Source organism: Streptomyces sp. NPDC013317, from assembly GCF_055563155.1.
In genome coordinates, this window is the sequence record NZ_JBVHDX010000011.1 from 221,240 (window position 1) to 275,423 (window position 54,184).

The window sequence follows — 54,184 nt, forward strand, 5'->3', positions numbered from 1 at the left end:
GCGCGTAGATCGCGCCCGCGGGGATCGTCTCCAGCCATTCCTGGACGTGCAACGCGGATTCCTCCCGTGTCGAGCGCACGCCGCGTCGCGCACGCCGGGGCAGCCTACCTGGTCGCACGACGACGCCCGGCCCGCCTGCGGGCCGCGGACGCCGGGGCTCGGCCGGCCGGACCGCGGCAGCGGCAGCGGCAACGGCAGCGGCGCGGACGACCGCGCGAGGGAGTGGGACGCGGTGCGGTTGCGGTGGCGCGGGGCATCCCCCCGGCCGTGGGACGCCCCGAAGGGGTGGTGGCGGCGGGCCGAGGAGGCGTTCCGCCCTCCTCGGCCGTGGCGGGAGTGCTGGGCGCGGCGCTCCGTTCGGCGGCCTCGGGGCCGGGCACGGGCGACGACCGCACGTGCGGCCGTGCCTCCCGAAGCTCGACCTCCCTGCCCGGCCTCGTGCTCCCGAGCCTGCGGCGACCCGCGGATCCGGGGGGCGGCCCGCGGGTCCGGGGGCGCGGCCCGCGGGTCCGGGGGCGCGGCCCGCGGGTCCGGGGGCGCGGCCCGCGGGTCCGCTACTCCCCTACTTTGCCTGGCTGTTCGGGCGCAGGGTCCAGACGACCGTCATCTCGCCCGTCACGGCGCCGTCCTCGCGGGTGATCGCGATGTGGACCGGGAACTCCGGGCGCTCGCCCGCGTCGAGTTCGGCGACGACCTCGACGGCCGGACGGCCGAGCGTGGCGGTGGCGGTGACGACGCCCATGGCCAGCTTCTTGTAGCCGATCTCGGCGGTGACCGCGAGCGGCACCGCGCGGTTCAGCTGGTCGCCGAAGGCGGCCAGGACGATCGCGCCACTGGCCGACTCGGCCAGGGTGAACATGGCCCCGGCGTGCGGGCCGCCGACGTGGTTGTGGTAGTCGGCCTGGTCCGGAAGGCGGACCACGGCACGCTCGGAAGTGGTCTCCACGAACTCGAGGTTCAGGGTCCTGGCCATGGGAACGGTCGCGGCGAGCATCTCGCCGACGGACATCTGGTCTGCGCTCATGGCGGCGATGTTACCCACGGGTAGCAGAGAAGGCCATCCCCGTCTGCACCACACCCTCACGGGGGCGGGCGTAGCACGCCTCCGGCCACACCTCTATGGTTACTGGCCATGTGGCCAGGACAGCAGCCGCCCGGGGGCGAGCAGAACCCGCAGGACCAGAGTCAGAACCCCTACCAGCAGTCGGGGTACCAGCAGCCCAACCCGTACCAACAGCCCGGCTACCAGCAGCAGCCCGGGTACCCGCAGCAGCCGCCGGCCCAGCCGCCCACGCAGCCGGGTCACCCCCAGCAGCCCGCGCAGCCCGGCTACCAGCAGCCCAACCCGTACCAACAGCCGACCGTCCCGCAGTACGCGGTCCCGGGCGCGCCTCAGGGCGGGCCCGGTGACGGCAAGAAGAAGCAGACGACCCTGATCGCCATCATCGCCGCGACCGCCGTGGTCGTCGTCGCCGGTGTCACCGGGTTCCTGGTCCTCGGCAACGACGACGACAAGAACTCCAAGGCGGGCGGCGACTCGAAGGCGACGGCCTCGGCCTCCGCCTCCGGCGGCTCCGGTGAGCCGTCCACCTCCCCCTCGCTCGACAACCCGCGCGACGACGCCGCGCTGCAGCCGACGATCCCGGGCTGGAAGGTCGTCCACAATCCGAAGTACGGCACGCTGTTCGACGTACCGCCCGACTGGGAGCTCCTGAAGCCCGGCTCCGTCACGTTCTTCGAGGACGAGAAGAAGGGCGACGGCACTCCGGTCGTCACCATGTCCGCCCCCGTGCGCTACAAGAGCAAGTGGTGCACCCTCGACACGAACAAGGACGGCTCCGAGGAGAACTGGGGTCTGAGCAGCGCCGGGACCAAGGGCGGCCAGGGCGCCAAGGACACCGCCGAGGCGGCGTTCAACGAGGCCGGCAACTGGGTGTGGGCCGGTTACGCCCAGCACATGCCCAAGGGGACCATCAAGATCACCAAGGCGGTGCCGTACACCACCACGTCCGGACTCACGGGCCACGTCGCCACGGCGACCGCCCCGGGAATCAAGAAGCGGAACAGTTGCGAGTCGGACGGCAAGTCCCTCGCGTTCTCCTTCAAGAACGCCAAGGGCGACTTCTCGTCCTTCGTGCTCTACGGGGCCGACGGCGTCAAGGACGAGCTGGCGGACGCGACGATCCAGAAGATCCTCGCCACGGTGCGGCTGGCCCCCGAAGCATCCTGACGCGCCGGACGGCGAGCTGACGGGTTATCCGTTTGGCAGGAGGCGGTGGCGCCGGGGATAGTCCCGGAGTGAGTACTGCCGCCGCCTCCCCCCGCACCCCGCGCTCGCGCCGCCCCGAATGGGCCGGCCGCAACTACATCCTGCTGACCGCCGCAGCGATCGTCACCAACCTGGGCACCCACGGCGCCCTGATCGCGGCGGCGTTCGCGGTGATCCAGACCGGCGGCGACGGCGGCGACGTGGGTCTCGTGGCGGCGGCCAGGACACTGCCGCTCGTCCTCTTCCTCCTCATCGGCGGCGCCGTCGCCGACCGCATACCCCGGCACCGCGTGATGGTGGCCGCCAACGCCCTGAACTGCGTCTCGCAGGGTGCCTTCGCCGTCCTCGTCCTCGCCGGCGAGCCGCAGCTGTGGCAGATGATGCTGCTGACCGCGCTGTGCGGAACGGGCCAGGCGTTCTTCAGCCCGGCGGCCGAGGGCATGCTGATGTCCAGCGTCAGCGGCGAGCAGGTCAGCCGCGCCTTCGCGCTCTTCCGGATGGCGATGCACGGCGCCGGCATCGGCGGGGCCGCTCTCGGCGGCGCGATGATCGCCGCCGTCGGCCCCGGCTGGGTCCTCGCCATCGACGCGGCCGCGTTCGCCGCCGCCGGTGCGCTGCGCGCCTTCCTCGACGTCAGCCACATCCGCGAACGCGAGGCGGGCGGGGGACTTCTCGCCGATCTGCGGGAGGGCTGGCAGGAGTTCGTCGGGCGGCCGTGGCTGTGGTCGATCGTGGCCCAGTTCTCCATCGTCGTGGCCCTGGTCGGCGCGGCCGAGTCGGTGTACGGACCGCTGGTCGCCCGGGACGAGCTGGGCGGCGCCAAGCCGTGGGGGCTCGCGCTCGCCGCGTTCGGCGTCGGGACGCTCAGCGGCGCGCTGCTGATGATGCGCTGGAAGCCGCGCCGGATGCTGCTCGTCGGCACCCTGGGCGTCTTCCCGATCGCCCTGCCCTCGGCGGCGCTCGCGGTTCCGCTCGACGTCGTCGGGCTCTCGGCGGCCATGTTCGTCAGCGGGGTCGCCATCGAGGTTTTCGGTGTGGCGTGGATGACGACGCTGCACCAGGAGATCCCCGAGGAGAAACTGTCCCGGGTCGCCGCGTACGACTGGTTCGGGTCGACGGCCATGCTTCCGCTGTCCACCGCTCTGGCGGGCCCGGCGGAGAGCGTCTTCGGGCGGAGTCAGGCGCTGTGGGGTTCAGCGGTCCTGATCGTGGTCGTGACGGCGCTGGTGCTGTTCGTCCCGGACGTGAGGAACCTGACGCGGCGCACGAAGCAGATCGCCTCCGGTCCCGCCGCTCCCCTTCTGCCGGAGCCCTCGCCCACGCCCGCGCCGGAGCCCTCGCCCACGCCCACGCCCGCGCCTGCGCCCGCGAGTGGGTGCGCGGACACGGCCCGCTGACCCGGCACCGGCACGGCCACCGCCCCGGCCGCCGTCACCCCACGCTGAACGCCCCGCCCGGCGGTACGGGAGAGGGCACGGCGTCCGGGTCGCTCACCGGCCGGGCGTCGCCGGTGAAGCGCGTCAGGGTGTCGCCGTACTCCACCCGCGCGGGGAACGCGTCCGCCGCCGCCCGCCGGGCCAGGCGCACCGTGTCGATCTCGCGGTCGGAGGCGACGAGGACGGCGTTGCCGAAACGGCGGCCGCGCAGCACCGCGGGCTCGGCGATCAGCGCCAGTTCGGGGAAGACGGCCGCGAAGGTGGCCAGTTGGGAGCGGAGGAAGGCGAACGGCGCCCCGTCGGCCAGGTTGGCCGCGTAGATCCCGCCCGGCCGCAGCACCCGCCGGGCCTCGCGGGCGTACTCCACGGAGGTCAGGTGCGCGGGGACGCGCGAGCCTCCGAAGACGTCGGCGACGAGCACGTCCGCCGACGCGGCGGGCGCGCCCTCCAGCCAGGCCCGGGCGTCGGCGCCGTGCACGGCGACACCGGAGCCGTCCGGCAGCGGCAGGTGCTCGGTGACCAGGTCGAGCAGGCCCCGGTCGGCCTCGACCACGTCCTGGCGGGAGCCTGGGCGGGTGGACGCGACGTACCGGGGCAGGGTGAGCGCACCGCCGCCGAGGTGCAGGACGGCGAGCGGCTCGCCCTCGTCCGCGGCGCTGTCGAGGACGTGGGCCAGCCGGCGCGCGTACTCGAATTCCAGGTACGCCGGATCGTCCAGGTCGACGTACGACTGCGGAGCGCCCTCGACCGTGAGCAGCCAGGCCCGCTCGCGGTCGACGTCGGGCATGAGCCGGGCGGTGCCGCCGTCGACGTCCCGGATGACGGGTATCTGCTCGTTCACGCTCTCATTGTGCCCACAGACCACGGGCCGCCTCCGCGCGGGCGGGCGGCCCGAGCCCGACCGGCACGGGGCGCCGCGACGCGAGCCCTCCGCCCCAGGGCGCCGGTGGTCCCGTCCGTCCCGCAAGGCGGGGCCCCGCACTCCGTGGGTACGGAATGCGGGGCCCCGCCCGTACGCGTGCGGTCAGTCCACCGTCGTGACCGTGCCCGCGCCGACCGTGCGGCCGCCCTCGCGGATCGCGAAACCGAGGCCGGGCTCCAGCGGTACGTCACGTCCGAGCTCGACGATCATGGTGACCGTGTCGCCCGGCCGCGCGACGGCCTGCTCACCCAGGTCGACGTCGCCGACGACGTCCGCGGTCCGGATGTAGAACTGCGGGCGGTAGCCGGTCGAGACGGGGGTGGTACGACCACCCTCCTTCGCCGACAGGACGTAGACCTGCGCGGTGAACCGCCGGCGCGGCACCACACTGCCGGGCGCCGCCACCACGTGCCCGCGGCGGACCGTGTCGCGTGCGACACCGCGCAGCAGCAGGGCCACGTTGTCACCGGCCTCGGCGGACTCCATGGGCTTGCCGAAGGTCTCCACGCCGGTGACGACCGTCTCCGTCTCCGCGCCGAGCACCTCCACGCGGTCGCCGACCCGCACCGTCCCACGCTCGACCGCGCCGGTGACGACGGTGCCGCGGCCCGTGATGGTGAGCACGTTCTCGACGGACAACAGGAAGGGGGCGTCCACATAGCGCACCGGCATCGGCACGTACGTGTCCACGGCGTCCAGGAGCGCCTCGATCGAGGCGGTCCAACGTGGGTCGCCCTCCAGCGCCTTGAGCCCGGAGACCCGGACGACGGGGACGGCGTCGCCGCCGTAGCCGTGCGCGGACAGCAGCTCCCGCACCTCCAGCTCGACCAGGTCGGTCAGCTCGTCGTCCCCCGCGTCGGCCTTGTTGAGCGCGACGACGATGTGGTCGACGCCGACCTGGCGGGCGAGGAGGACGTGCTCCGCCGTCTGCGGCATGATGCCGTCGAGCGCGGAGACGACGAGGATCGCCCCGTCGAGCTGGGCGGCGCCCGTGACCATGTTCTTGACGTAGTCGGCGTGACCGGGCATGTCGACATGGGCGTAGTGGCGGGTGTCGGTCTCGTACTCGACGTGCGCGATGTTGATGGTGATGCCGCGCTGCGCCTCCTCGGGCGCGCGGTCGATCCGGTCGAAGGGCACGAACGTGCCGGTCCCGCGCTCGCTGAGGACCTTGGTGATGGCGGCGGTCAGAGTGGTCTTGCCATGGTCGACGTGGCCCATGGTGCCGATGTTCAGGTGCGGCTTGGTGCGCACGTACGCCGTCTTGGACATGTTTCGCTCGTTCCTTGAGCTCGAAGCGTGTGAGGGGACCCCGTGGCCTGACCGACCCTCCCCCTGGGGGGTCCGCCGGACGATCCGGGGAGGGTCAGCTTCGGGCGCCGTCGAATGCGGCTGCCGTGCCGGGAACGAGGAGATCGGCAGCCTTCGGCGCGGCCGCGACTGCGGTCCGTGCTGCGAGGAAGGCGTACCGGAACATGCCCACGATCATCCCGGGACGGGCGTCGGACGTCGAACGATTTTCCGCCGAGGGGGAGTTCAGAGGTGCTTGAGCGCCTCGCGCACGGAGAGCGGGGCGAACCTCTCCCGGTTTCCGTCGACGAACGCGCGCACCTCGTCGGGGCCGGTCTTGGCGTACTCGCGCAGGGCCCAGCCGATCGCCTTGCGGAGGAAGAAGTCCGTGTCGGAGGCCCGGCGCAGGCAGTAGGCGAACAGCCGCTCGGTGTCGGTGGCGCCCTTGAACCGGAGTTGGTGGAGCAGCGCGGTCCGCGCGACCCAGAGGTCGTCGTCCTCGATCCACTCGTCCATCCGCGCGGCGAGCCGCGGGTCGGCGGCGACGAGCCCGCCGACGACGTGGGCGGCGAGGTGGTCGACGGTGTCCCACCAGGATTCGGTGGTGACGAGGTGCCGGGCGACGGGCAGGAAGCCGGAGGAGCAGCGCGTGACGTGGCGGCGCAGGTAGTCGACGCCGAAGTAGTGGTACTCGCGCTCCGGGAGGGCGAAGCAGCGCAGCGCGACGGCCGCGCAGTCCGCCTCGTCGGGGCGCGGGGTGCCTTCCAGGACGGTGCGGGAGAGGGCGCGCCGCTCGGGGGTGCGGATGCCGAGGAAGGGGGCGACGCCCTTCATGTACGCCACCATCTCCTGGGCCCGGAACGGGTCACCGGCAGCGGGATAGACCTCGGTGAGACGCCCGAGCACGGTGTCGGCGAGGGCACTGGCGGGGACGGCGGGCGGCTCGGACGTCATACGGCTCACAGTACGGCGGATGACGGACATTACGGCGATCACATGGGTGGTTCGGTTACTCTCCCCGGATGCTCGCCCCCGTCACCCGACCGCCGGGCTCCCTCGCTCTGCGCTGCTCCCGGGCTCTGCTCTCGCCCTGGTCGCGGCTGTCCCTGCTCGCCGCGCTCCTCGTCGGCGCGGCGACGACCGTGGTCCTGTACGAGCCACAGCGGCTGCTCGCGGCCGGCTGGCCGCCGCAGGCGAGCGGCGCGGGCGCGGTGGTGCTGTTCGCTCTGGCGTACGGCGTGTGCACCGCCGCCTTCGTACCGCGACCGATCCTGAACCTTGCGGCGGGCGCGCTGTTCGGTATGCAGGCGGGGCTGGCGGCCGCGCTGGCGGGAACGGTCCTCGGGGCGGGCATCTCGTTCACGCTGGGGCGGTTGCTGGGGCAGGACGCGCTGCGGCAGCTGCTGCGGGGCCGCTGGCTGACGGCCGCGGACGGCCAGTTGAGCCGGCACGGCTTCCGCTCGATGCTGGCGATCCGGCTCTTCCCCGGGGTGCCGTTCGCAGCGGCCAACTACTGCGCGGCGGTCTCCCGGATGGGGTACGCGCCGTTCCTGCTGGCCACCGGGCTCGGATCGATCCCGAACACCGCGGCGTACGTGGTGGCGGGCAGCCAGGCGGGGTCACCGACGTCGCCCGCGTTCCTCGTGTCGATGGGCTTCATCGTCGTGTCCGGCCTGGGCGCGGCGGCCGTTGCCTGGCGCAAGCGCCACGGCCTGGGGGCCAAGGCGACGGCGGTCGCCTCCCCGTCCCCCGCCGCGCCCTCCGGGCCCGCACCTGAGCGCCGGCTGGAGTCGGCGGCTGCCCGGGAGGTCCACTGACGCCGGGTCCGCCGGCCCTCAAGGTCCGCTGACGTCCGCCGAGCCGGAAGGTCCGCCGATCCTCGGAGACGCCCTGCCTCAGAGGGCCTCGACGATCATCGCGTTCGCCAGGCCGCCCGCCTCGCACATCGCCTGGAGGCCGTAGCGCGCTCCCCGTGCGCGCAGGGCGTGGACCAGGGTGGTCGTCAGCCGGGTGCCGCTCGCGCCGAGCGGGTGGCCGAGCGCGATGGCGCCGCCGTGGACGTTGACCCTGGCCGGGTCCGCTCCGGTCTCCTGCTGCCAGGCGAGCACGACGCTGGCGAACGCCTCGTTGATCTCGAAGAGGTCGATCTCCTCCAGGCCGAGCCCGGCCCGACGCAGCACCTTCTCCGTGGCGGGGATGACGCCGGTGAGCATGAGCAGCGGATCGGAACCGGTCACCGCGAAGCCGTGCAGCCGGGCGAGCGGGCGCAGCCCGAGCCGCTCGGCGGTCTCGGCGGCCATGACGAGCACGGCGGAGGCTCCGTCGTTGGTGGGGCTGCTGTTGCCGGCCGTCACCGACCAGTCGATCTGCGGGAAGCGCTCGGCGAATCCGGGGTCCTCGAAGGCGGGCCGGAGCCCCGCGAGGATCTCGGTCGTCGTCGCGGGCCGCACCGACTCGTCCCGTCGGACCTCTCCGTACGGGACGACCTCCGCGTCGAAGAGCCCGGCCTCCCAGCTCCGCGCGGCCTTGGCGTGCGAGGCGGCGGCGAACTCGTCCATCGCCTCGCGCCCGAGGGACCACTTCGCGGCGATCAGCTCCGCGCTGATGCCCTGCGGCACGAGGCCCTCGGGGTAGCGCGCGGCGACGCCCGGTCCGAAGGGGTCGGCCCCGGGCGGCACGTTCGACCACATCGGAACCCGGCTCATCGACTCGACCCCGCAGGCGACGGCGATGTCGTACGCCCCCGAGAGCACGCCCTGGGCCGCGAAGTGCACCGCTTGCTGGGATGAGCCGCACTGGCGGTCGACGGTGGTGGCGGGCACGGACTCGGGGAAGCCGGCGCCGAGCCAGGCGTACCGGGTGGTGTTCATGGCCTGTTCGCCGACCTGGTCCACCGTTCCGCCGATGACGTCGTCGACGAGCGCGGGGTCGATGCCGCTGCGGTCGATCAGCGCCTTGAGGGTGTGGGAGAGCAGGGCGACGGGGTGGACCTCGGAGAGGGCGCCGTTGGCCTTCCCCCTGCCTATGGGCGTACGGACGGCTTCGACGATGACGGCGTCGCGCATGATGACGGCTCCTCGCTCACCTGGTGAGTTGGAAAACTGGACCTACACCTGCCAGTAACATAGCCCAGTCGGTTTGATTTTCAAACCAACCGATGCCCGCTCCCTTAGGCTGGGCGCATGAAGGCCGCTCCCCGCCCCTGTTCGATCGCCGACACCCTCGCCCTCGTCGGTGAGAAGTACGCGCTGCTGGTGATGCGTGAGATCTCGCTCGGCGTCCACCGCTTCGACCGCATCGCGCGGAACACGGGCGCGCCCCGCGACATCCTCACCGCGCGCCTCAAGCGGCTCGTGGAGGCGGGGATCCTGGAGAAGGTGCCGTACAGCGAGCGCCCGGCGCGCTTCGAGTACCGCGCCACCCTCGCCGGGAAGGAGCTGCAGCCCGTCCTGCTGACGCTGATGGCCTGGGGCGATCGCCATCTGAACGGTGAGGACCGCCCGGTGCTCCTGGAGCACAGCTGCGGCGAGGTGCTCAGCCCGCGCGTCGTCTGCGCCTGCTGCGGTGGCGAGGCCGACCCCGCCAGCCTGACCCACCACGTGCGGTCACCCGGCTGGACGACCAAGGGCCCTGTGGAGACCTGAGATCAAGGGCTTCACCCAGGGACGGTACGCTGCGCAACGACCGGCGGTCGATCTCCGATCCGACCGCCTCTTCTGACCGCACGAGCACATTCGGGACGGCCCTAGCCCCATGAGTTGGTTCGAATCATTCATCCTCGGACTCGTCCAGGGGCTGACGGAGTTCCTTCCCATCTCCTCCAGCGCGCACCTCCGCCTCACCGCCGCGTTCGCCGGCTGGGAGGACCCGGGAGCGGCCTTCACCGCGATCACGCAGATCGGCACGGAGACCGCGGTCCTGATCTACTTCCGCAAGGACATCGCCCGGATCGTCTCGGCGTGGTTCCGCTCGCTCCGCGACAAGTCGATGCGCGGCGACCACGACGCGCAGATGGGCTGGCTCGTCATCGTCGGCTCGATCCCGATCGGCGTGCTCGGTGTGACGCTGAAGGACCACATCGAGGGCCCGTTCCGCGATCTGCGGCTGATCGCCACGACGCTCATCGTGATGGGCATCGTCCTCGGCGTCGCGGACCGGCTCGCCGCCCGCGACGAGGCCGGCGGCCGGCACCGCGCGGCCCGCGAGCGCAAGACGCTCAAGGACCTCGGTGTACGGGACGGCCTGATCTACGGCATCTGCCAGGCGATGGCCCTGATCCCCGGCGTCTCCCGCTCGGGCGCGACGATCTCCGGCGGTCTGCTGATGGGCTACACCCGCGAGGCGGCGGCCCGCTACTCGTTCCTGCTCGCCATCCCCGCCGTGCTGGCCTCGGGTGTCTTCGAGCTGAAGGACGCCACCGAGGGCGGCCATGTGTCCTGGGGCCCGACGATCTTCGCGACGATCATCGCGTTCGCCGTCGGTTACGCCGTCATCGCCTGGTTCATGAAGTTCATCACGACCAAGAGCTTCATGCCGTTCGTGATCTACCGGATCGCCCTGGGCATCCTGCTCTTCATCCTGGTCGGCACGGACACGCTGAGCCCGCACGCGGGCGAGTCCGGCAGCTGACCCGGCCGGCGCCGGTGGGCTCGGGCCGGCGCCGCCGGCCGGGGCAAGGTCGACTCCGCCGGGACCGGGTCTCCGCCGGGCGATCTTCGGGGGCGCGTCGCACCCTGGAACCATGGCCTGGCAACCCCCCATCGTCGTGCACCGCCCGTCCCCCGACGGCGGGCGGCGCGTCACCGTCCGCGGCCAGATCGTGGGCCTGGCGCACAACGACACCGACCTCGTCGAGTTCCTGCGCCGAGCGGGGCTCGAGGACGCCGACATGATCCTCGACGATCCGCACCTGGTGGAGTGGCGCGGCGGCCGCCCGCACCGCTGGGAGGCCGCCTGAGCCGCGTGACGCGTCAGACCTCGGGGTCGTACGGGACCCGGGCGATCTCACGGATGCCGCCCAGGGTCCCCCACTCGTTCCGGCCGAGCCGGGTCAGCGGGCGCATCAGCGTGATGTCGGGGTGGCCGTCCACCATCACGGACTCGTCCACCGCCGCGTGCACCACCCGCCCGAAGACGACGGTCGAGTCCCCGATCCGCAGTGTGCTGTGCAGCTCGCACTCCAGCGCGACCGGTGAGGACGCCACCCGGGGCGGCTTGATCCGCAGGCTCGGCTCGCGCTCCACCCCGCAGGCGTCGAACTCGCTCACGCCGCGCGGGAAGTCCGTCGCCGTGGCGTTGATCTGCTCGAAGAGCGGCTCCGGGGACAGGTTCACGACGAACGCGCCCGTGTCCTCGATGTTCCGCAGCGAGTCCTTCCGGCCCACCGAGGTGAACTGCACCACCGGGGGCGTGACCGAGGAGATCGTGAAGAAGGAGTGCGGTGCGAGGTTGTCGGTCCCGTCGGCCGACGTCGTGGAGATCCAGGCGATGGGCCGGGGCACGACGGTGGCGGTGAGCAGCCGGTAGAAACTGTTCCGGTCACTGCGGTCGGGATCGAAGTCGATACGCATGCCGAGAAGTATGACCGGTATCCGACCACACCTCCGACGCACGGCTCTTGGCGCCCCGCCTCCGCTGCCCGACACTGAAGCGATGACGCAGCGCGTGGACCTCGCGACCGTGATGGACCGGATGGCCATCGACGACCTCGTCACCGGGTACGCGGTGGCCGTGGACGACTCCGACTGGGCGGGCTACCGGGCGCTGTTCACCCGCGACGGCCGGGCCGACTACCGCGGCTCCGGCGGGGTCGAGGGCCCCGCGACAGAGGTCGCCGACTGGCTCGCGGAGACGATGCGGCTCTTCCCGGTGCGCCAGCACCTCATCGTGAACCGCCGGGTACGGATCCAGGACCTCGGCGGCTACCCGGGCGACAGCGCGGACGTCCGCGCCGACTACGTGAACCCGATGCGCTTCGAGTCGGGCGAGGACTTCGTCTGCGGCGGCCGGTACACGTTCACGCTGGCCCGGACGGACGGCGGCTGGCGGCTGCGCTCCGTGGTCGTCGAGGAGAGGTGGCGCCGCCTCTGACGGCCGTAGGCGGTTGGCACGCGCTCGTAGGGCGCCGTACGGCCTGACCGTCGTACGGCCGTAGGGGTCGTCCGGTCGTGGCGCCCGTGGGGCCGCGGCGGTCGTACGGCGCACACTGGAGGCGACACCTGGAGGCGACGCCGCATGCGGAATCCGTTCGGCCGTCGCGACAGCGCGGCCGCGCCCGGCAGCGGCGCACGCACCCGCACCGGTCCGCTCCCGGTGCCCGTGACGTCGCATGGCGCCGCCCGCGCCGTGCTCGCGGTCGTCGCCGGTGCCCTGCCGGCGCTGGCGTTCCCGGAGGCGGGGCTGTGGTGGCTCGCCTATGTCGCGCTCGTCCCCTGGCTGCTGCTGCTCCGCACCGCGTCCACCGCGCGCCGGGCGGCCCTCGAGGGCTGGCTGGGCGGCGTCGGGTTCGTGCTCGCCGTGCACCAGTGGCTGATGCCGAGTCTGCACGTCTTCATCCTCGTCATCGCCGCGCTGCTCGGTCTGCTGTGGCTGCCGTGGGGATGGCTTGTGCGCGCGATGCTCGGAGACGGTCCTTCCGGCCTGCGTGCCGCCGCCGCGATCCTCGTCGTCCCCTCCGGCTGGCTGCTCATCGAACTCGCCCGGTCCTGGGAGGGCTTGGGCGGGCCCTGGGGGCTCCTCGGCGCCAGTCAGTGGCAGGTCGAACCGGCGCTGCGCCTCGCCTCCGTCGGCGGCGTCTGGCTGGTCTCGCTGCTCGTGGTGGCGGTCAACACCGCTGTGGCCCTGCTCGTGGTGTCGACGGCTGCCGTGCGCCTCACGGGCCTGGTAGCCCTTGTGGTGTGCGCCCTCACCGTGGGCGTGGTCTGGTGGGGCGTCACACCACCGCGCGAGCAGGGCACGGCGCGGATCGCCGTCGTCCAGCCGGGGATGTACGACGGGCCGGCCGGCGCCGAGGAACGGTTCGCCCGGGGTGAGGAGCTCACCAGGGAGCTCGCCGGCCAGGATCTCGATCTGGTCGTCTGGGGCGAGAGCAGCGTCGGCGCCGACCTGACCGCGCGCACCGATCTCGCGGCCCGGCTGTCCGCCCTGTCGCGTGCCGTGGACGCGCCGATCCTCGTCAATGTGGACGCCCGCCGCGCCGACCGGCCGGGCATCTTCAAGAGCAGTGTTCTGATAGGGCCGCAGGGGCCGACGGGCGACCGGTACGACAAGATGCGGCTCGTGCCGTTCGGCGAGTACATCCCGGCGCGACCGGTGCTCGGCTGGGTGACCTCGGTCGGCAAGGCGGCGGGCGAGGACCGGCGGCGCGGGACGGAGCCGGTGGTGATGACCCTGCCGGCCGAGGACGGCCGGCCGCCGCTGCGGATCGGCCCGCTGGTCTGCTTCGAGTCGGCGTTCCCCGACATGAGCCGCCGGCTGACCCGCGACGGCGCCGACGTGCTCGTCGCCCAGTCGGCGACGTCGACCTTCCAGGACAGCTGGGCGCCCGCGCAGCACGCCTCGCTGGGGGCGCTGCGCGCGGCGGAGTCCGGGCGGGCCGTGGTGCACGCGACGCTGACCGGTGTCAGCGCCGTGTACGCGCCGGACGGCAGCCGGGTCGGCAGGCCCCTGGGCACCGACCGGAGCGCGGCCGCCGTCTACGACGTACCGCTGGCGCGGGGGACGACGGGGTACGTCCGGTACGGCGACTGGGTGTTGTACGGCGCCCTCAGCGTTCTGGCCGCGCTCTGCGCCGCCGAGGGCATGGGGGCCCTCAGGAGGCCTGCGTCAGAGCTTCGCGCACCACGCGCTCGCACAGCTCGTGGGTGGCGAGGGCGTCGCGAGCGCTGAGCGTCGTCCCGTCCCGTACCGCGTCGAGGAACGCCAGGACGGCCTGCTCGATGCCGCGCTGACGGGCCACCGGCACCCAGTCGCCGCGCCGGCGGGTCGTCGGCTGCCCCTTGTGGTCGACGATGTCCGCGAGGTTGAGGATCTGGCGCTTGGTGTCCTGGCCCGAGACCTCCAGGATCTCCTCGGTGGAGCCGTTCATCCGGTTCATCATGCCGATGGCGGTGAAGCCGTCCCCGGAGAGCTGGAGCACGACGTGGTGCATGAGCCCGTCCTTGATCCGGGCGCGTACGTCGGTGTGCTCGACGTCTCCCGGCAGGAGGAAGCGCAGGGTGTCGACGACGTGGATGAAGTCGTCGAGGACGAGGGTGCGCGGGTCCTCGGGCATGCCGACGCGGTTCTTCTGCATGAGGATCAGCTCGCGCGGGTGGTCCAGGCACTGCGCGTAGCCGGGGGCGAGCCTGCGGTTGAACCCGACGGCCAGGCTCACCCGGCGCGCCTCGGCGAGCTCCACGAGCCGTTCGGAGTCGGCGTACTCGTACGCCAGCGGCTTGTCGACGTACGTCGGTACGCCGGCCTGGAGGAGCCGGGCGGTGATCTCGGGGTGCGCGTCCGTCGGCGCGTGCACGAACGCCGCGTCCAGCCCGGCGGCGAGCAGCGAGTCGAGGTCGCCGTGGCGCTGGTTCCCGGGCACGCGGTGGATCTCGGCGACCCGGTCCAGGGTGGTCTTCGTCCGTGTCTGGAGGTGGAGTTCGACCCCGGGGAGGGCGGCGAGGACGGGGAGATATGCCTTCTGAGCGATGTCGCCGAGTCCGATGCAGCCGACCTTCACGGGGTCTCCCTAGCGCTTGTTGGTGTGCTCTCTCCGGCGGCCTACGGCCCGCCGTTCGCGCTGGTCAGCTTACGCGGGCCCGCTCGTCGGCGAGCGGGGGCCGCCAGTCGGCGATGCCGTCGAAGCCGCGCAGCACGAGTCCGGGGCCGAACCGTGAGACGGCGGCGATGAGCGCGTTGCGCAGGGCGACGGCGGGTGGGGCGCTCATCAGGGTGAGCCGGCCGGTGCGGGCGGCCTTGCGGACGATCGCGGTGGTGCGCGGCAGCCGGTCGGCGGTGTACGCGGTGAGGGCGCGGCTCGGCGGAACTCCCCGGGCGATGTGGTGGGCGAGGACGATCGCGTCCTCGATGGCCTGGTTGCCGCCCTGGCCGAGGGTGGGCTGCATGGCGTGGGCGGCGTCGCCGAGCAGGGCGACACGGCCCTGGTGGAAGGCGGGCAGGGGGTCGATCAGGTGGTGCACGTCGTTCCGCAGCACGTCGGCCGGTTCGACGGCGGCGAGGATCTCGGGGACCGGCTGGTGCCAGTCGCCGAAGAGGCGGAGAAGTTCGGCCCTCTCGTCGTCGGGGGCGTGGGCGCCCTCCGGGGCGGCGGCCATCGCGTAGGCGTAGATCCGGCCGTCCTTGAGTGGCTGGGTGCCCCAGAGGCGGCCGCCGCCCCAGGTCTCGTGCGGGGCGAAGGGCCGGTCGGGGGCGGGGACGACCACGCGCCACGTGGTGAAGCCGGAGTAGGCGGGGCCGGGGTGGGCGGGGAAGAGGGAGCGGCGGAGCGTGGAGCGGATGCCGTCGGCGCCGACGACGAGATCGGCCTCGATCTCCCGGCCTCCGTCCCCGTCCACGTCGGCGGTCCTGACGAGGGCGGGCCGTCCGTCGTCGCCGGGATCGACGAGGGACGCGGCGGCTCCGGTCCGTACGACCCCTTCGGGGAGGGCGGAGGTGAGGATCTCGACGAGGGTGGCACGGTGCAGCAGGACGAGCGGGCCGCCGAAGCGCTCGGCGGCGGCCTTGGCGCTGGTTCGGGCGAGCCAGCGGCCGTCGGGGGCGCGCATGCCGCCGTCGCCCTGCCAGGCGGACAGTTCGCGGACACGGTCGCCGAGGCCGATGACGTCCAGCGCGCGCTGGGAGTTGGGGGCGAGCCCTATGCCGGCTCCCACGGGGGTCAGGGCGGCGGCGCGCTCCAGGACGGTGACGTCCCAGCCGGCCTGGTGGAGCGCGACGGCGACGGTGAGTCCGCCGATGCCGGCTCCGACGACGACGGCACGGTGCTGATCCATGACTCCTCCTGGGAAACTACAGGTGTAGTGACGCCCCTCGAAGGTACTACAGCCGTAGTCGCACCGGTAGTAGGTTGTGCCCATGACGGCCCCCACCCCCGCCTCCGCCCCCTCCCGCACCACACGCGTCGGCGACGCCGCACTCGAACTGCTCGTGGAACGGGGGATGCGCGGGCTGACCCATCGAGCCGTCGACGAGCGGGCCGGGCTCCCCCAGGGGTCGACCTCCAACCACGCCCGCACCCGCCAGGCGCTCCTGGAGACCGCGGTACGGCGGCAGGTCGAACTGGAGGCGCGCGTGCTCGCCCCGCACGAGATGCCGGACCCCGGGCGCGGGCTCGACGCGCTCGTGGACGCGCTGGCACTGGCGCTGCATCGATATCTCACCGACCACCGGTCGCTGCTCGTCTCGCGCTACGAACTCGCCCTGGAGGCCACCCGCCGCCCCGAGCTGCGCTCCTTCTTCGACGCGGCGGGGTCGGCGGCCTTCCACGGGCCGCTGATCGCGATGATGGCCGGGGCGGGCTCCCCGGCCCCCGAACGGCATGCCCTCTCACTGATCGCCTGGTGCGAGGGGCTGATGTTCTCCTGCGCCGCCGGCTCCTTCCACTCCACCGTGCCCGGCCGGGACGAACTGCGGACCGGATTCGAGGAGTTGCTGCGGGGCATGCTCGGCCGCTGAAGGCCCTGGAACGCGGGAACGGCGGGAGCGGCGGGGTCCGGTCGTCCACATCGCCGAGGTCACCCGTGCGGGGCATTCCCCGCCGGTAGGGGCGCGAAGATCACCGTCCGGCCAGCAGAGTGGCGCGGTGCATGCAACGAGAACCACAGCGAGCTTCCTGGTCGGGGCGGCGGTCGCCGCGCTCACCGGCTGCGTCTCGGTCGGTCCGCCGCCCGCCGCGCCTCCACCGGCCCCGGAGACGAGCAGCCCCGCCCCCCGCGTGGAGGTCGCTCCGCAGATCGTCGAGGGCCCGGCCCGCGAGGCCCTGGAGGCCGCGCTCCCCGCTCCCCCGCCGCCGTCTCCGCGGGCGAAGCCGGGGAAGCCCCGGGAGTCGGGGGAGCGGAACGGGACCGGCGTACGGCAGGGCGCGGGCAGTACACAGCGCGAGTCGTCCGCGCCACGGGAACAGAGACGGACCAAGGCGCCCCGGCCGCCAAAGGTGCCCGAGCTGCCCCGCTCACGGGCCGATGTGTGCCGGCTCGGCGCGCAGTACGGGGGCTGGCACCCCGAGAGCGTGCAGTCGAAGGTCTGCGAGGACGCGTACGCGCGCTGAAACGGGAACCTGACGGGGCGGGCGCACACACGCTCCCCGGCGCGAAGAGCACCGAACCGGTACGGGCGCGCCCCGCAACGCCCGTCGTCACCGCGAGCGGAGCCGTACCTCCAGGCGGTCGATCGCGGCGCGGACCCCGTTGCCGTACCCGTCGTCGTCCAGGGCGTCCGAGGCCGCACGGGCCCGGTCCAGATGGACCCGGGCCGCGTCGGGCTGCTGGAGCTTGAGATAGTCGGCGGCCAGGTTCAGGTGGAGCGAGGGGTACAGGGCGCGGAGCGCGGCCGTCGCGTCGTGGGCGGCCAGCCGCTCCTCGCTCAGCCCCTCGGCCGCCAGCAGGGCCCGCAGATCCCAGGCCAGCTCGGCGTCCGGGTCGTCCTGCGCGTCCGCCATGTAGTGCGCGAGCGTGCAGCGGTGCAGCGGATCGCCGTCGGGGCCGATCTGCGCCCACAGCTCCACGAACCGGTTGCGGGCCTCCTCGCGGTCCCCGCCGTGGAGCAGCATCGTCGCCTGCCCGATCCGGGTCATGACGCCGTCGTCCGACGCCCGCTGCTGCTCGGTCACTGCGGCCTCCACACGCTCTCCGTCCAGGGGCTCCGACGCTAACCGTCACGGCCCCCGATCCGGCACAGGCTCGGGTGGCACCCCGAGCCTGTCAGCCGGGCGGGCTCAAGGCCCTCAGCCGAGGTTCGGGATCCGCCAGTCGATAGGCTGGTGGCCCTGGGCCGCGATCCCCGCGTCGATCTGCGTGAAGGGACGGGATCCGAAGAACTTCTTCGCCGACAGCGGCGAGGGGTGCGCGCCCTTCACGACGACATGGCGCTCCTCGTCGATGAGCGGGAGCTTCTTCTGCGCGTAGTTGCCCCAGAGCACGAAGACCGCGGGGTCCGGCCGGGAGGCCACCGCGGCGATCACCGCGTCCGTGAACTTCTCCCACCCCTGGCCCTTGTGCGAGTTCGCCTCGCCGGCCCGGACGGTGAGGACCGCGTTGAGCAGCAGGACGCCCTGCTCGGCCCACGGCATCAGATAGCCGTTGTCCGGCACGGGGTGGCCGAGCTCCTCCTGCATCTCCTTGTAGATGTTCCGGAGGGAGGGCGGCGTCTTGACACCGGGACGGACCGAGAAGCAGAGGCCGTGCCCCTGCCCCTCGCCGTGGTACGGGTCCTGGCCGAGGACCAGGACCTTCACCTTGTCGTACGGGGTCGCCGCCAGGGCGGCGAACACCTCGTCCCGCGGGGGGTAGACCGGCCCCTTGGCCCGCTCCTCCTCGACGAACTCGGTCAGCTGCTTGAAGTACGGCTTCTGCAGCTCTTCGCCGAGGACGCCGCGCCAGGACTCGGGCAGCATGTCGGTGTCGGTCACGTCAACAACCTCCGGTAGGCGATCTCTTGTACGTCCGAGAACCTACCGGGGGCCACTGACAACGGTTCCGCTCGGGCCGCCTACCAGCTGGTCCGGCGGTTGAGCTCCCACATCTGCATGACGGTCTGCGGGTCGAGCGCGCGCTCGGCGCCGCCGATGTCCTCGCTCGCCGCGATGTAGAGCTTGCCCTGCCACAGCGGGAGGAGACGCACGTCCTCCACCATGATCTCCTGGGCCTTGCGGAACTCGGCCACGACCGCCCCGCGGTCGCTCTCGCGACGCGACTTCGGCAGGATCTCGTCCGTGATCTCGGGGCTCAGGTACGGCGTGCCCAGCGCGTTCTGCTTGCCGACGAACGGGGCGATGAAGTTGTCCGCGTCCGGGAAGTCGGGGAACCAGCCTCGGCCGAAGACCGGGTACTGCCCCTTCTGGTAGCCGGCGGCGAACTCCTTCCACGGCTTGCTGCGCAGGGTCACCTCGAAGAGACCGGAGGCGTCCAGCTGGCGCTTGAGCTCGGCGAACTCGAGCGCGGTGCCGGAGCCGTACCGGTCGGTGGTGAACCAGAAGGTCAGCGCGACGGGCTTCTTGATCCCGGCCTCGCGCAGGATCTCGCGGGCCTTGGGGACGCTGGGCTCGCCGAAGCGGTCGAAGAACTCGGTGGTGTGGCCGACGATGCCCTTGGGGACCATGGAGTACAGCGGCTCCGCGGTGCCCTTGTAGGCCTTGGCGACCAGCTCCTCACGGTCGACGAGCTGGGCGATCGCCTTGCGGACGGGCTCCTTGGCGACCGAGGGGTCCTGGGCGTTGAAGACGAGGTAGCGGATGTCGGCGCCGGTGGACTCCACGAGCTGGAGCTCCTTGTTGGCGTCGCTGTCCTGCAGGTCGACGACCTCCTCGGCCGTGAGGCCGCGGTAGGTGGCGTCGATCTCCTTCTTCTTCAGCGCCTCGACCATCGGCTCGGACTCCGCGAAGTACCGGATGGTCACGCCGTCGTTCTTGCGGTCCGCGAACCCCTTGTAGGAGGGGTTCTTGGTCAGCTCGGCCTTGTCGCCCTCGGTGTACGAGTCGAGGACGTACGGGCCCGAACCGGTGAGACCGCCGTCCTCACGGAGCTTGTCGGAGGGATACTCCGCCGGGTCCACCAGGGACATGGCGGGGGTGGCGAGGATGAAGGGGAAGGTCGCGTCGGGCTTGTTCAGCTTGAAGACGACCGTACGGGCGTCGACGGTCTCGATCTTGTCGAGCGAGCCGAGCATCCCGTTCGGGCCGCCCTCGACGTCGATCTTCCGGATGCGCTCGATCGAGTGCTGGACCGCCTTGGCGTCCAGTCTGTTCCCGTTCGAGAAGGTGAGGCCGTCCTCGAGCTTGCACTCGAACACCCGGCTGGCGGTGTCGGTGAACTTGCAGTCCGCGGCATCGGACTGCGGGGAGGTGCTGCCGGTCGGGAAGCTCACCAGCGTCTGGAAGACATTTCGGAACAGCTCCCAGGAATTGTCCCAGGCTGCTGCCGGATCAAGCGTGGTGGGAGAACTCGTCGTGCCGACGACGAGCCTCTGCTCCCCGGTGGAGGCATTGTCGGAAAACAGGCTGCATCCGGACACCAGGGATATGGACGCAAGGGCTGCAGCGGCCTGCAGACTGGTCCGGTTGAACACGTGCACGCTCCTCGTTCAGCCATGGGTCGGCCGACCATACCGCAGCGCCCCGCCAGGTCAATGTTCGACCCTGGCGGGGCACTTGTTGCATTCAACGATCAACCGGGGTCAAACCGGTCAGGAATTCAAGAAAGTGTCCGGATACCGGTCACTCGACGCCGGAGTTGAGGAAAAGCCCTCCGTCGACCACCAGCGTCTGGCCGGTGATCCAGTCCGACTGTGCGGAGGTGAGGAAGGCGGCGGCCCCACCGATGTCCTCCGGGACCCCGAGCCGGCCGAGCGGGTACGCGGCGGCGGCCTCCGCCTCCCGGCCCTCGTAGAGGGCCTGGGCGAACTTCGTCTTCACGACGGCGGGGGCGATCGCGTTGACGCGGACCACCGGCGCGAATTCATGGGCCAGCTGAAGGGTCAGATTGACCATGGCCGCCTTACTCATCCCGTACGCCCCGATGAAGGGCGAAGCGGAGATACCGGCGATCGAGGCGATGTTCACGATCGCGCCGCCATGATCCTTCTGCCAGGCGCGCCAGGTCAGCTGGGCGAATCCGAGCGCCGAGATCACATTCGTCTCGTAGACCTTACGTGCGACATTCAGGTCGAGTTCGGCGATCGGACCGAAAACCGGGTTGGTTCCGGCATTGTTCACCAGGAAGTCGACCCGGCCGAAGGCCTCCATGGTCGCCTCGACGGCAGCGGCCTGGTGGGCCTCGTCGTGGGCCTTGCCGGGTACGGCGATGACCCGGTCGGAGCCGAGGCGCTCCACGGCCTCCTTGAGGGCCTCCTCACCCCGTCCGGTGATGCAGACCCGGTCGCCGCGGGCGACCAGCGCCTCGGCGACGCCGTAGCCGATGCCCCGGCTGGCTCCGGTGACCAGAGCGACCTTGCCGGACAGCTCGGGCAGTTCCTTCGTGCTCATCTACGTCTCCTCTTCCCGCTCGGGCGTCAGTTGAGCGGGCCGCCGGCCACGTACAGGACCTGGCCGGAGACGAAGCCGGCGTCCTCGCCCGTGAAGAAGGCGATGGCGTTGGCGATGTCCTCCGGCTTGCCGACCCGCTGCACCGGGATCATGGAGGCGGCCGCGGCCTGGAAGTCCTCGAAGCCCATGCCGACGCGCTCGGCGGTCTGCGCGGTCATCTCGGTGACGATGAAGCCCGGGGCGACGGCGTTGGCGGTGATGCCGAACTTGCCGAGCTCCTTGGCGAGGGTCTTGGTGAAGCCCTGGAGGCCGGCCTTGACGGCCGAGTAGTTCGCCTGGCCGCGGTTGCCGAGCGCGGAGGACGAGGAGAGCGAGACGATACGGCCGAAGCCCGCGTCCACCATGTGCTTCTGGCAGGCCTTGGCCATCAGGAACGCGCCCTTGAGGTGGACGTTCATGACCATGTCCCAGTCGGCCTCGGACATCTTGAAGAGCAGGTTGTCGCGGAGCACACCCGCGTTGTTGACGAGGATCGTCGGCGCGCCGAGCTCGGTGGCCACGCGCGCGACGGCGGCCTCGACCTGGGCGCTGTCGGAGACGTCGCAGCCGACGGCGATGGCGGTGCCACCGGCGGCCGTGATCTTCTCGACGGTGTCCTTGCAGGCCGCCTCGTCGAGGTCGAGTACGGCGACGGCACGGCCCTCGGCGGCCAGCCGTACGGCGGTCGCGGCGCCAATGCCCCGTGCCGCGCCGGTGACGACGGCTACGCGCTGCTCGGTGGTCGACATGCTGGTTCTCCTCGCCCTTGGATCATCCATGGATGCGGCTCACACGGTGCGTCCCACACATGAGCGACCGCTTAGTACCTTCCGCAGACGAGACGCTAGAAGCCCTGGCACCCGGTGTCAACGGCCCACCGGGTGCACCGGATCACTCCGCATCGCGCGCCGGGGCTCAGCGCACCAGCAGATCGAGCAGCCGTTCGACCTCCGCCTCGGGATCGGCGGTCAGACCGGTGTGCACCGGGCCCGGCTGGACCACGGTGGACCGGGGTGCGATCAGCCAGCGGAAGCGCCGTCCGGCATCGTCGCGCGCCGCCTGTCCGGCGTCCTCCCCGCCCAGGCAGACGCCCTCGACGGCGTGCAGCGCCGCCCGTACGCCGACGACGTCCGCGCCGGGGTCCAGGGCCCGCAGCTTGCTCTCCTCCAGGTGCGTACGGGCGGCGACGTAGGACCGGGCGCGGCAGTAGACCACCACGCCGGCGTTGAAGAACTCGCCGCGCTCGACGCGGGGCACTACGCGCAGCAGCGCGTACTCGAAGACGTCACGGTCGGTCACGTGGTGCGGTCCTTCTCGACGGAGTGCGGCCGGGGGGCGAGGCGGTCGGCCAGCCAGCCGGGCGGCTGCGCGGGCCGGCGCTCGACGCGCGGGCCGAGGGTGATGCGCTCGTGGATGGTCGCGGCGCGCGGCAGCAGCGCGTCCACGTACGCCTGGCGCAGCGCGTCGGTGCTGTCGAACCCCGGCTCGTCGACGAGCCACTCGTCGGGGACGTCGGCGGCGACCTCCTCCAGGAGCTCGCGTGTGACCAGGGGCGCCAGCTCGGCCGCGGCGGAGGCCACGTCGGGCGAGAAGGGCGCGAGGGCGTGGTCGGAGACGTCGTACGGCTTGGCGGCGGAGGCCTGGGCGCCGCGCCAGTTGTGGTGCCAGATCATGGTGGCGCCGTGGTCGATCAGCCAGAGGTCCCCGTGCCAGACGAGCATGTTGGGGTTGCGCCAGGACCGGTCGACGTTGTTGATCACCGCGTCGAACCAGACGACCTTCCCCGCCTCCTTCGGGTCCACCTCGTACGCCAGCGGGTCGAACCCGAGCGAGCCGGGCAGGTAGTCCATCCCGAGGTTGAGCCCGCCGCTCGCCTTGAGCAGCTCCTGGACCTCCTGGTCGGGCTCGGAGAGCCCGATGACGGGATCGAGCTGGATCCCGACCAGCTCCGGCACACGCAGACCGAGCCGTCGCGCGAGCTGCCCGCAGACGACCTCGGCGACCAGGGTCTTCCGTCCCTGGCCGGCCCCGGTGAACTTCATGACGTACGTACCGAGATCGTCGGCCTCGACGATCCCGGGGAGCGAGCCGCCCTCACGCAGGGGCGTGACATAGCGGGTCGCTGTCACTTCGGTAAGCATCGGCCCAGGTTATCGGGGACCGGGCAGCGTCATTCGGACGCACCGTCCCAGCGCATCAGGTTCTGGAACAGCTCCCCCTGCTCGATCGCGTCGTCCAGGGCGTTGTGGGTGTGGGGGCGCGAGGACAGGAGGCGGCTCGGCATCGAGCGCTTCGTCGCGTCCTTGACGGGCACGGCGGCCTTGGCGGCGTACAGCGTCTTGAGGTCCATGCAGCGGGAGTGGCCGAAGGGAGAACCGCCGTCGGCGAACCGCGTGAAGTACCAGTACATCCACATCCAGTCGTAGCCGAGGGGATAGGCGACGAACACCGGCGTGGCGCCCAGCTCCTCGGACACACCGGCCAGCCAGGCGGCCGCGTCGTTCATGGCCCGCGCGGGCTCCTGCCCTTCCCGCACCAGCCGGCCGCGGTCCAGACCGCCGACCGCCAGGGCCTCCGGGTCGTAGGCGTCGCTGATCGGCCTGAGCTCGGCGTAGAAGGTCCGCTCGGCGGGATCACAGGCCGTGAACCCCGCCCCGTCGTGAACCCCCGCGACGGCGAGCCCGAAACTCGACATGGAGAACGGCCCGGGCACCGGCCCGTCGGCCTCCACATCGGCCGACACGTAGAACTCGGCTTTCGCCATGGTTCGCGCTCCCCCGCTCACTCGGCGTGCTTCAGGACGCGTTCACGAGCGCCTCCTGCAACTCCGTGCCGAGCATACAAAGGCGCGTCGAGCCGCCCTTGCCCTCGTGGCGACAGCACGCGCCTCGACGGTCTCGCCGCCCTCAGGCGGAGCGGGAGAACACCGCCACGTCGTAGCGTTCGACGACCGGCTCCGGGGCGTCGCGCTCCTCCTCTCCAGGCGGGCGACGTCGTAGACACGGCTCAAGGGTCGGATCCTCGGGAAGAGACCGTCGACGTTCAAGAGGCCCCGGCACCGGCCGGCACGCGAGCACGGCCCGACGGCCTGCACCCGCACGGATGAGCGCCCTGCGTTCCCCGGCTCCGCCTGCGTCGCCGGGGCCGCACGTCGTCAGAGAGTGGGCTGACCACGCGTCACCCACTCCGAGCAGGGAGCCAGATGGTCAGCCCCCCGGTCCTCCGACGTCTCAGGACCCTCGTCTCCGTGGCGCTGGCCACGGCGACCGCGCTGGCGCTTCCGGGCGCGACCGCCTCGGCCGCGCAGGACGCCGGCCCTGCGCACACCCGCGCCCGCGCCGCCTCGCCCCGCACCCTTGTCCCCATGACCCCACCCCACGGCGTGACCCCCACCACCGCCCCCGCCTTCGACCCCGCGCCCGCACGGGCGAGCCTGGAGCGCCTACTGCCGTCCAGGGCCTCGCAGTTCACCCTGGTGCCGGTCGCCAGGACCGCATCCGGCGACCGGTTCTCCGTCTCCGGCGGCCCTGGCGCGATCAGCGTCCGGGGCACCTCCCCCGCCACGCTGCTCACCGGCGTCGGCTGGTATCTGGAGCATGTCGCCGGGGTCGACATCGGCTGGCCCGGCGACAGCGTCGGCCGGCTGCCCGCCACGCTTCCCGCGGTCGACGGCGAGGTCACGCGCACGGCGAACGTGCCGCATCGCTACGCCCTGAACGACACCGACGAGGGCTACTCCGGCCCGTACCGGGACTTCGCCTCCTACCAGCGCGACATCGATCTGCTCGCTCTGCACGGGGTGAACGAGGTCTTCGTACCGACGGGGGCGGAGTACACGTACTACCGCGCGCTCCAGGACTTCGGTTACACCGAGGAGGAGGTGCGCGCGTGGATCCCGGCTCCGGCCCATCAGGGCTGGTGGCTGCTGCAGAACCTGTCGGGGTTCGCGGGTCCGGTCTCCCGGCAGCTCGTCGAGTCCCGTGCGGCGCTGGGCAGGCGGATCGCGGACCGGCTGCGCTCCCTGGGGATGACGCCCGTCCTCCCCGGCTTCTATGGCACGGTCCCGCCGGGCTTCGCCGACCGCAACCCGGGCGCCCTCACGGTGCCGCAGGGCACCTGGATCGGCTTCGGCCGCCCGGACTGGCTGGATCCGACGGGGCCGGTGTTCGACCGGCTCGCCGCCGCCTACTACCAGGTCCAGCGACGGAGGTTCGGCGACACCGACATGTTCAAGATGGACCTGCTGCACGAGGGGGGCACGCCGGGAACCGTGGACGTCCCCGGCGCGGCGGCTGCCGTCCAGCGGGCCCTGGAGAGCGCACACCCCGGTGCCACCTGGGTGATGCTGGGCTGGCAGCGCAACCCCGCCCCTGCCGTCCTGAGCGGCGTGGACCGCAGCCGGGTGCTCATCGTCGACGGGCTCTCGGACCGGTACGACAACCTGGACCGGGAGACGCAGTGGGGCGGGACGCCGTACGCCTTCGGCACGATCCCCAACTTCGGCGGCCACACGGGCGTCGGCGCCAACACCGCCGCGTGGACCGACCGTTTCCACGCCTGGCTGGCCAAGCCCGACAGCGCGCTGCGCGGCATCGCGTATCTGCCGGAGTCCACCGGCGGCAGCCCGGCGGCCTTCGAGCTGTTCACCGAACTCGCCTGGCAGCCGGACCCGATCGACCGGGCGGCCTGGTTCGCCAAGTACGCCTCCCGCCGGTACGGAGGTGAGGACCCGCACGCGGCCGCCGCGTGGGAGCAGCTGCGCCTCGGCCCGTACGGCATGACCTCGGGCGGCTGGAGCGAGCCGCAGGACAGCCTGTTCACGGCGCGGCCGAGCCTGACGGCGACCCGCGCGGCGCGCTGGAGTCCGACGGCGATGCGCTACGACGCGACGAGGGTCGAGCGCGCGCTCGCGGAGCTGCTCGAAGTGGCTCCGGAGCTGCGGACGACGGAGGCGTACCGCTTCGATCTCGTCGACGTCGCCCGCCAGGCGCTGACCAACCGGAGCCGGGTGCTTCTCCCCCGGATCAGGACGGCGTACGAGGCGAGGGATCTGGCGGGCTTCCGTGTGCTGGTCGAGGAGTGGAAGGCGGACGAGGAGCTGCTCGGCCGGCTGGTCGGCTCCGATCCGCGCTTCCTGGTCGGGCGGTGGCTCGCCGCCGCGCGGTCCTGGGGAGCGGACGCGGCGGAGCGCGACCGGTTGGAGTACGACGCCCGCTCGATCCTCACGACCTGGGGCGACCGGGTGCCGAGCGAGAGCGGCCTGCGCGACTACGCCAACCGTGAGTGGTCGGGGCTGATCGAGGATCTCTACGCCCCGCGCTGGGCGGTGTACTTCGCGCATCTCGACCGCGCTCTGGTGGACGGTACGGCTCCACCCGCCGTCGACTGGTTCGCGGTGGACGACGCCTGGGCGCGCGGTCACGCGACCTATCCCACCCGTCCGGAGGGCGATCCGGTGGCGCTGGCGGGCGAGGTCCTGGCAGCGCTCCGTTCGGGTTCGTAGCGGGTTCCGTAGAGGGCTCGTAGCGGGTTGAACTTTTCGGCGCTCCCGCTCGTACTCACTCCTACCAAGTGATCGCGTCGGTGTGATCGGAACGCAAGGGGAGTGCGATGAGTGGAGTAGCACGTCGGACGGTCGTCTCGGCGGCGGGCGGTATGGGTCTGGTGGCCGCGCTCACCGCCTGCGGCGCGTCGGACAGTTCGTCGTCGGGCGGCGGCTCGGGGGACGCCCCGAAGGAGGCGGGGTCGCCGCTCGCGAAGACCGCGGACATCCCGGTGGGCGGCGGCAAGGTCATCGACGGTCAGGGCGTGGTGATCACCCAGCCGAAGGCCGGCGAGTTCAAGGCCTTCTCGTCGAAGTGCACCCACCAGGGCTGCGCCGTCAGCGGGGTCGCCGACGGGGTCATCACGTGCCCGTGCCACCAGAGCATGTTCGACGCCTCGGACGGCACCGTGAAGGGCGGCCCGGCGACCAGCCCGCTGCCACCGACGCCGATCAAGGTGGACGGGGACTCGATCACGCTCGCGTGACGCGCCGCGGGCTCTTCCAGCAGCGCAGCACCTCCTCCGTGGTGGCGACGGTGGAGACGAGTGCGAGCGTGTGACGGATCATCGCGGGGGTGTAGTCGGCCGGCACCCCCGCGATGGCGTCGCCGGGCACGACCACGGTGTAGCCGAGGTTGACCGCGTCGAACACGGCGTTGGGGATCGCCACGTTGGCCGAGACACCGGTGACGACGAGGGTGCGGCAGCCGAGATTGCGCAGCAGCGGGTCGACGTCGGTCCCGGCGACGGGCGAGAGCCCGTGCAGCCGTCGTACGACGATGTCCTGGTCGGCGACCTCGATGGGTTCGGCGATCCGCACGGCCGCGCTGCCGCGGTGCTGCTGCACGGGCAGCCGGGCCGCGGCGCGGAACAGCCGGGCGTTGCTGTTGGCGCCGCGCCCGTCCGGCCTGCGCTCGGCGACCGCGTGCATCACCTGCACGTCGGCCTCGTGGGCGGCCGCGACGAGCCGCGCGACGTTGGCCAGCGCGCCCGAGGCACGCGCGGCGGTGGCGAGTTCGGGCAAGGCGCTCTCCTCGCCGACCACACCCTGCTGGCACTCGACGGTGAGCAGCACCGTGCCGGACGGTTCTAGCTGTTCCTGGAGCTGTTCCCGCTGTGACGCGCTGGTCATGGTCTCCCCTGTCCGCATCGCCGTGCCGTACTCCGGGCGGGCGAGGCTAGCCACCCTTGCCCCAGGAGGGAAGAGCCCCCATGATTTCTGACACTTCATCAGACTCATGGAAAGGGGCGGTCGATGGCCGTCGCGCAGCGCCGTGGACGCCGGATCATGATGACCCCGGCCGAGCTGGACACCTTCCTCACCGAGCAGCGCACCTGCCGGGTCGCGACCGTCTCCGCGGACGGCCGTCCTCATGTCGGCGCGCTCTGGTTCGCCTGGGACGGGACCTCGCTCTGGCTCTACTCCCTCACCCGCAGCCGCCGTTGGGCCGAGCTGCGCGCCGACCCGCGCATCGCGGTGGTCGTCGACGACGGCGAGGAGTACGGGGAGCTCCGCGGCGCGGAACTGTCGGGTACCGCGGTCTTCGTCGGCGAGGCACCGCGCACCGGCGAGCCGTGCCCCGAACTCGACGTGCCGGAACGCCTCTTCGCGGCCAAGAACTTCGGCATGGACACGATGCCGCACGACGGCCGGCACGCCTGGCTGAAGCTGACTCCGGACGCGGTCGCGTCCTGGGACTTCCGCAAGATCTAGCCGCCGCGGAAACGCGGGGGCACAGGGCGCAGGTCTAGCCGTCACGGAAGCCCGGGGCACGGGGCGCCGATCCAGCCGCCACAGAAACGCGGGAGATCGGGGCGCCGGCCGGACCCCCGGCCTCCTTCAGCTGCTCAACGGCGCCCCGATCTCCCGCAGCGCCTCGACCGCCGCCCTGATGGAGGGCCGGCGGTCGGCGTCGCTGCGCCAGGTCGCGTAGATGTGTCGCTTCATCTTCTGCCGCACGGGCAGCAGCACCACCCCGTCGGGGGTCGGGCCGCGACCGAGGCGCGGGGTGACGCACACCCCGAGCCCGGTGGCGATCAGCGCGAGCTGCGTGTGGTGCTCCCCGGCGAGATGGGCGATGCGCGGCTCCATGCCCTGCGACCGCAGGGTGAACATCAGCCAGTCGTGGCAGAACTCCCCCTCGGGCCAGGAGACCCAGTCCTCGTCGCCGAAGTCGACGAGATCCACCTCGTCCCGTGCCGCCAGCGGATGTCCGGCGGGTACGGCGACGTCGGCAGCGTCGTCGAGCAGGTGGGCACGCTCGAGACCACCCGGCACCGGGGCCTTCTTGTTGCTCCAGTCCAGGACGATCGCGAGGTCGGCATCGCCCCGCAGCACCTCGCGGATACCCCGCTCCGGCTCCAGTTCGGTGGTCCTCACACGGAGGTCGGGATGGGCGGTGCGCAGCGCGGCCAGGGCTCCGGGCAGCAGCCCGCGCGCCGCCGTCGGGAAGGCCGCGATCCGCACCTCGCCGACGACCTGGCCGCGCTGCGCCTCGATGTCCGACTGGGCGAGCTCCACCTGGGAGAGGATGCGCGCCGCGTGCTGGGCGAGCAGCAGACCGGCGTCGGTGAGGCGAACGCCCCGGCCGTTCTTGGCGAGCAGCTGCTGGCCGATCTCACGCTCCAGCTTGGACAGCTGCTGCGACACGGCCGAGGTGGTGACGTGCAGGCCGTCGGCCGCTCCGCTGACCGATCCGTGCCGTGCGACGGCGTCCAGGGTCCGGAGGCGCTCCAGGTTCAACATGTAAGCAATCCTAAGCGAAGACCTTCATCTATTCTCGCTTGTTCTAAGAGATGCGAGCGGTCACTCTGGGGGGCATGAGCACCGCGACCTCCCCCGCCGCCCGCAGCCCACGCCTGGTCGACTGGCGGATCCGCTTCGGCGTACTGGCCCTGATCTGGGGCTTCAGCTTTCTCTTCATCAAGGTCGGTACGGAGGGGTTCGCGCCGTTCCAGGTGACCTTCGGCCGGCTGCTGTTCGGTACGGCGGTGCTGGCCGTGGTGATGGCGATCAAGCGGGAGCGGCTGCCGCGGGGGCGGCGCACGTGGCTCCACCTCACCGTCGCCGCGTTTCTGCTGAACGCGCTGCCGTTCTCCCTCTTCTCGTACGCCGAGCTGACCATCCCCTCGACGCTGGCGGGCATCTGCAACGCCACGACACCCCTGTGGGGCATGGTCCTCTCCCTGGTCGCGCTCTCCGAGGACCGGCCGACGCGGGTGCGCGCGGCGGGGCTCGGCATCGGCTTCGTCGGGGTCCTGACGGTGCTCGGCGCCTGGCAGGGCTTCTCCGGGCTCGATGTCACGGGCACGGCGCTGGCACTGCTGGCCTCCTTCAGCTACGCGGTCGGCTGGATCTACGTGCGCCGCACGCTGGCCGGCAACGGGGCGTCGAACCTCTCGCTCGCCGGCACCCAGGTCGGCATCGCGACACTGCAACTGGCCGTGGTGACACCGGTGTTCACCTCGCTCCCGTCGTCGGTCGAGATCGTCCCCCTGCTCGCCGTGATCGCGTTGGGCGCGCTGGGCACGGGGTACGCGATGCTGCTGCAGTACGGACTCGTGGCCGAGGTCGGCCCGACGACGGCGGCGATGGTCACGTACTTCATCCCGATGATCGCCACGGCGGCGGGCGTGGCCGTTCTGGGCGAACACCTCGGCTGGAACACCCCCGTCGGCGCCGCCGTCGTCCTCGCGGGCGCCGCTCTGACCCAGCGCCGGGGCCCGTCGAGAAAGCCTCGGACCACGATCCGGGCGGCGGCGACGACCTCGCCGGTCGCCTCCCCTGCGACCTCGCCGCCCGTCGCCTCCCCGACGACACCCCGCCCGGACCAGCACACGGCGGGCCGGCCTTAGGCCCCCGAGTCCGTCCGGACACCGCGCCGCACTCCGGCGCGGTGTCCGGACGAAGCCGCATCCGAGCGGAGCCGCACCCGGGCGGAGCCGCACCCGAGCGGGGCGCCCGAAGCCCCACCCACCAACCCCTCAGCCGTAACTCCGCGCCGGGGCCGGGTCCGATGCGCGGGCGAGGGCGTCGGCCAGAGGGTCGATGTCCCGCGGCGTCAGGCCGGAGACCGTGACCCGCACGGCCGGGCCCGCCGCCATCCGGAAGCGGGCTCCGGGGGCGACCGCCCAGCCCGCGCCCAGCAGTCGGGTCACCGCGCCCGTCTCGTCGGAGACCGGCACCCAGACGTTCATCCCGCTCCGCCCGTGCGCCTCGACGCCGCGCCGTTCCAGTGCCCGTACGAGCGCGTCGCGCCGCTCCGCGTAGGCGGCGGCGACCGCCGTCGGGTCCACGGCGCCCGTCGCCCACAGGTGCGCGACCGTGTGCTGGAGCAGTCGGCTGACCCAGCCGGGCCCCAGCCGCTGGCGCCCGAGGACCCGGTCGACGGTCTCGGCGTCACCGGTCAGCGAGGCGATCCGCAGGTCGGGTCCGTACGCCTTGGCCACGGAGCGCACGAAGGCCCAGCGGCGGGTCACCCCGGCCAGCGGGTGGAGCGGCAGGTCGACGATGCCGTGACCGTGGTCGTCCTCGACGAGCAGCACGTCCGGGTGGTCCGCGAGGACGCGGCGCAGGGCGGCGGCCCGGTCCGCACCGACGGCCGCGCCGGTCGGGTTCTGCGCGCGGTCGGTGATGATCACGGCCCGTACGCCGTCGCTCAGCGCTCCCGCCACCGCCGCCGGCAGCGGCCCCTCGTCGTCGACGGCGACCGGCACCGGCCTCAGCCCGAGCGCCGGTACGAGGTCGAGCAGGCTGCCCCAGCCCGGGTCCTCGACGGCGACGGCGTCGCCGGCCCTGAGGTGGACCGCGAGCACGCGCTCGATCGCGTCGAGCGACCCCGAGGTGACGGCGATCGGTCCGTCGGGGACCCCGTCCGCGTCCAGCGCCGCGCGGGCGAGCCGCGCGAACCCCTCGTCGACGGGGGCCTCCCCGTACATGCCGGGACGCTCCGCCGCGCGCCGCGCCGCCTCCGCGAGAGCGTCTCCCAGCGAGGGGAGCAGTTGAGGGTCCGGGTTGCCTCTGCTGACGTCCCGTACCCCGGCCGGAGCGTCCACCTGGATGGAGCCGCGGGCCGTCGTGGCGGGCCTGGGCCGCACCCGGCTGCCGCGCCGTCCGTCCGTCTCGATGACCCCGCGCTCCCGCAGGGTCCGGTACGCGGCCGCGACCGTGTTCGGGTTCACCCCGAGCGTGAGCGCCAACTCACGCATGGGTGGAAGCAGTTGCCCCGGCTCCAGGACTCCCGCACCGACCCCTCGTTCGACGCTGGCGGCAATCTCCGATGCGCGACGGCCTTCGATCCGATACTCTCCTAGCACAAACGACATTATGCACTAGTGCAATGGAGAGCGCAATGACGGATTCCTACGAGCCGACCGAGCGGACCATCCCCACCCGCTCCCGCAACCGCGCCTCGTACGACCGCGCGTTGGTGCACTCGATACTCGACGAGGCGTACGTCTGCCACCTCGGCTTCGTCCGCGACGGCGCCCCGGTCGTGCTGCCGACGCTCTACGGCAGGATCGGCGACCGCCTCTACGTCCACGGCTCCACCGGCTCGCGCCCCCTGCGCATGGCGGGGGGCGCCGGCGCCGAGGTCCCCGGGCTGCCCGTCTGCCTCACGGTGACCCACGTCGACGGCCTGGTCCTGGCCAAGTCGGCGTTCCACCACTCGATCAACTACCGCTCGGTCGTGGTCCACGGCACGGCCCACCAGGTCACCGACCCGGAGGAGCTGCGCATCGCGCTCGACGCGCTGGTCGACCACGTCCTCCCGGGCCGCGCCGACGACTCCCGACGGGCCGACGCCAAGGAACTGGCCGCGACCGCCGTCGTCCGTCTCGACCTGGACGAGGTCTCCGCGAAGGTCCGCACGGGCGGCCCGAACGACGAGCCGGAGGACGCCGCCCTCCCCCACTGGTCCGGCGTCGTTCCCGTACGCAGGGCCTACGGCACCCCGGTTCCGGCGGAGGACCTCGACCCGTCCATCTCCCTGCCCGACTACCTCACCGCCGTCTGAGGGCCGCCATGCTGATCCATCCCTGGGACGCCGCCCACGACCCGGCCGAGTGGCGCGACTGGCTGACCCGCCACGACTTCGGCCAGCTCGCGGTCAACGGAGCGGCGGGCGAGCCGCCGTGGGTACAGCCGATGCACTTCCGGTACGACTCCGAGCCCGGCCCGCACGGGCAGGTGCTCGCCCATCTCGCCCGCCCGAACCCGCTCTGGCCCGCCCTGGAGGCGAACCCGTCGGTCCTGCTGAGCGTGGTCGACGACTACGCCTTCGTCCCCGGCCCGTGGACGGCCCCGGAGGGAGCCCCGCCCGAGAGCGGGACCCCCACCTCCTTCTACGCCGCCGTCCAACTGCGCTGCACGGCGCACGTGGTGGACGACCCGGCGGAGAAGGCCAGGCTCCTCGACCGCCAGGTCGCGCACTTCCAGCCGACGGGCGGCACCGCCCCGGTCACCGCCGGCGGGGCCCCCTTCGGGCGCCTGCTTCCGGGCCTTCGGGTGCTGCGCCTCGACGTGACCGAGGTCCGCGCGAAGTTCAAGTACGCGAACCACAAGCCGGAACCGGTCCAGGACCGCATCGTGGAGGGCCTGGCGACCCGGGCGGGCCGAGGAGACCGGGAGGCGGCGGCGCACCAACTGCGCCGCAGAGGGGCGTAACCCCTCCACAGCCACCGGGTCCGGCGGCTAGGGCGTGTTGCGAAAGTCCCGCCTGCCCCGCGACGCCTGGCACGCACGCTCGCTGCGTTGTCGGGATCGTCCGAGTACACCCGGTACGAGGACGACCCTCCGCCTTGCGATCGCACGCACCAGACGCCGCGGGGCCCGCCCTTCGGGCGGACGGCGCTACTTTCGCAACACGCCCTAGGCCACCGCCTCCCGACGGCGCGCCGTCGCCGTGCGGGCCTCCGCGAGGGCGAGCCCCGTGACCGCCACGAGCAGCAGCAGCGTGCCCAGCACGGTCGCGGCGGTCAGCTCCTCGCCGAGGACCGTCACCGCGATCACCGCCGCGCTCACCGGTTCGAGCAGCATGATCACGGAGACGGTCGCCGCGCGCACCACCGCCGCCCCCGCGAAGTAGAGCGCGTAGGCGAGCGCGGTCGGCACCGCCGCCACGTACACCAGCAGCCCGAGCACCTCGAGGGGCTGCCCGGTGTGCGGGAAAAGGCCTTCCGCCGCGGCCATCGGGAGCAGCCCGGCCGCGCCGACGGCGAAGGCCCAGGTGGTGGTCGACAGGGCGTCGGACCCGCCGCCGTCGCGGCCGAGCCACCGGGTGAGCAGGGTGATCGCCGCGTACCCGGCCGCCGAGAGCACGGCGAGCGCCACGCCGAGCGGCCGCACCTCGCCGCTCTCACCGCCGAGCACCAGCACGGCCAGTCCGGCCAGCGCCCCGCCGACGGCGGCCGCGCCACCGCCGCCGAGGCGTTCGCCCATGGTGAGCCGCGCGCCGAGCGCGATCATGACGGGGCCCGCGCCGAGGGTGACGACGGTGCCGACGGCGAGCCCGGTCGCCTCGACCGCCGCGAAGTACGCACTCTGGAAGAGAGTCAGCCCGATGCCCGTGCCGAGGATGCGGATCAGCCGGCGCCGGCTCGGTTCCACCGTCGCGGCGGCCCCTCGCGGGCCCGCCGCCGCGGTCCTACGGGACCGGGTGCGCAGGGCCAGGGCCCCGAGCAGCAGCGCGAGGCCGCCGACGCAGCGCCAGAAGGAGAGCGCCAGCGGTCCCATGTCGCTGACCAGGAAGATCAGCGAGGCCGCGGCACCGGCGGTGCCCCAGGCGACTCCGGCGACGACGAGATAGAGCAGACTCCGTCCGACGGCGGGCATGACGGCCGCGGGCGTGGAGGAGGAATTCGACACGTGCTTCTCCGTGTGACGACGGGGTGGTGTGGTCGCTCGACTCCGCACGCGGGCAGCGACGAACCGCTCGGGGACTGCCCGAGCCCGGTCTTCGTCAGGGAGAGCGCCGCCCGCGCCTAGGCGGCGGGAGGCGGAAGGACGGTCGAATGCATGATCGACACCTTACGGGGCCGTCCGACCGGCCGACAACTCCGTTTCACCACCATCCGACTCGGCCCCGGACCCGACCCTGGACCCGACCCCGGACCCCGCCACGGGCTCGGTCTCTGCCCCGGCCTCGGACCCTGCCCCGGTCTCGGCCTCTGCCCCGGCCTCGGACCCTGCCCCGGTCTCGGACCCTGCCACCGGAGCGGCCGGTGCCGCCTTCGGCGTGGACGACTGGGCGATGAACGCGCCCACGAGGACCACGGCACCGCCGACGATCTGCGGCGCCGCCAGGTGCTCGCCGAGCAGCACCCACGCCAGCACGGTCGCGACCACGGCCTCCAGGCAGGCGACGACGCCCGCGACCTGCGGCGACAGCCGGCGCACCGAGATGACGCCGGTGACGTACGCGAGGACGGTGGCGATCAGCACGATCCAGCCGATGAGCAGCCAGGCGGGCGCCTCGGTGCCGTTCATGTCGGCGGTTCCGCCGAGGACCGACCAGTCCATGCCCCACGGCCGTGCGACGACGGTGAGGACGAGCGCGCCGAAGAGGAGGCCGTACGCGATGACGCCCAGCGGGTCGGCCGGGTCGGACTCGTCGCCGCCCTGGTCGGAGAGGACGAAGTAGCCGACCTGGCAGCAGGCCGCGCCGAGGGCGAGCAGGAGTCCGAGCAGGTCGAAGCTGAGTCCGGACCAGACCTGGACGACACAGGCGAGGCCGCCGACCGCGAGGACGACGCCGAGCGCGGCGGCGCGGGTGACCGGCCGGCGCTGGACGAAGCGGACCCAGCCGAGGACGAGGGCCGGGGCGAGGTACTCGACGAGCAGGGCGACGCCGACGGGGATCCGGGAGATCGAGGCGAAGTAGAAGGCCTGCACACCGGCGACGGCGAGGAGGCCGAAGCCCGCCAGGAGTGCGGGTTTGCGCCGCAGGAGGTCGCGGTGGCGCCAGGCCACCGGCAGCATGACGAGGGCGGCGCCGGCCACCCGGAGCCACACCACATGGAGCGGGTCGAGTCCCGCCTCGATGAGCGGCTTCGCCGCCACACCGGAACCACCGAATGCGAAGGCCGACGCCAGGGCGAGTCCCAGGCCGGCGCTTCTCCCCTGAGACGCGTGCATCGGGCCATGATGACAGGACTACGTCAGGAGCGTCACCCCCGTCACACCTGTTGAGACAGCGCCCCGATCCGGCCGGTCAGAGCGAGGGGATCGACCCCTGCCCGGCGCAGGACCTCGACGCCCCGGCTCTCCGGATCCGAGGCGATGACGGCGAGCAGGTCGAGGCCGCGGGCCCGCTGATTTCCGCGCCGTTCGGCCCGCTCCCACGCGCCGTCCATCGCGGCGGCGGCCGCGGGCGACCAGCCGTCCGCCGCCTCCGGGTCCCGTACGGCGGTCAGCGTGCCGGAGTCCTCGACGGATCCGCGCCACCGCAGGCCGTAGCCGATCGAGCGCTGGACGAGATAGCCGAGCACGCGCGCGAGCTGCGGCGGCCCGCCCTCGAAGGCCTCACCCACCTCGGGGTCGGACTCGATGAGGGAGTGGAGCAGGTGGGCGGTGTCGATCTGCCGGTCGCCGTCGCGCAGGGCTCTGCGGCGCGCGCTCGCCACGACCGTAGCCAGTTCGGCGGTGAATCGGCCGAGGTGGATCTCCGGGCGGCGGGCCGGGGGCTGCTGAGGCACACGAGGGACAGGGCTTTGCACTCTCCCACCTCATCAGCCTCCGGGGGCCGGAGCATCCCCGGCGAGAAGCATGTTCGCATCCCACCGGAGTTGGGCACACGCGACCGGTTCCTCCTCCTTCAGGAGGAGATTGCGCTCGTTTCCTGTCTCAGGGGCGCGCGCCGCCTTGCCTTGCGCCCCGAATGCAACCACGGCGTCCTTCCGTTTCGTCTCATGGACATGTTCTGGATGGTCGCCCTGCTCGCGCTCGACGGGCGGCAGTACGTCTACCGCGTGTACGCACCGCGGGAGGCGCTGCCCGCCGATCTCTTCTGGGCCGCGTTCCACTGCCACGACGAGGGAGGCGGCCCGCGGGCCTCCGACTGGTTCGACGCGGCGCGGATCTGGTGGATCGGCGACGCCGAAGAACTGACGGTTCATCAGTATTGAATGTTCACGGCCGCCCGGCTACGTTCCGCGACACCAGAGTCGGACGGAACGCGTGAAGGGGTGGGTCGCATGGCCGAAGTCAGCGCGGAGGCACGGATCGAGGCGCCGGCCGAGAAGGTCTGGGCGCAGCTGACGGACTTCTCGTCGTACGGCGAGTGGAACGCCACCCACACCAACTTCCCGAACGGCGGCCCCGCCTCCCTGGAGACGGGCGCCACGTTCGCGGAGAACATGAAGCTGATGGGCTTCCCCGCCGAGGTGACCTGGACGGTCGAGGAGCTGGAGACCACCCGGGTGCTGGCGATCCGGGGCAAGGGGCCGATGGGGGTCGTCGTCGGCACGCGGTACTCGCTGGCGGCGGAGGGGGCCGCCACCACGGTACGGATCGACGGCGAGTTCACGGGCGCGGCCGTCTCCCTGATGGCGGGCAAGCTGAAGGACTCGGCGACCGCCGCGCTCCACGAGTCCCTCCGCAAGCTGGCCGGCCTGGTGGCCTGACCCTCCCACCCGCCGAACACCCCGCCCCGGAGCCCGGCGACGACGGGCTCCTGTGACGACACGAGGGGCCCCGCGGCGATCGCCGCGGGGCCCCTCGCGCTTCCGGGCACTCAGTGCTCGTCGGCCAGAATCAGGTAGAGCTTCTTACGGGCTTCGTTGATGACCCCGACCGCCTTCTGCCGCTGCTCGGCGCTGCCGGTCTTCCAGACCTGGCCGAACGCCTCCATCAGACCGAAGCCGGCCTGCCGGATCTCGTTGACCGCCTCCCAGTCGACACCGCGCCCGGCCTCCTCCCAGGGGGCCTCCGGCCCCGACTCGGCCTCGGTCCGGCCGGCGTCGGTGAGCGTGAACAGCTTCTTGCCGCCCTCGCTCTCGCTGGTGATCAGGCCCTCGTCCTCGAGGAGCTGCAGGGTCGGGTAGACCGAGCCGGGGCTGGGCTTCCACGCCCCGCCGCTGCGCTCGCCGATCTCCTGGATCATCTCGTAGCCGTGCATCGGCCGGTCCTTCAGCAGCGTGAGGATCGAGGCGCGCACATCTCCGCGCCGCGCCCGTCCCCGGCCTCCGCCTCCGCGACCCCGGCCGCCCCCGAAGGGGCCTCCACCCCACGGCCCTCCGCCGCCGAAGCCCGGCCCGAACTGACCGAAGGCCGCGCGCCGCCCTTCGAAGTCACCGCGAGGTCCTCCCCGACCACGAGGGCCGGGTCCGCAGTCTCCATGTCCGTGTTCGTGTCCATGTGAACGCATCGCAACGCTCCTTCCATCGGGTACATCGTCGAACTGTCGCGATGCCTCAACGATATATCGGAACTGTTCGTTTGCCAACACCCGAACGGTCCAGTCGTCCCTGATTGGCCTTGGCCTGCGGGTTTGCCGCCCCGATACGGTCCGTGCCATGCGGATCCGAATCGTCGACGCGTTCACCGACCGCCCCTTCTCCGGCAACCCGGCGGGCGTCCTCCTCCTCGACTCCTTCCCCGACGACCACTGGCTCCAGAAGGTGGCCGCCGAGGTCAACCTCTCCGAGACGGCCTTCGCCCACCCGCTTCCGCCGGGCGGCGAGGCGGACTGGGCGCTGCGCTGGTTCACCCCGGCCACCGAGGTCGACATGTGCGGGCACGCCACGCTCGCCACCGCCCACGTCCTGCACACCACGGGCGCCGCGACGGGGACCGTCCGCTTCGCCGCCCGCTGCGGCGTCCTCACGGCCACGGCGGCGCCCGACGGCACCGTCACCATGGACTTCCCCACGTCGTCACTGACCCCCGTGCCGGCCCCCGACGGCCTGGAGCAGGCCCTGGGCGCGGAGATCGTCTCCGTCCACGACACCGCGGCGCACATCGGCGACCTCGTCGTCGAGCTGCGCGACGAGGCCGCCGTCCGCGCCCTGACGCCCGACCTCGCGGCCCTCACGGACCTCTCCGATCGCGGAGTGATCGCCACCGCCGCAGCCGAAGACCCCGACCGTGGCTACGATTTCGTGTCCCGGGGCTTCTTCCCCCGCGTCGGCATCGACGAGGACCCGGTCACCGGCAGCGCGCACACCGCGCTCGCCCCCTTCTGGTCCGCGCGCCTCGGCCGCGACGACCTCACCGGTCTCCAGGGCGGCGCGCGCACCGGTCTCGTCCACACCCGGCTCCGCGGCGACCGCACCCTCCTGACAGGCCACGCGGTCACCGTCGTCGACGGCGAGCTGAACGCCTGATGAAGGGTCCCGGCCGACGAAAGAGGGGCGTACGGCCGTCGCCGTACGCCCCTCTTCGCCTCCCTGCCTAGACGGTGGGCAGCCAGTCCACCCTCCCGGCCAGCAGGCCGTACCCGACGAAGGCCACGATGTCGAGCAACGCGTGCGCCACGACCAGCGGCCCCACCCGCCCCCAGCGGCGGTAGAGGTAGACGAAGACGACGCCCATCACGACGTTGCCGACGAAGCCGCCGATGCCCTGGTAGAGGTGGTACGAGCCGCGCAGCACCGAACTCGCCACCAGGGCGGCCATGGGCGACCACCCCAACTGCCCCAGCCGGCGCAGGAGGTAGCCGACGACGATGACCTCCTCCAGTACGGAGTTCTGGATCGCCGACAGGATCAGTACCGGGTACTTCCACCAGATGTCCGGCAGCGACTCGGGCACCACGGTCAGATTGAACCCGGCCCCCCGCGCCCCCAGGTAGAAGGCCAGTCCGGCGCTGCCGATCCCCGCCGCGACCAGCGCGCCCCGGCCGAGGTCGGGCCAGGGGCGCGTCCGGTCGAAGCCGATGGCGCGCATTCCCGAGCCCTCGCGCAGCAGCAGATGGGCGACGAGCACCACCGGCACGAGCGCCGACGCGATCCCGAAGAGCTGCCAGGCCAGGTCCAGCCAGGGGCGCCCGGGCGCGTACGAGCCGTTGAGCGTCGCCGCCTGTTCCTTCAGTCCGCCGGGCTTGGTCAGCGAGCCGGTGAAACTGATCAGCGACGACAGGGCGCTGGCACCGAGTGACAGCGCCAGGACGATCAGCGTCTCGGACCTCAGGATCCGGCGCGGCAGACCGTCGGGCGGAAGGTCAGCGGGCACCACTCGTTGATCCGACACCACACCTGTTCTCCACTTCCCCATCGCGTTCCGGGTACGGAGATCATGCGTGACGGCCGGGGGCGCGCGCCATTCCGGGTGCCCGCGCGCGCCGTCCAGATGCCGGCTCCGGCGCTAGTCGATCCCCACGGGCCATCGGTGCACCGGCTCGCCGCCGTGCATCAGCTCGGCGTACCGGCGCGTGGTGGCCGCCAGCGCCGCCTCCCGGCCGAGGCCCGACTCCAGCGCCTTGTGGAAGGTGTCGGCCTGCCAGGACGCGCCGTTGACCCGCCCCCGGCAGCGCTCCTCGATCACGCCGAGGTAGAAGTCCCGGTCCGCCGGTTCGACGTGCCAGGCGTCGAGCCCGGCCGCGGCCAGCGGCAGGAGCTCGTCGAGGACGAGGCGTACCGCCGGGACGGTCGCCACGCCGCCGGAGCGGCCCGGTCGCGGCCAGCGGAGTTCCGCCTCGATGCCGTGGCGGCAGGCGGTGTCGAAGTTCGCGGCGGCGTCCTCGAAGGGCAGCCGCTTCCAGATCGGCCGGGAGTCCTCGGCCAGCGCCCGTACCAGTCCGTAGTAGAAGGCCGCGTTGGCGACGACGTCGGTGACCGTCGGACCGGCCGGCAGCACCCGGTTCTCCACGCGCAGATGCGGAACGCCGTCGACCCAGCCGTAGACCGGCCGGTTCCAGCGGTAGACCGTGCCGTTGTGCAACACGAGTTCCTGCAGCCGCGGGACCCCGCCCTGATCGAGGACGAGGAGCGGGTCCTCCTCGTCGCATATCGGCAGCAGGGCCGGGAAGTACCGCAGGTTCTCCTCGAAGAGGTCGTAGACGGAGTCCACCCACCGCTCCCCGAACCAGGTCCTCGGCCGCACCCCCTGCGCCTGGAGCTCGGGCGGCCGGGTGTCCGTGGCCTGGGTGAAGAGCGGGGGCCTGGACTCGCGCCACAGCTCCCGGCCGAAGAGGAAGGGCGAGTTGGCGCCTACGGCGATCTGGACCGCCGCCACGGCCTGGGCCGCGTTCCACACGGCGGCGAACCGGGCGGGCGTGACCTGGAGGTGCAGTTGTACGGAGGTGCACGCCGCTTCCGGCACGATCGACGTGGCCGTGCAGGCGAGCTCCTCGACACCGTGGATGTCGAGCGTGAAGTCCTCGCCGCGGGCGGCGACGATCTGGTCGTTGAGCAGGGTGTACCGGTCGACGGACGAGATGTTCTCGGAGACGAGGTCGTCCTGCGCGAGCGTGGGCAGAATTCCGATCATGAGCACGCCCGCGTCGAGTTCACGGGCCTTGCGGTCGGCATATCCGAGGCCGGTCGTGAGTTCCTCCGCGAGCCGGTCGAAAACGCGGCCTCCGAGTCGGTGCGGAGCGATGTTCACTTCGAGGTTGAACATTCCCAGTTCCGTCTGGAAATCCGTGCTGGCGATCCGCTCGAGGACCGCGCCATTCACCATCCTCGGCATGCCGTCGGCGCCCGCGAGATTGAGTTCGATCTCCAGGCCCATCAGATTGCGCGGCCGGTCGAACCTCTTCTCCGCCAGGAGCCTCGCCAGCCCCGCCAGGCACTGTTGGAGCTTCCTGCGGTATCTCTGCCGATCGGACAGGTCGAACCCGTCTGCCACGACCTTCTCCCCCATGGAAGCTTCCCTCCCGATCGGGCGGCCACGGCGACGGCCGCGCGTGTCACGGACGATGATGCCCACCCGATTGATCCATAACGCCTGCGGGCCGCCTTCGTTGAACGATAGGCTGGGTCACGCAATCACCCGGCACGTCCCGAGGGCAACCGCAAAGGACATATTCCGCGGCCATATTCAACGAAAGCGTGGGGTCGATTACCGGCCGTCCGCATCGGTGAAGTCCTCGCAGGCAGACGACCCGCACGCGTCACAAATACGATGAATCGCCTCCGCGTTAAGGCCGGATGACGCCTTGTCGGCAATATCGGCGACCGCTAGAGGAAACAACGCGTGAACACGTCTCGTATAAACTCCGCGAACGAGGCAGAGTGTTGGCGCCCGGCCATGGCTTCATGGCCCCCTCGGCCCGGCAGCCCACAGCGCCGTCGTACCTGCCCACGCGTCACCGTGTCTCCTGAGTGAGAGGCGACCCATCATGCTCCGACCTTCACCGGCCCCTGCGCCGGCCCTGCGCAGTGTCCTCGCGGCCCTCGGTTCCCCCACCGCCGTCCGCGAGGCGCGAACTCCCGCTCTGCGAGCGGCCCAAGGGCCACTGAGCCCAGAGGCACCCCTGCCCCTCCACGTCCTCGACGTACGGGATCAGGTCGTCCCGTCGGGGCAGGCACCGCGTACGCGACTGGCCGGCTGGCGCTTCCTGATCCGGGGCACCGACCGGGCGGTGGCCGCCGCCGACACCATGCTCACCCCCGACGGCTGGTCGTTCTCGCACTTCTTCGAGGGTCCGTACGTCACAGCGACCGAACGCGCCCTGCTCCAGGCCGAGTCGCTGCCCACGGTGTACCAGCCGCGACTGCTCTCCGTACCCGAGCTGTACATGCTGACGCTCTGGCTGCACGGCGACACGGACGCCGACGGAGCGACGTCCTCGCCCGACCCGGCGGACCTGCTCGTCCCGCTCGCCCCGGCACCGCCCGGCATCGCGGCCCACCGGCCGCACCGGGTCGCCGACCTGCTGCCCGTCCTCACCCTGCGACTGGCTCCCCCACCGCTGTTCGGCACCCCGGCGCCGGCCTGAACCACCTCTTCCGAGATATGTCACGCCCCGCGGCCCCGACCGGGCCGCGGGGCGTCCTGGTGTCCGAACGACTCCCTCGAACACCCCGCCCCGGACGGACTAGCCCACTGGGGCTACCCCGAACCACCCGAAGAGACCGCCCGGTTGCGTTGAACCGCCCGCGCGGGTGATACGTCTTCATGCAGTAGGAAGAGCTGCCGTGAAATACCTGCGGATCGCCTTCCGTAGCGGAACACTGGACCAACCGAACCGACAACGGGGGGCGGCCATGAGCACCGCATCGAGCCGCAGGACGACAGAGACCACGACGCAGCGAAAGAACCCATCCATGTGCCAGCACCAACCTGCCTGTCCCACCGCCGACTCCGCCGACCGGGAGGCGGCCCGTCCGACGGCGCACCACCCGGAGCAGGGCTGGAGCCTGCTGTGCAACGGGGTCCTGCTCTTCGAGGACACCGGTGAACTGCTGCCGGACGGCCAGATCATCGCCCCGCACCGCCCGCTGACGGCGGGCCGGGTGACGACCGCCGCCTGACTCCGGGGCGCGTCGGGCACGACACGTACGAGGGAACACGCAAGGGCCGGCCCGGAGAGAACTCTCCGAACCGGCCCTGACTCATGTCCGCGCCGCGGGTCCTACTGGTCGTACTCGTCCAGCGGGGGGCAGGAGCAGACGAGGTTGCGGTCGCCGAACGCGCCGTCGATGCGGCGGACCGGCGGCCAGTACTTGTCCGCGGCCGAGACACCGGCCGGGAAGACCGCCTCGTCACGGGTGTACGGGTGGTTCCACTCGCCACCGAGCGCGGCGGCCGTGTGCGGGGCGTTCGCCAGCGGGTTGTCCCCGGCCGGCCACTCGCCCGACGCGACCTTCTCGATCTCGCCTCGGATCGCGATCATCGTGTCGCAGAAGCGGTCGAGCTCGGTCAGGTCCTCGGACTCGGTCGGCTCGATCATCAGGGTGCCGGCCACCGGGAACGACATCGTCGGCGCGTGGAAGCCGTAGTCGATCAGGCGCTTGGCGATGTCGTCGACGCTGACACCGGTCGCCTTGGAGATCGGACGAAGGTCGACGATGCACTCGTGGGCGACGAGTCCGGCCGGACCCGTGTAGAGCACCGGGTAGTGCGGCTCCAGGCGCTTGGCGATGTAGTTCGCCGCGAGGACGGCCACCTGCGTGGCGCGCTTGAGACCCTCGCCACCCATCAGACGCACGTACGACCAGGAGATCGGCAGGATGCCCGCGGAGCCCCACGGAGCGGCGGAGATCGGGCCGACGCCCGTCTCGGGGCCCGCGGTCGGCTGCAGCGGGTGGTTCGGGAGGTACGGCGCGAGGTGCGCGCGCACACCGACCGGGCCGACGCCCGGGCCGCCGCCGCCGTGCGGGATGCAGAAGGTCTTGTGCAGGTTCAGGTGCGAGACGTCGCCGCCGAACTTGCCCGGCTTGGCCAGACCGACCAGCGCGTTGAGGTTGGCGCCGTCGACGTAGACCTGGCCGCCCGCGTCGTGGACCTCGGCGCAGATGTCGGCGACGTGCTCCTCGAACACACCGTGCGTGGACGGGTAGGTGATCATCAGCACGGACAGCTCGTCGCGGTACTGCTCGATCTTGGCGCGCAGGTCCGCGACGTCGACCTCGCCGTCGTCGGCGGTCTTGACGACGACGACCTTCATGCCGGCCATGACCGCGGAAGCGGCGTTGGTGCCGTGCGCGGAGGACGGGATGAGGCAGACGGTGCGCTGCTCGTCGCCGTTGGCGCGGTGGTAGGCGCGGACGGCCAGCAGACCGGCCAGCTCGCCCTGAGAACCGGCGTTGGGCTGGATCGACACCTTGTCGTAGCCGGTGACCTCGGCGAGACGCTCCTCGAGCTCGGTGATGAGCGTGAGGTAGCCCTGCGCCTGCTCGACCGGGGCGAAGGGGTGGATCTGGCCGAACTCCGGCCAGGTCACGGGCTCCATCTCGGTGGTCGCGTTCAGCTTCATGGTGCAGGAGCCGAGCGGGATCATGCCGCGGTCGAGCGCGTAGTCACGGTCGGCGAGCTTGCGCAGGTAGCGCAGCATCGACGTCTCGGAGCGGTGCGCGTGGAAGACCGGGTGGGTGAGGTACGCGTCGGAGCGGAGCACCCCGGCGGGCAGCGCGTCCTCCGTGGCGGCGTCCAGGGCCTCGATGTCGGCGGCGACGCCGAAGGCGCTCCACACGGCGTCGAGCTGGGCGCGGCCGGTGGTCTCGTCGCAGGAGACCGAGACGTGGTCGGCGTCGACGAGGTACAGGTTGACGCCGGCCTCACGGGCGGCGGCGACGGCCTCGGCGGCCTTGCCGGGCACCCGGACGGTGACGGTGTCGAAGAAGCTTCCGTGGACGACGTCGACGCCGCCGGCCTTCAGGCCCGCGGCGAGGATGGCCGCGTACCGGTGGGTGCGCTGCGCGATGCCCTTGAGGCCGTCGGGGCCGTGGTAGACGGCGTACATGCCGGCCATGACGGCGAGCAGCACCTGCGCGGTGCAGATGTTGCTGGTGGCCTTCTCACGGCGGATGTGCTGCTCGCGGGTCTGCAGCGCCAGTCGGTAGGCCCTGTTGCCGTCGGCGTCGACGGAGACGCCGACGAGGCGGCCGGGCAGCGAGCGGGCGTGCTTGTCCTGGACGGCCATGTAGCCGGCGTGCGGGCCGCCGAAGCCCATCGGTACGCCGAAGCGCTGCGTGGTGCCGACGGCGATGTCCGCGCCGAGCGCGCCGGGCGAGGTGAGCAGCGTCAGCGCGAGCAGGTCGGCGGCGACGGTGACGATCGCGCCGAGCTCGTGGGCCGCGTCGATGAGCGGCTTGATGTCGCGCACGGCACCGGAGGCGCCGGGGTACTGGAGGAGCACGCCGAAGACGCCGCGCTCGGCGACCTCGGCGGGGATGCCCTCGGACAGGTCGGCGACGACGACCTCGACACCGGTCGGCTCGGCGCGCGTCTCGATGACCGCGATGGTCTGCGGCAGGGTGTCGGCGTCGATGAGGAAGACGCCGTTCTTGACCTTGCCGACACGGCGGGAGAGCGCCATGGCCTCGGCGGCCGCGGTGCTCTCGTCGAGGAGGGAGGCGCCGGAGGTGGGCAGACCGGTGAGGTCGGCGACCATCGTCTGGAAGTTGAGGAGCGCCTCCAGGCGGCCCTGCGAGATCTCCGGCTGGTAGGGCGTGTACGCCGTGTACCAGGCCGGGTTCTCCATGACGTTGCGGAGGATCACCGGCGGGGTGAAGGTGCCGTAGTAGCCCAGGCCGATCATCGGGGCGAGGACCTGGTTGCGGTCGGCGAGCTCACGCAGCTCCGCGAGGACCTCGGCCTCGGTGCGGGCGGCGGGCAGACCGAGCGCCTCGGCGTTCTTGATCACGTCGGGCACGGCGGCGGCCGTGAGCTCGTCGAGGGAGCCGTAGCCGACCTGCGCGAGCATCTTGGCCCGTGCTTCGGCGTCGGGCCCGATGTGCCGCTGCTCGAACGGAATGCCCTGTTCGAGCTCGGAGAGCGGAATGCGGTGGGCGGACATGTACGGAGGCCTCCTGGTCGTCACGACCTGCGAGGGGCACCACGGCGCGGGTACCCGGACGGCCTCCCCCTCTGTCATCTCAACCTGAGAGCTTCACCGGCATGCCGAAGGGGCGCGCCGGTTTTCACCGTCGGTGAGAGCGAATGCCGTCGGACTTCCGCTCTGCTTTCCAGAGTGACCTCGCCCGTGCGGTACAGGTGCCTGAGAGATTCCGGGGAGGATTTGCTCCTTCGGCGCCTCCGAAAGGTTTCTCCGGAGGACTCTCCCGCACGGTGTCGACAGCCACAGCCAGCCTACCAGCGCCGTTCCCGGACCAGTCGCTCAAGTGGCCGACATCCCAGATGTGCACTTTCGTAGTCCTTGTAGAGCAGTTGCGACCTGTTGGAGGGACCGTGCAGACCGACATCGATCCGCGCAGCCTGATCGGCCGCAAGGCGTACGACCGCAACGGACACAAGATCGGCACCGTGGACGAGGTGTACCTGGACGACGCGACGGGAGTCCCCGAGTGGGCGGCGGTCCGCACGGGACTCTTCAGCCGGGACGCGTTCGTCCCGCTGGAGCCGAGCGAACTGGTCGAGGACGGCCTCCACATCCCGTACGAACGCGCCCTGATCAAGGACGCCCCGGACTTCGGCGTGGGTCGCCACCTCTCCCCCGAGCAGGAACTCCAGCTCTACCGCCACTACAGCCTGGCCCTCCCGCCCCCGCCCCCGATGGATCGCGACTTCGGCCGCCTGGCAGGCCAGGAGGAGACCTGACCACCCCACGGCCGGCGCAGTACCTCCCGCGAAGACCGGCCCCTCCGCCAGCCACCTGCGGCCCCTGACGCAACCGGAGGCCGCCCCTGGCATGCTGGCGGCCGGCCACACGCCCTCCACCCGCCGACGGCGAGGCACCAGCCACTGGCAAGCCGGGCCCCTCTGCCAAGCCACGTGCAGGCCCCGAACGGGCCAGGAGGACGCCTGACGTCCCAGAGCCACGGCCGGACAAGCGCCCGGGGAGCCACACACCCTCCACCGCCGCCGACGGCGAGGCACCAGCCACTGGGAAGCCGGGCCCCTCTGCCACGCCAGCTACATACCCTGGCGGGCGCGGAGAAGACCTGACCACCCGCCCACTCCTGCCGACCGCGCGGCCACCACCCACAGGGAGACCCCCACCTCTGCCATGCCCTCTGCACGGGTGGTGCGGGTGGGAACGACAAGCCCGGCCGAAGGCCGGACGCACCCCCTAGGCGACCGCCGCCGCCCCTCCCTCCGGCCCCACCAGCGGCAACGGCTCCCCCGGCTCCAGCTCCGGATCGTCGACGAGAAACGTCCGTACCCGCCCCGGCGGCGACTGCGGCTCCTCGAAGCGCACGGTGACGCGCCCGACCCCGCTCCCCTGCACCCACCCGGCCCCGTACACCGCATGGCGTACGTCGTTCCCGGGTGCCCATCTCCGCTCGACGGTCTGCGGCTCCTCCGGCTCGGAGGCGGCCGCAGGCGCCGACATGTCCTCCACCGCGCCCTCCGGGCTTCCCGCACCCCCCGATCCCCCCGTATCCCCCGCTTCCTCCTCCCGCTCCGCCGCCTGGGCGAAGAGATCCTCCTGCGTGTAGTCGGCGAGGCCGCTCACCCCGACGCCGAGCAGCCGCACGCCGCCCGTGGTGTCCACGCCCTCCAGGAGCCGCCCGGCCGCCTCCCGCACCACGAGCGGGTCGTCCGTGGGCCCCCGCAACGTCTCCGAGCGCGTCAGCGTCGAGAAGTCGAACCGCCGGACCTTCAGCACGATCGTCCGGCCCGAGTGTCCCGACGCCCGCAGCCGCCCCACGCACCGATCGGCAAGCCGCTCCACCTCGGTCCTGATCCGCACCCGGTCATGCAGGTCCACGTCGAAGGTGTCCTCGACCGACACCGACTTCGCGTCCCTCTCGGCCACCACGGGCCGATCGTCGTGCCCCTGGGCCATTCGGTACAGGGAGGTCCCGTGCGCCCGCCCCAGCAGCCGTACGAGCTCGTCCTCGCCCGCTTCCACGAGGTCGGAGACCGTGGTCATCCCGGCCCGCCGCAGATGCTCCCCGGTGGCCGGGCCGACCCCCGGCAGGATCCGCACCGACTTCGGCCCCAGCAGCTCCCGCTCGGTCCCCGGCTCCATCAGCACCAGCCCGTCCGGCTTCGCCTCCTCGGAGGCGATCTTGGCGAGCATCTTCGACCCCGCGAGCCCCACGGACCCCGTCAGCCCCGTGGTGGCGAGAATGTCCCTGCGCAGCCGCTCACCGGCTTCCAGAGCGCTCGCGCGGTCGTCGGCCACTCCCCCGGCCTCCAGGTCCACGAAGGCCTCGTCCAGGCTCAGCGGCTCGACGAGCGGCGACAGCCGCCCGAGCAGCTCCATGACCTGCTCGCTGATCGAGCGGTAGAAGCCGAAGCGCGGCACAAGATAGGCCGCGTTGGGCGCCAGCCGCCGCGCCTGGGCCATCGGCATCGCGGAGTGCACGCCGAAGCGCCGGGCCTCGTACGAGGCGGTCGCCACAACCCCACGCGGGCCGAGACCACCCACGACCACAGGCTTTCCGCGCAGACTGGGCTTCGCCGCCTGCTCGGCGGCGGCGAAGAAGGCATCCATGTCGAGATGCAGGATCGTCGGCGCGGCTCTCACACGTCCGATGCTGCCCTACACCACTGACAATCGACCGCACGCACATACGGACGCGCCACAGCACGACGAACCAGCCAGACGCGCCACACAACGCGACGCGCCACAGCCCGGGGACCGCTCAGACCGCGCGATCCCGCCGCCGGCGCGCGAGCTCGTCGCCGGGGTTGTGACCGATCAGCGTCTCGCCGGTGTCGATCCGCTCCCCATGCAGCTGGGAGAGCGCCGCCTCCACATCGCGCCGAACCACGCCGACCGCGATCCCGAAGACGCCCTGACCGCCCTGGAGCAGGTCCACGACCTCGTCGGGCGATGAGCACTCGTAGACCGTGGCCCCGTCGCTCATCAGCGTCATCCGCTCCAGGTCGCGGAAGCCGCGGGTCCGCAGATGCTGGACGGCGGCCCGGATGTTCTGCAGCCCGACCCCGGTGTCCAGGAACCGCTTGACGATCTTGAGTACGACGACGTCATGGAAGCTGTACAGCCGCTGCGTCCCGGATCCGTACGCCGGCCGCACGCTCGGCTCGACGAGCCCGGTGCGTGCCCAGTAGTCCAGTTGGCGGTAGGTGATCCCCGCCGCCGCGCAGGCCGTCGGACCGCGGTATCCCACCGTGTCCGTCACCGCCGCCTCGTCGGAGACGACGTTCGGCGCCGCCCCCGCACCCGTGTCCGCCCCGAAGTCGCCCACACTGCCGTGAAGCGGATACGGACCGCTCTCCCCGGGCGCGCGCCCGAGGGAGCCCCCTGCCGTACCGTCGCCGCTGCTCATCACGCCGACCCTCCGTCCTTGACCTGCCCACACGAAGGTAGGCAGTCGCTCGGGGTGCGTCAACGATCGCCACACTCGGCACGCCGAGTGATAATCACCCTGAGAGTGGTTTCGCGTGCCCCTCTCCGGGGAAAGGCTATCCGAATGCCCTGACGGCACCCGGTGAACAGCGGCCGGACCTCACTGGCTGCTGGACCCGAAATCCTCGGGGGAGATCTGGTCGAGGAACTCGCGGAACTTCTCCACCTCGTCCTCCTGCTCGTCCGGAATCGCGATACCGGCGTCGTCCAGCACGCCGTCACTGCCGAAGATCGGCGTTCCGGTGCGCAGGGCCAGCGCTATGGCGTCGGACGGCCTGGCGCTCACCTCGACACCGCTGGCGAAGACCAGCTCCGCGTAGAAGACACCTTCACGGAGATCGGTGATGCGGACCTCGGTGAGCTCTTGGCCCACGGCTTCAAGGACGTCCTTGAAGAGGTCGTGCGTCAGCGGCCTGGCAGGGGCCATCCCCTGCTGGGCGAAGGCGATCGCGGTTGCCTCACCCGGTCCGATCCAGATGGGGAGGTACCGATCGCCTCCCACTTCACGCAGGAGCACGATCGGTTGGTTGGAGGGCATTTCCACCCGGACACCCACAACGTCGAGCTCGTTCACACAGCAACCCTAGGACGTGCCCGACCGGTTTGGGTAGTCGGGGCCCCGCAAGATCACTGCAAGCGAAGTCCGAGCGCGGTCTGGACCAGTGCCGCGTGGAGCCGTACGGAGAGCCCGGCGAGCTCCTTCGCGGTGGCCTCCGCATGGGCTCTGGTCTGCGGGTTACGGTGCCGGCGCAGGGGCGCCACCACCTGCTCGACCAGTCCGGCCTCCCGGTCGGCGGCCGCTTTGACCGCCCGGAGATGCCTCGGTTCCAGACCGAATCTCCCCAGATCCGCGACGAGCCGGGCGACGGTGACCGCCTCGGCGTCGTAGCCGCCCTCGGGTCCCGCGGCGATGAGTCCGTACGACTCCCACTCCGCGAGCTCCCCCTCGGTCACCTCGGCGGCGGCGAGCAGCTCGGCCCGCCCCACGCGCGCCGCGGTCGGACGGTCGCCCTCCGCCTCCCACGCCCCGTCGAGCAGGTCACGCTGGGGGCTGGGAGCGGGAAGCCTGATCTGCTCACCCCGGGCGAGGGCGTCGAGATGCTCCCGGATGACCTTCAGCGGAAGATAGTGATCGCGCTGCATCCGCAGGATCTGGGCGAGCCGCTCCACGTCCTGCGGGCTGAACTTCCGGTACCCGGAGGCCGTCCGCCGGGGCTCGACGAGCCCCTCGGCCTCCAGGAACCGGATCTTCGAGATGGTCACTTCGGGAAACTCGTCACGCAGCTGGTTCAGCACCGTCCCGATGCTGACCAGCCGGTCGCCCGCGGTGGCGGCGCCGTGACCGGCACCGCCCGTCGGTGTTCGCAGCATGGACCTTCCCTGAAGTTTCCCCGAGGCGTCACATGCCTCGCTGGCTCGAGTGGAAGACCAGCCGGTACTTGCCGATCTGCACCTCGTCGCCGTTGGACAGAACCGCCGAGTCGATCGGCTCCCGGTTGACGTACGTACCGTTGAGGCTGCCGACGTCGGCGACCGTGAAACTGCCGTCCTGCGCCCGCCGGAACTCCACATGGCGCCGCGACACGGTGAAGTCGTCGAGGAAGATGTCGCTCTGCGGGTGACGCCCGGCCGTGGTCAGCTCGCTGTCCAGCAGGAAGCGGCTGCCCGAGTTCGGGCCGCGGCGCACGACGAGGAGCGCCGATCCGGCCGGCAGCGCCTCGACGGCCGCCTGCGCCTCGGGCGACAGGGACGGCAGCGCCGTCTGGCCGGTGACCTCGGCGTCGTACGCCTCGAGGCCGGAGATCGAGATCGTCGACGTCGTCTCGGACGCGCGCTCCACAGGCGCCCCGCCCCGCAGCGGCGTGCCGCAGTGGGAGCAGAAACGGCTGTCCGCGGCATTGCGGTGACCGCACCTCGTACACACCGGCATGGACGCGTCCTCCTGCCGCGGCTGACCCGCGGAGGTCTGTGTCGCATACGGGTCGGGGGTGAACCCTCCACCCGTACCTGAGGTTGATGGTTCTCCGAAACCTATGCGCCCGGCACCGGCAGGGTCAACAGACGACGCGCCATGGTCGTCGACCTCGTCACGGAAGAGCGGGCGTTCGCCACCCTGCTCCTCGCTCTGGGCGTGGCGCGGCGCGCGGTGCTTGGCGTTGCCGCCGTCCTCGCGTGCGCTCTTGCCGAACAACTTCGCAAAAAAACTCACGGGCGATTCCCCTTGACCGAAACAGACCCGCCCGTGGGGCAGGACGAACCCTGAATGAACACACCTGCCGACCCGGACATCCTCACAACGTCCGTATCCACCCGACAGTTTCCACCACGCACCACGCTTGTGGTGCGGCGACCCCCCGCAACGTCTCCCCCTTGTCGCGCGACCGCCATGCGCCCCCGCCTCACTGCGAGGACGACTGAGCGTAGTCAGGCCGCTTCGCAGGTCGCAAGGCATCCACGACGATCTTCTGGGACCGGGCCACGGTCGCGGTGGCCTGCTCCTTCTCCAACGTCTGCACGACGCCACCAGGGATGTTGAGCGCGGGCTCAAGATCCTCGGGCTTGCCGATGACCTTGAAGACGTACGGAGCGGCCACCTTCGTTCCATCGATTTCTATGTCGGTGCCGCTACCCGTGAAGTAGCTGTCCGCGACGACTCGTACGTCGTTGACCTGAATCGCCTCGGCACCGGCCGCGCGCAGCTCCTGGATGGCGTCGAGCAGCATGTCCGACTCCACCGCCGCGGCCGCCCCGCGGACGGTCAGCGTGATGCCCGGGCCCTCCGCGGCGACGGTTCCGGCCAGGATGCCGAGCTGCTGCTCCTTCTCCTGGGTCTGCTTGCGCGCCTCCTCGGCCTGGTCGGAGCTGGACTCCAGCTCCGAGCGCTGGGTCTCCAGACGCGACGCCTCGTCCTCCAGCCGCTGGGTGCGGTCGTCGAGCTCGTCGAGGATGCGGACCAGGTCCTCCTGGCGCGCCCCGCGCAGCGCACTGTTGTCGCTGGTGGAGCGGACCTGGATGGCGAGACCGAGGCCGAGGACGAACAGCAGCACGGCGACGATCAGTTGGGCCCGGCTCACCCGCGGCGGCCAGAGCCCGGCCGCCAGCCGCTGGCGGCCGGTCAGCGGCTGCTCGTCGGCGGCGGGTGCGGAGGGGGCAGCGGCTGCCGAGGGGGTGGCCGGCTCCACAGGCGTCGGCCGGTCGTCGTCCGGGTTCTCCGAGGACTTGGGGTTGGTCGCGTCGCTCATCGGTGTCACGCCCGGAAGACGTGCCGCCGGATGGCGGCCGCGTTGGAGAAGATCCGGATGCCGAGCACGACGACGACACCGGTGGACAGCTGCGCGCCGACGCCCAGCTTGTCGCCGAGAAAGACGATCAGCGCGGCCACGACCACGTTCGAGAGGAAGGAGACCACGAAGACCTTGTCGACGAAGATCCCGTCGAGCATGGCCCTGAGGCCGCCGAAGACCGCGTCGAGGGCGGCGACCACGGCGATCGGAAGATAGGGCTCGACCACCGCCGGAACCTCGGGACGGACGAACAGTCCGACCACGACTCCCACGATCAGGCCCAGTACGGCGATCAAGATGTGCCCTTCCCTGTGTCGGCCGTGGCCCGCCCGGTGGGCTTGGTGACCCCGGCTCCCCTCGGCTCTGCTGTACGTACGATCAGGCTCGGCGCGGCCGGCAGACGCACATCGGCCTCCGCCGAGATGCTGGTGCGGATCCCGAAGTTCTCCTGCAGCGCGTGCAGGTACTGCCCGTCGGCGCTGTCCTGGAACGCGGTGGCCAAGCGCTGCCCGTCCCCCACCGCGAGCACCGTGTAGGGCGGCACGAGCGGCTTGTTGTCGACCAGTATGGCGTCACCGGCGGCCCGGATCGCCGAGAGCGACGTCAGCCGCTGACCGTTGATGGCGACCGCCTCGGCACCGGACTCCCACAGACCGTTGACGACCCTCTGCATGTCGCGGTCACGGACCCGGCCGGTGTCGGAGAACCCGCTGCTCTCGCGCGGACCCCCGCCACCCTCCTCGGTGTCCTTGGCGTCGTCGACCACGAGCTTCACGCCGGGGCCGTGCACCGGCGTCGCGCCGGAGAGCAGCGCCACCAGCTCGGCCTGGTCGCCACCGTGCTCCTCGAGCGCCTCGCGCTGCCGCTCACCGACCTCGGCACGGATCTTCTCGACGTCATGCTCCAGCTTCTCGGCCGCCGCGGTCTCCGCGTCGATCCGGTCGATCAGCTCCTGCCGCTCCTTGGCGACGACCGGCGCGGAGATCCGCGCCTCGGCGGCGCCCACGGTCACCACCGCGGCGGCGAGAACGAGGCCGGCCGCGAGCCCGAGCTTGGCCCGGAGCGTGCGGGGCAGACCACCGCCTTCCGCCTCACGCCGGGCCGATGCCTCGGCGTACCCGTCGTCGAGCGCATGGTCCATCACGTTGTTCAGCAGCGACATGGACGCGTCCGGGCGCGGGGGTGGTGTTCCTGTGCTCCGAACGGGGTGCTGCTGCGACATGCCGCACATCGTCGCACGTCGGCGCTGCTACCGCCGAATGGCCCCACCGGAGAGCCGGGCGGCGTCCGACGGACACCACCCGGCTCACCCGTCCCAGCG

At 72.0% G+C, this 54,184-nt stretch carries 57 protein-coding genes and 2 riboswitches (1 of these 59 only partly in view); of the genes, 22 read left to right on the top strand and 35 right to left on the bottom strand.

The window, feature by feature from the left end:
* Together ACZ3IJ_RS26955 and ACZ3IJ_RS26960 are read right to left on the bottom strand one after the other, a co-directional pair.
* A protein-coding gene (locus ACZ3IJ_RS26955) for a DedA family protein (protein ID WP_467472251.1) crosses the window boundary here: on the bottom strand, positions 1-52 show its 5' portion. It extends 632 nt beyond the left edge of the window; 52 of the gene's 684 nt are visible here — the first part of the coding sequence; it begins with the start codon at positions 50-52; the stop codon falls past the left edge of the window.
* A gap of 510 nt (positions 53-562) precedes the next feature.
* Positions 563-1,024, bottom strand: coding sequence for a DUF4442 domain-containing protein (locus tag ACZ3IJ_RS26960; protein WP_467472253.1), 462 nt, complete (start codon positions 1,022-1,024; stop codon positions 563-565).
* 108 nt (positions 1,025-1,132) lie between these two features.
* On the opposite strand from ACZ3IJ_RS26960, the gene ACZ3IJ_RS26965 reads away from it, so the two are divergent.
* Both ACZ3IJ_RS26965 and ACZ3IJ_RS26970 read left to right on the top strand, forming a co-directional pair.
* Positions 1,133-2,230: a DUF8017 domain-containing protein gene (locus tag ACZ3IJ_RS26965; protein WP_467472254.1), complete on the top strand. Its 1,098-nt coding sequence runs from the start codon at positions 1,133-1,135 to the stop codon at positions 2,228-2,230.
* Between the two features lie 68 nt (positions 2,231-2,298).
* Positions 2,299-3,666 (top strand): MFS transporter, encoded by a 1,368-nt coding sequence (locus ACZ3IJ_RS26970; protein ID WP_467472256.1) that lies wholly within the window; start codon positions 2,299-2,301, stop codon positions 3,664-3,666.
* Between the two features lie 34 nt (positions 3,667-3,700).
* Here the strand turns inward: ACZ3IJ_RS26970 and ACZ3IJ_RS26975 are convergent, their stop codons facing one another.
* The 3 genes from ACZ3IJ_RS26975 to ACZ3IJ_RS26985 form a co-directional block, all read right to left on the bottom strand.
* Positions 3,701-4,546, bottom strand: a complete 846-nt coding sequence (locus tag ACZ3IJ_RS26975; protein WP_467472258.1) for a spermidine synthase — start codon at positions 4,544-4,546, stop codon at positions 3,701-3,703.
* A gap of 183 nt (positions 4,547-4,729) precedes the next feature.
* Positions 4,730-5,899: an elongation factor Tu gene (gene tuf, locus ACZ3IJ_RS26980; RefSeq protein WP_467472259.1), complete on the bottom strand. Its 1,170-nt coding sequence runs from the start codon at positions 5,897-5,899 to the stop codon at positions 4,730-4,732.
* A 264-nt stretch (positions 5,900-6,163) separates the two neighbouring features.
* Positions 6,164-6,871: a DNA alkylation repair protein gene (locus ACZ3IJ_RS26985; protein ID WP_467472261.1), complete on the bottom strand. Its 708-nt coding sequence runs from the start codon at positions 6,869-6,871 to the stop codon at positions 6,164-6,166.
* Positions 6,872-6,939: 68 nt separating this feature from the next.
* On the opposite strand from ACZ3IJ_RS26985, the gene ACZ3IJ_RS26990 reads away from it, so the two are divergent.
* A complete protein-coding gene (locus ACZ3IJ_RS26990; protein WP_467472263.1) occupies positions 6,940-7,734 on the top strand; it encodes a TVP38/TMEM64 family protein in 795 nt (264 codons plus the stop codon).
* Positions 7,735-7,812: 78 nt separating this feature from the next.
* Here the strand turns inward: ACZ3IJ_RS26990 and ACZ3IJ_RS26995 are convergent, their stop codons facing one another.
* Positions 7,813-8,982, bottom strand: a complete 1,170-nt coding sequence (locus tag ACZ3IJ_RS26995) for a thiolase family protein (protein WP_467472264.1) — start codon at positions 8,980-8,982, stop codon at positions 7,813-7,815.
* 117 nt (positions 8,983-9,099) lie between these two features.
* On the opposite strand from ACZ3IJ_RS26995, the gene ACZ3IJ_RS27000 reads away from it, so the two are divergent.
* From ACZ3IJ_RS27000 to ACZ3IJ_RS27010, 3 genes are all read left to right on the top strand, one after another.
* Positions 9,100-9,561 carry a winged helix-turn-helix transcriptional regulator gene (locus ACZ3IJ_RS27000; protein ID WP_467472265.1) on the top strand — a complete coding sequence of 154 codons (462 nt, stop codon included), beginning with the start codon at positions 9,100-9,102 and terminating at the stop codon, positions 9,559-9,561.
* Between the two features lie 109 nt (positions 9,562-9,670).
* Complete coding sequence (locus ACZ3IJ_RS27005; RefSeq protein ID WP_385852935.1) at positions 9,671-10,546, top strand: undecaprenyl-diphosphate phosphatase; 876 nt, start codon at positions 9,671-9,673, stop codon at positions 10,544-10,546.
* 112 nt (positions 10,547-10,658) lie between these two features.
* Positions 10,659-10,874 carry a hypothetical protein gene (locus ACZ3IJ_RS27010; protein WP_260227218.1) on the top strand — a complete coding sequence of 72 codons (216 nt, stop codon included), beginning with the start codon at positions 10,659-10,661 and terminating at the stop codon, positions 10,872-10,874.
* 13 nt (positions 10,875-10,887) lie between these two features.
* Here the strand turns inward: ACZ3IJ_RS27010 and ACZ3IJ_RS27015 are convergent, their stop codons facing one another.
* Entirely contained in the window at positions 10,888-11,487 is a 600-nt protein-coding gene (locus ACZ3IJ_RS27015) for a flavin reductase family protein (protein ID WP_467472267.1), read from the bottom strand.
* An 82-nt stretch (positions 11,488-11,569) separates the two neighbouring features.
* On the opposite strand from ACZ3IJ_RS27015, the gene ACZ3IJ_RS27020 reads away from it, so the two are divergent.
* Positions 11,570-12,007: a nuclear transport factor 2 family protein gene (locus tag ACZ3IJ_RS27020; RefSeq protein ID WP_467472268.1), complete on the top strand. Its 438-nt coding sequence runs from the start codon at positions 11,570-11,572 to the stop codon at positions 12,005-12,007.
* Between the two features lie 144 nt (positions 12,008-12,151).
* Positions 12,152-13,804 (top strand): apolipoprotein N-acyltransferase, encoded by a 1,653-nt coding sequence (gene lnt / locus ACZ3IJ_RS27025; protein WP_467472270.1) that lies wholly within the window; start codon positions 12,152-12,154, stop codon positions 13,802-13,804.
* Here the strand turns inward: lnt and ACZ3IJ_RS27030 are convergent.
* Both ACZ3IJ_RS27030 and ACZ3IJ_RS27035 read right to left on the bottom strand, forming a co-directional pair.
* A complete protein-coding gene (locus tag ACZ3IJ_RS27030; protein ID WP_467472271.1) occupies positions 13,728-14,633 on the bottom strand; it encodes a Gfo/Idh/MocA family protein in 906 nt (301 codons plus the stop codon). The two genes, lnt and ACZ3IJ_RS27030, sit on opposite strands and share 77 nt — an antisense overlap.
* Positions 14,634-14,697: 64 nt before the next feature.
* Positions 14,698-15,903: an FAD-dependent monooxygenase gene (locus ACZ3IJ_RS27035; RefSeq protein WP_467472274.1), complete on the bottom strand. Its 1,206-nt coding sequence runs from the start codon at positions 15,901-15,903 to the stop codon at positions 14,698-14,700.
* A gap of 82 nt (positions 15,904-15,985) precedes the next feature.
* On the opposite strand from ACZ3IJ_RS27035, the gene ACZ3IJ_RS27040 reads away from it, so the two are divergent.
* Both ACZ3IJ_RS27040 and ACZ3IJ_RS27045 read left to right on the top strand, forming a co-directional pair.
* Positions 15,986-16,585, top strand: coding sequence for a TetR/AcrR family transcriptional regulator (locus tag ACZ3IJ_RS27040; RefSeq protein WP_467472276.1), 600 nt, complete (start codon positions 15,986-15,988; stop codon positions 16,583-16,585).
* Positions 16,586-16,712: 127 nt separating this feature from the next.
* Positions 16,713-17,177, top strand: a complete 465-nt coding sequence (locus ACZ3IJ_RS27045) for a hypothetical protein (RefSeq protein WP_467472277.1) — start codon at positions 16,713-16,715, stop codon at positions 17,175-17,177.
* 87 nt (positions 17,178-17,264) lie between these two features.
* Here ACZ3IJ_RS27045 and ACZ3IJ_RS27050 read toward each other — a convergent pair whose 3' ends face one another.
* The 8 genes from ACZ3IJ_RS27050 to ACZ3IJ_RS27085 form a co-directional block, all read right to left on the bottom strand.
* Entirely contained in the window at positions 17,265-17,738 is a 474-nt protein-coding gene (locus tag ACZ3IJ_RS27050; protein WP_467472279.1) for a hypothetical protein, read from the bottom strand.
* Between the two features lie 114 nt (positions 17,739-17,852).
* Positions 17,853-18,536 (bottom strand): uracil-DNA glycosylase, encoded by a 684-nt coding sequence (gene ung, locus ACZ3IJ_RS27055; RefSeq protein ID WP_467472281.1) that lies wholly within the window; start codon positions 18,534-18,536, stop codon positions 17,853-17,855.
* Between the two features lie 80 nt (positions 18,537-18,616).
* On the bottom strand, positions 18,617-20,191 hold the full coding sequence (locus ACZ3IJ_RS27060) for an ABC transporter substrate-binding protein (protein WP_467472283.1): 1,575 nt from the start codon (positions 20,189-20,191) through the stop codon (positions 18,617-18,619).
* Between the two features lie 148 nt (positions 20,192-20,339).
* Positions 20,340-21,107, bottom strand: coding sequence for an SDR family oxidoreductase (locus ACZ3IJ_RS27065; protein ID WP_361678071.1), 768 nt, complete (start codon positions 21,105-21,107; stop codon positions 20,340-20,342).
* 26 nt (positions 21,108-21,133) lie between these two features.
* Entirely contained in the window at positions 21,134-21,895 is a 762-nt protein-coding gene (gene fabG / locus ACZ3IJ_RS27070; RefSeq protein WP_391800568.1) for a 3-oxoacyl-ACP reductase FabG, read from the bottom strand.
* Between the two features lie 166 nt (positions 21,896-22,061).
* Positions 22,062-22,445 carry a DUF3037 domain-containing protein gene (locus ACZ3IJ_RS27075; RefSeq protein ID WP_391800567.1) on the bottom strand — a complete coding sequence of 128 codons (384 nt, stop codon included), beginning with the start codon at positions 22,443-22,445 and terminating at the stop codon, positions 22,062-22,064.
* Positions 22,442-23,287 carry a HipA family kinase gene (locus tag ACZ3IJ_RS27080; RefSeq protein WP_467472285.1) on the bottom strand — a complete coding sequence of 282 codons (846 nt, stop codon included), beginning with the start codon at positions 23,285-23,287 and terminating at the stop codon, positions 22,442-22,444. Before ACZ3IJ_RS27080 ends, ACZ3IJ_RS27075 begins: the two co-directional genes overlap by 4 nt.
* A gap of 29 nt (positions 23,288-23,316) precedes the next feature.
* The gene (locus tag ACZ3IJ_RS27085) at positions 23,317-23,910 is read right to left on the bottom strand and encodes an exonuclease (RefSeq protein WP_467472286.1); all 594 of its coding nucleotides are present in this window, start codon (positions 23,908-23,910) and stop codon (positions 23,317-23,319) included.
* Positions 23,911-24,348: 438 nt separating this feature from the next.
* Here ACZ3IJ_RS27085 and ACZ3IJ_RS27090 point away from each other — a divergent pair, with 438 nt between their 5' ends.
* Entirely contained in the window at positions 24,349-26,649 is a 2,301-nt protein-coding gene (locus ACZ3IJ_RS27090; protein ID WP_467472288.1) for an alpha-N-acetylglucosaminidase, read from the top strand.
* Positions 26,650-26,756: 107 nt separating this feature from the next.
* The gene (locus ACZ3IJ_RS27095) at positions 26,757-27,176 is read left to right on the top strand and encodes a Rieske (2Fe-2S) protein (RefSeq protein ID WP_383170923.1); all 420 of its coding nucleotides are present in this window, start codon (positions 26,757-26,759) and stop codon (positions 27,174-27,176) included.
* Here the strand turns inward: ACZ3IJ_RS27095 and ACZ3IJ_RS27100 are convergent.
* The gene (locus ACZ3IJ_RS27100) at positions 27,163-27,822 is read right to left on the bottom strand and encodes a cysteine hydrolase family protein (protein WP_467472290.1); all 660 of its coding nucleotides are present in this window, start codon (positions 27,820-27,822) and stop codon (positions 27,163-27,165) included. The genes ACZ3IJ_RS27095 and ACZ3IJ_RS27100 overlap by 14 nt on opposite strands.
* A gap of 123 nt (positions 27,823-27,945) precedes the next feature.
* On the opposite strand from ACZ3IJ_RS27100, the gene ACZ3IJ_RS27105 reads away from it, so the two are divergent.
* Positions 27,946-28,404 carry a pyridoxamine 5'-phosphate oxidase family protein gene (locus ACZ3IJ_RS27105; protein WP_467472292.1) on the top strand — a complete coding sequence of 153 codons (459 nt, stop codon included), beginning with the start codon at positions 27,946-27,948 and terminating at the stop codon, positions 28,402-28,404.
* A gap of 126 nt (positions 28,405-28,530) precedes the next feature.
* Here ACZ3IJ_RS27105 and ACZ3IJ_RS27110 read toward each other — a convergent pair whose 3' ends face one another.
* The gene (locus ACZ3IJ_RS27110) at positions 28,531-29,436 is read right to left on the bottom strand and encodes a LysR family transcriptional regulator (protein WP_467472294.1); all 906 of its coding nucleotides are present in this window, start codon (positions 29,434-29,436) and stop codon (positions 28,531-28,533) included.
* Between the two features lie 74 nt (positions 29,437-29,510).
* Here ACZ3IJ_RS27110 and ACZ3IJ_RS27115 point away from each other — a divergent pair, with 74 nt between their 5' ends.
* Positions 29,511-30,545 carry a DMT family transporter gene (locus ACZ3IJ_RS27115; protein ID WP_467472296.1) on the top strand — a complete coding sequence of 345 codons (1,035 nt, stop codon included), beginning with the start codon at positions 29,511-29,513 and terminating at the stop codon, positions 30,543-30,545.
* Between the two features lie 129 nt (positions 30,546-30,674).
* On the opposite strand, the gene ACZ3IJ_RS27120 is transcribed toward ACZ3IJ_RS27115, so the two are convergent.
* Entirely contained in the window at positions 30,675-32,006 is a 1,332-nt protein-coding gene (locus tag ACZ3IJ_RS27120) for an aminotransferase class I/II-fold pyridoxal phosphate-dependent enzyme (RefSeq protein WP_467472298.1), read from the bottom strand.
* A gap of 35 nt (positions 32,007-32,041) precedes the next feature.
* Here ACZ3IJ_RS27120 and ACZ3IJ_RS27125 point away from each other — a divergent pair, with 35 nt between their 5' ends.
* Both ACZ3IJ_RS27125 and ACZ3IJ_RS27130 read left to right on the top strand, forming a co-directional pair.
* Positions 32,042-32,707: a pyridoxamine 5'-phosphate oxidase family protein gene (locus ACZ3IJ_RS27125; RefSeq protein WP_467472300.1), complete on the top strand. Its 666-nt coding sequence runs from the start codon at positions 32,042-32,044 to the stop codon at positions 32,705-32,707.
* Positions 32,708-32,715: 8 nt separating this feature from the next.
* Complete coding sequence (locus ACZ3IJ_RS27130) at positions 32,716-33,357, top strand: FMN-binding negative transcriptional regulator (RefSeq protein ID WP_467472302.1); 642 nt, start codon at positions 32,716-32,718, stop codon at positions 33,355-33,357.
* A gap of 204 nt (positions 33,358-33,561) precedes the next feature.
* Here the strand turns inward: ACZ3IJ_RS27130 and ACZ3IJ_RS27135 are convergent, their stop codons facing one another.
* The 3 genes from ACZ3IJ_RS27135 to ACZ3IJ_RS27145 form a co-directional block, all read right to left on the bottom strand.
* Entirely contained in the window at positions 33,562-34,524 is a 963-nt protein-coding gene (locus ACZ3IJ_RS27135; RefSeq protein WP_467472349.1) for a DMT family transporter, read from the bottom strand.
* A gap of 195 nt (positions 34,525-34,719) precedes the next feature.
* Positions 34,720-35,826, bottom strand: coding sequence for an EamA family transporter (locus ACZ3IJ_RS27140; RefSeq protein WP_467472304.1), 1,107 nt, complete (start codon positions 35,824-35,826; stop codon positions 34,720-34,722).
* Positions 35,827-35,867: 41 nt separating this feature from the next.
* Positions 35,868-36,407: a peptidase gene (locus ACZ3IJ_RS27145; RefSeq protein ID WP_467472306.1), complete on the bottom strand. Its 540-nt coding sequence runs from the start codon at positions 36,405-36,407 to the stop codon at positions 35,868-35,870.
* Positions 36,408-36,605: 198 nt separating this feature from the next.
* Here ACZ3IJ_RS27145 and ACZ3IJ_RS27150 point away from each other — a divergent pair, with 198 nt between their 5' ends.
* Positions 36,606-36,815 carry a hypothetical protein gene (locus tag ACZ3IJ_RS27150; protein WP_467472351.1) on the top strand — a complete coding sequence of 70 codons (210 nt, stop codon included), beginning with the start codon at positions 36,606-36,608 and terminating at the stop codon, positions 36,813-36,815.
* Between the two features lie 69 nt (positions 36,816-36,884).
* The gene (locus ACZ3IJ_RS27155; protein WP_467472308.1) at positions 36,885-37,313 is read left to right on the top strand and encodes a type II toxin-antitoxin system Rv0910 family toxin; all 429 of its coding nucleotides are present in this window, start codon (positions 36,885-36,887) and stop codon (positions 37,311-37,313) included.
* Between the two features lie 110 nt (positions 37,314-37,423).
* On the opposite strand, the gene ACZ3IJ_RS27160 is transcribed toward ACZ3IJ_RS27155, so the two are convergent.
* Positions 37,424-38,056: a PadR family transcriptional regulator gene (locus tag ACZ3IJ_RS27160; RefSeq protein ID WP_467472310.1), complete on the bottom strand. Its 633-nt coding sequence runs from the start codon at positions 38,054-38,056 to the stop codon at positions 37,424-37,426.
* Positions 38,057-38,204: 148 nt separating this feature from the next.
* On the opposite strand from ACZ3IJ_RS27160, the gene ACZ3IJ_RS27165 reads away from it, so the two are divergent.
* Entirely contained in the window at positions 38,205-39,014 is an 810-nt protein-coding gene (locus tag ACZ3IJ_RS27165; protein ID WP_467472311.1) for a PhzF family phenazine biosynthesis protein, read from the top strand.
* Positions 39,015-39,081: 67 nt separating this feature from the next.
* Here the strand turns inward: ACZ3IJ_RS27165 and ACZ3IJ_RS27170 are convergent, their stop codons facing one another.
* Both ACZ3IJ_RS27170 and ACZ3IJ_RS27175 read right to left on the bottom strand, forming a co-directional pair.
* Positions 39,082-39,903, bottom strand: coding sequence for a CPBP family intramembrane glutamic endopeptidase (locus tag ACZ3IJ_RS27170; protein ID WP_467472313.1), 822 nt, complete (start codon positions 39,901-39,903; stop codon positions 39,082-39,084).
* A gap of 90 nt (positions 39,904-39,993) precedes the next feature.
* A complete protein-coding gene (locus ACZ3IJ_RS27175; RefSeq protein ID WP_467472315.1) occupies positions 39,994-41,493 on the bottom strand; it encodes a glutamate-cysteine ligase family protein in 1,500 nt (499 codons plus the stop codon).
* 478 nt (positions 41,494-41,971) lie between these two features.
* Between ACZ3IJ_RS27175 and ACZ3IJ_RS27180 the strand changes: the two genes are divergently transcribed.
* Together ACZ3IJ_RS27180 and ACZ3IJ_RS27185 are read left to right on the top strand one after the other, a co-directional pair.
* Positions 41,972-42,571: a hypothetical protein gene (locus ACZ3IJ_RS27180; protein ID WP_467472317.1), complete on the top strand. Its 600-nt coding sequence runs from the start codon at positions 41,972-41,974 to the stop codon at positions 42,569-42,571.
* A gap of 328 nt (positions 42,572-42,899) precedes the next feature.
* On the top strand, positions 42,900-43,106 hold the full coding sequence (locus tag ACZ3IJ_RS27185; RefSeq protein WP_308354866.1) for a DUF5999 family protein: 207 nt from the start codon (positions 42,900-42,902) through the stop codon (positions 43,104-43,106).
* A gap of 101 nt (positions 43,107-43,207) precedes the next feature.
* On the opposite strand, the gene gcvP is transcribed toward ACZ3IJ_RS27185, so the two are convergent.
* Entirely contained in the window at positions 43,208-46,093 is a 2,886-nt protein-coding gene (gene gcvP / locus ACZ3IJ_RS27190; RefSeq protein ID WP_467472320.1) for an aminomethyl-transferring glycine dehydrogenase, read from the bottom strand.
* A 61-nt stretch (positions 46,094-46,154) separates the two neighbouring features.
* Positions 46,155-46,272, bottom strand: a riboswitch (glycine riboswitch).
* Positions 46,273-46,371, bottom strand: a riboswitch (glycine riboswitch). It abuts the riboswitch before it with no gap.
* Positions 46,372-46,485: 114 nt separating this feature from the next.
* Between gcvP and ACZ3IJ_RS27195 the strand changes: the two genes are divergently transcribed.
* The gene (locus ACZ3IJ_RS27195) at positions 46,486-46,854 is read left to right on the top strand and encodes a PRC-barrel domain-containing protein (RefSeq protein ID WP_467472321.1); all 369 of its coding nucleotides are present in this window, start codon (positions 46,486-46,488) and stop codon (positions 46,852-46,854) included.
* Positions 46,855-47,326: 472 nt separating this feature from the next.
* Here the strand turns inward: ACZ3IJ_RS27195 and ACZ3IJ_RS27200 are convergent, their stop codons facing one another.
* The 8 genes from ACZ3IJ_RS27200 to ACZ3IJ_RS27235 all read right to left on the bottom strand — a co-directional run bounded on the left by ACZ3IJ_RS27200 (position 47,327) and on the right by ACZ3IJ_RS27235 (position 54,085).
* Positions 47,327-48,733 carry a DNA polymerase IV gene (locus ACZ3IJ_RS27200; protein ID WP_467472323.1) on the bottom strand — a complete coding sequence of 469 codons (1,407 nt, stop codon included), beginning with the start codon at positions 48,731-48,733 and terminating at the stop codon, positions 47,327-47,329.
* Between the two features lie 118 nt (positions 48,734-48,851).
* Positions 48,852-49,499, bottom strand: a complete 648-nt coding sequence (locus ACZ3IJ_RS27205; protein ID WP_467472325.1) for a MerR family transcriptional regulator — start codon at positions 49,497-49,499, stop codon at positions 48,852-48,854.
* A gap of 180 nt (positions 49,500-49,679) precedes the next feature.
* Positions 49,680-50,153 (bottom strand): bifunctional nuclease family protein, encoded by a 474-nt coding sequence (locus ACZ3IJ_RS27210; protein WP_158985224.1) that lies wholly within the window; start codon positions 50,151-50,153, stop codon positions 49,680-49,682.
* Positions 50,154-50,206: 53 nt separating this feature from the next.
* Positions 50,207-50,950 carry a transcriptional regulator FtsR gene (gene ftsR / locus ACZ3IJ_RS27215; protein ID WP_467472327.1) on the bottom strand — a complete coding sequence of 248 codons (744 nt, stop codon included), beginning with the start codon at positions 50,948-50,950 and terminating at the stop codon, positions 50,207-50,209.
* 28 nt (positions 50,951-50,978) lie between these two features.
* A complete protein-coding gene (locus ACZ3IJ_RS27220; RefSeq protein ID WP_467472353.1) occupies positions 50,979-51,896 on the bottom strand; it encodes an FHA domain-containing protein in 918 nt (305 codons plus the stop codon).
* Between the two features lie 82 nt (positions 51,897-51,978).
* Positions 51,979-52,821: a DUF881 domain-containing protein gene (locus ACZ3IJ_RS27225; RefSeq protein WP_467472329.1), complete on the bottom strand. Its 843-nt coding sequence runs from the start codon at positions 52,819-52,821 to the stop codon at positions 51,979-51,981.
* A gap of 5 nt (positions 52,822-52,826) precedes the next feature.
* Complete coding sequence (locus tag ACZ3IJ_RS27230) at positions 52,827-53,159, bottom strand: small basic family protein (RefSeq protein WP_158985233.1); 333 nt, start codon at positions 53,157-53,159, stop codon at positions 52,827-52,829.
* Positions 53,156-54,085 carry a DUF881 domain-containing protein gene (locus ACZ3IJ_RS27235; protein WP_467472331.1) on the bottom strand — a complete coding sequence of 310 codons (930 nt, stop codon included), beginning with the start codon at positions 54,083-54,085 and terminating at the stop codon, positions 53,156-53,158. Before ACZ3IJ_RS27235 ends, ACZ3IJ_RS27230 begins: the two co-directional genes overlap by 4 nt.
* Between the last annotated feature and the right edge of the window lie 99 nt (positions 54,086-54,184).

Excerpts from the sequence above, each read along its gene's own strand:
- ACZ3IJ_RS27015 (WP_467472267.1), bottom strand. The coding sequence starts at position 11,487 with ATGCGTATCGACTTCGATCCCGACCGCAGTGACCGGAACAGTTTCTAC.
- ACZ3IJ_RS27020 (WP_467472268.1), top strand. The coding sequence starts at position 11,570 with ATGACGCAGCGCGTGGACCTCGCGACCGTGATGGACCGGATGGCCATC.
- ACZ3IJ_RS27110 (WP_467472294.1), bottom strand. The coding sequence starts at position 29,436 with ATGTTGAACCTGGAGCGCCTCCGGACCCTGGACGCCGTCGCACGGCAC.
- fabG (WP_391800568.1), bottom strand. The coding sequence starts at position 21,895 with ATGTCGACCACCGAGCAGCGCGTAGCCGTCGTCACCGGCGCGGCACGG.
- ACZ3IJ_RS27035 (WP_467472274.1), bottom strand. The coding sequence starts at position 15,903 with ATGGATCAGCACCGTGCCGTCGTCGTCGGAGCCGGCATCGGCGGACTC.
- ACZ3IJ_RS26965 (WP_467472254.1), top strand. The coding sequence starts at position 1,133 with ATGTGGCCAGGACAGCAGCCGCCCGGGGGCGAGCAGAACCCGCAGGAC.
- ACZ3IJ_RS27100 (WP_467472290.1), bottom strand. The coding sequence starts at position 27,822 with ATGACCAGCGCGTCACAGCGGGAACAGCTCCAGGAACAGCTAGAACCG.
- ACZ3IJ_RS27125 (WP_467472300.1), top strand. The coding sequence starts at position 32,042 with ATGACGGATTCCTACGAGCCGACCGAGCGGACCATCCCCACCCGCTCC.
- ACZ3IJ_RS27150 (WP_467472351.1), top strand. The coding sequence starts at position 36,606 with ATGTTCTGGATGGTCGCCCTGCTCGCGCTCGACGGGCGGCAGTACGTC.
- gcvP (WP_467472320.1), bottom strand. The coding sequence starts at position 46,093 with ATGTCCGCCCACCGCATTCCGCTCTCCGAGCTCGAACAGGGCATTCCG.
- ACZ3IJ_RS26990 (WP_467472263.1), top strand. The coding sequence starts at position 6,940 with ATGCTCGCCCCCGTCACCCGACCGCCGGGCTCCCTCGCTCTGCGCTGC.
- ACZ3IJ_RS26985 (WP_467472261.1), bottom strand. The coding sequence starts at position 6,871 with ATGACGTCCGAGCCGCCCGCCGTCCCCGCCAGTGCCCTCGCCGACACC.
- ACZ3IJ_RS27080 (WP_467472285.1), bottom strand. The coding sequence starts at position 23,287 with ATGCTTACCGAAGTGACAGCGACCCGCTATGTCACGCCCCTGCGTGAG.
- ACZ3IJ_RS27175 (WP_467472315.1), bottom strand. The coding sequence starts at position 41,493 with ATGGGGGAGAAGGTCGTGGCAGACGGGTTCGACCTGTCCGATCGGCAG.
- ACZ3IJ_RS27065 (WP_361678071.1), bottom strand. The coding sequence starts at position 21,107 with ATGAGCACGAAGGAACTGCCCGAGCTGTCCGGCAAGGTCGCTCTGGTC.
- ACZ3IJ_RS27180 (WP_467472317.1), top strand. The coding sequence starts at position 41,972 with ATGCTCCGACCTTCACCGGCCCCTGCGCCGGCCCTGCGCAGTGTCCTC.
- ftsR (WP_467472327.1), bottom strand. The coding sequence starts at position 50,950 with ATGCTGCGAACACCGACGGGCGGTGCCGGTCACGGCGCCGCCACCGCG.
- ACZ3IJ_RS27085 (WP_467472286.1), bottom strand. The coding sequence starts at position 23,910 with ATGGCGAAAGCCGAGTTCTACGTGTCGGCCGATGTGGAGGCCGACGGG.
- ACZ3IJ_RS27140 (WP_467472304.1), bottom strand. The coding sequence starts at position 35,826 with ATGCACGCGTCTCAGGGGAGAAGCGCCGGCCTGGGACTCGCCCTGGCG.
- ACZ3IJ_RS27040 (WP_467472276.1), top strand. The coding sequence starts at position 15,986 with ATGACGGCCCCCACCCCCGCCTCCGCCCCCTCCCGCACCACACGCGTC.
- ACZ3IJ_RS27130 (WP_467472302.1), top strand. The coding sequence starts at position 32,716 with ATGCTGATCCATCCCTGGGACGCCGCCCACGACCCGGCCGAGTGGCGC.
- ACZ3IJ_RS27090 (WP_467472288.1), top strand. The coding sequence starts at position 24,349 with ATGGTCAGCCCCCCGGTCCTCCGACGTCTCAGGACCCTCGTCTCCGTG.
- tuf (WP_467472259.1), bottom strand. The coding sequence starts at position 5,899 with ATGTCCAAGACGGCGTACGTGCGCACCAAGCCGCACCTGAACATCGGC.
- ACZ3IJ_RS27165 (WP_467472311.1), top strand. The coding sequence starts at position 38,205 with ATGCGGATCCGAATCGTCGACGCGTTCACCGACCGCCCCTTCTCCGGC.
- ACZ3IJ_RS27010 (WP_260227218.1), top strand. The coding sequence starts at position 10,659 with ATGGCCTGGCAACCCCCCATCGTCGTGCACCGCCCGTCCCCCGACGGC.
- ACZ3IJ_RS27115 (WP_467472296.1), top strand. The coding sequence starts at position 29,511 with ATGAGCACCGCGACCTCCCCCGCCGCCCGCAGCCCACGCCTGGTCGAC.
- ACZ3IJ_RS27000 (WP_467472265.1), top strand. The coding sequence starts at position 9,100 with ATGAAGGCCGCTCCCCGCCCCTGTTCGATCGCCGACACCCTCGCCCTC.
- ACZ3IJ_RS27135 (WP_467472349.1), bottom strand. The coding sequence starts at position 34,524 with ATGCCCGCCGTCGGACGGAGTCTGCTCTATCTCGTCGTCGCCGGAGTC.
- ACZ3IJ_RS27005 (WP_385852935.1), top strand. The coding sequence starts at position 9,671 with ATGAGTTGGTTCGAATCATTCATCCTCGGACTCGTCCAGGGGCTGACG.
- ACZ3IJ_RS27205 (WP_467472325.1), bottom strand. The coding sequence starts at position 49,499 with ATGAGCAGCGGCGACGGTACGGCAGGGGGCTCCCTCGGGCGCGCGCCC.
- ACZ3IJ_RS27225 (WP_467472329.1), bottom strand. The coding sequence starts at position 52,821 with ATGAGCGACGCGACCAACCCCAAGTCCTCGGAGAACCCGGACGACGAC.
- ACZ3IJ_RS27170 (WP_467472313.1), bottom strand. The coding sequence starts at position 39,903 with ATGGGGAAGTGGAGAACAGGTGTGGTGTCGGATCAACGAGTGGTGCCC.
- ACZ3IJ_RS26960 (WP_467472253.1), bottom strand. The coding sequence starts at position 1,024 with ATGAGCGCAGACCAGATGTCCGTCGGCGAGATGCTCGCCGCGACCGTT.
- ACZ3IJ_RS27185 (WP_308354866.1), top strand. The coding sequence starts at position 42,900 with ATGTGCCAGCACCAACCTGCCTGTCCCACCGCCGACTCCGCCGACCGG.
- ACZ3IJ_RS27235 (WP_467472331.1), bottom strand. The coding sequence starts at position 54,085 with ATGTCGCAGCAGCACCCCGTTCGGAGCACAGGAACACCACCCCCGCGC.
- ACZ3IJ_RS27160 (WP_467472310.1), bottom strand. The coding sequence starts at position 38,056 with ATGCGTTCACATGGACACGAACACGGACATGGAGACTGCGGACCCGGC.
- ACZ3IJ_RS27105 (WP_467472292.1), top strand. The coding sequence starts at position 27,946 with ATGGCCGTCGCGCAGCGCCGTGGACGCCGGATCATGATGACCCCGGCC.
- ACZ3IJ_RS27155 (WP_467472308.1), top strand. The coding sequence starts at position 36,885 with ATGGCCGAAGTCAGCGCGGAGGCACGGATCGAGGCGCCGGCCGAGAAG.
- ACZ3IJ_RS27095 (WP_383170923.1), top strand. The coding sequence starts at position 26,757 with ATGAGTGGAGTAGCACGTCGGACGGTCGTCTCGGCGGCGGGCGGTATG.
- lnt (WP_467472270.1), top strand. The coding sequence starts at position 12,152 with ATGCGGAATCCGTTCGGCCGTCGCGACAGCGCGGCCGCGCCCGGCAGC.
- ACZ3IJ_RS26995 (WP_467472264.1), bottom strand. The coding sequence starts at position 8,982 with ATGCGCGACGCCGTCATCGTCGAAGCCGTCCGTACGCCCATAGGCAGG.